This window comes from Mycobacterium attenuatum (assembly GCF_900566085.1).
Classification (GTDB): domain Bacteria; phylum Actinomycetota; class Actinomycetes; order Mycobacteriales; family Mycobacteriaceae; genus Mycobacterium; species Mycobacterium attenuatum.
The window spans coordinates 1-55,723 of record NZ_UPHT01000114.1; the positions used below are offsets into that span (position 1 = coordinate 1).

Sequence of the window (55,723 nt, forward strand, 5' to 3'; positions counted from 1 at the left end):
CCCGCATTTACCCCACCACCCACCCGTGTCGACCCCAACCACCCGTCAAGAAAGCGGGTCGCGGTTGCGCGACGGCAGCCGTGCCGTATGCGCTCGTTCGACGTCGCGGTAGGCGTTCGCTGTGCCCGCAGCAAACAATTGTCGACGGGAAAACCCGCGAGCCCGCTAGCAGCAGCCCTTGAGCCGGACCGCCAAATAGTCGGTGACCTTGTCCATGGCGATCCGTTGCTGGGTCATGGCATCGCGCTCACGGACGGTGACGGCGTTGTCCTCGAGCGAGTCGAAGTCGACGGTCACGCAAAACGGTGTCCCGATTTCGTCCTGGCGCCGGTAACGACGCCCGATGGCGCCCGCATCGTCGAATTCGATGTTCCAATAGGCACGCAATTCGGCGGCGAGGTCGCGTGCCCTGGGGCTCAGGTCCGCGTGCCGCGACAGCGGCAACACCGCCGCCTTGACCGGTGCCAGCCGGGCGTCCAGTCGCAGAACGCTCCGCTTCTCCATCACACCCTTGGCATTGGGGGCCTCGTCCTCGCTGTAGGCGTCGATCAAAAAGGCCATGAAGGAACGGGTCAGGCCCGCGGCCGGTTCGATGACGTAGGGCGTGTACCGAGTGTCGTTGACCTGGTCGTAGAAGTTCAGCTCGGTGCCGGAATGCTTTGAGTGCGTTGACAAGTCGAAGTCGGTGCGGTTAGCCACACCTTCCAGCTCGCCCCACGGGTTGCCCGCGAAGCCGAACTTGTACTCGATGTCGACCGTGCGGTCGGAGTAGTGCGACAGCTTCTCCTTGGGATGCTCCCACAGGCGCAGGTTCTGCTGATCGATACCCAGGTCGACGTACCACTGCAACCGGGTGTCGATCCAATACTGATGCCACTCCTTCGCGGTCGACGGCTCGACGAAGAACTCCATCTCCATCTGCTCGAACTCGCGGGTGCGGAAGATGAAGTTGCCGGGGGTGATCTCGTTGCGGAAGCTCTTGCCGATCTGGCCGATGCCGAAGGGGGGCTTCTTGCGCGACGTCGTCACGACGTTGGCAAAGTTGATGAAGATGCCCTGTGCGGTTTCCGGGCGCAGATAGTGCAACCCCTCCTCGGTCTCGATAGGTCCGAGGTAGGTCTTGAGCATCATGTTGAATTCGCGCGGCTCGGTCCACTGGCCGGGCTCGCCGGTGTCCGGGTCGCGAACATCGGCCAGACCGTTGGGCGGCGGATGGCCGTGCTTTGCTTCGTAGGCTTCGATGAGATGGTCAGCCCGGTAGCGCTTGTGCGTGATGAGCGACTCGACCAGGGGGTCGTGGAAGACCTCGACATGGCCCGAGGCGACCCATACCTCGCGCGGCAAGATGATCGACGAATCGATACCCACCACGTCGTCGCGGCCGGTGACCACCGACCGCCACCACTGGCGTTTGATGTTCTCTTTGAGTTCCACCCCGAGCGGACCGTAGTCCCACGCCGACTTGGTACCGCCGTAGATCTCACCCGACGGATAGACGAAGCCGCGCCGTTTGGCCAGGTTCACCACAGTGTCGATGACAGACGCCACGCGGTACCGCACTCCCTTCCCAAGTTGGGCAACTGTATGCAGCGGGCAATCACTGCGCAGGAAACCTCAGTCATGGTAGCGATCGGCCGGCCTTCTTTGACATGCATCATCACGCATGTGACAGTGGAGGACAGCCGCGGGCTGTTCTGCAGCCGTTTCGCACCAAGCGGTCCCCATGCCGGCACGTCTTGAGGTGGTGACTCAGATATGGCGACGTCCCCCGCTACGCCTGTCGCCGTTGACGACCTGGTTGGTCATCATGAGCATGGTGCCGGCAGCGCCTCGGGACATCCGGCATCGCCCGCGCCCCCGCCACGAGAGATTCTCGACGCCGCCGGCGAGCTGCTGCGCGCACTGGCCGCGCCGGTACGCATCGCCATCGTGCTGCAATTGCGCGAATCGCAACGCTGCGTGCATGAACTGGTCGACGCGTTGGGTATACCGCAACCACTGGTCAGCCAGCATTTGAAAATTTTGAAGGCGGCGGGTGTCGTCACCGGGGAGCGGTCTGGCCGCGAAGTGCTGTACCGGCTCGCCGACCACCACCTCGCGCATATCGTCGTCGACGCGGTCGCCCACGCCAGCGAGGAGTCGCCGTGACCGGACCCAGTGTCCGGTCCACGCGCCAGCGGGCGGCGATCTCCACGTTGCTGGAGACGGTCGACGATTTCCGCTCGGCCCAGGAATTGCATGACGAACTGCGCCGTCGGGGCGAAACCATCGGCCTGACCACCGTCTATCGCACCCTCCAGTCGATGGCCGCCGCGGGTGTGGTCGACACGCTGCGAACCGACACGGGTGAGTCCGTCTACCGCCGCTGCTCGGAATATCATCACCACCACCTGGTGTGCCGCAGCTGCGGCTCCACCATCGAGGTCGCCGACCACGAAGTCGAGGTGTGGGCGGCGGAAGTAGCCGCCCGGCATGGGTTTTCCGACGTCAGCCACACCATCGAAATTTTCGGCAACTGTGCAGACTGCCGGTCCTGAAATTCGGGCCGCGCTGCCACACCGAAATCGACAGCGCAGCGAAGTCCTCCTCGAACTTTCTCACGCTGACGTCGGTCTCGGCGTCAGGGGGCCCCGGCAATCAATGCCTCACGCACCCGGGCGCCGGTGTCGAGCACCAGCAGGATCAAGGTGCGCAGCGCGTCGTCGCCCAGCCCGGCGCCGGGAAAGTTGTACCGCAGCATGACATCCCCGATTTTGGATACTGTCTTGCCAGCGCCCTTGGCCGTGCCGTTGTCGGGGTCCTTCTCCAGCACGGTGATCCCGCCGAAATTGACGTCGCGCGCCTGCTTGGCCGCTCGCTCGCGAATCCTCCTGGTCAACGGCAGATCCCAGGCCACTATCTGAGTGAGCGACACCAACTCGAGACCCTCGGCGATGTTGACCACCCGTAACGACGCGAACGTGCCGCCATGGCGGACCGTCAGCGCCCCGTCGGATTCCTGCTCGACGGAAACGACGTCGGACAGTATCGAGGCGAGCCGCTGCTGCAGTGCGGGCATTAGGCGCTCCCGAACCGTCGATTGCGCGATGCGTACTCCTCGCAGGCCGCCCACAGGTCGCGGCGGTCGTAGTCCGGCCACAGCTTGTCCTGGAAGATGTACTCGGCGTACGCCGCCTGCCACAACATGAAATTGCTGGACCGCTGCTCCCCCGAAGTCCGCAGGAACAGGTCGACGTCGGGGATGTCAGGGCGCTGCATGTGACGGGAGATCGTGGACTCGCTGATGCGCTCCGGGTTCAACCGACCGGCGGCCACCTCGCGCGCGATTTGCCGTGTGGCGTCGGCAATTTCGGTGCGTCCGCCGTAGTTTACGCAGTAATTGATGGTGATGACGTCGTTGTACCTCGTCATCTGCTCGGCCACCGCCAGTTCGTTGATGACGCTGCGCCACAGCCGCGGCCGCGAACCCACCCACCGGATCCGCACACCCATCTCCTTGAGATTCTCCCGGCGTCGCCGCACCACATCGCGGTTGAAACCCATCAGGAAGCGGACCTCCTCGGCCGAACGCTTCCAATTTTCGGTGGAGAAGGCATAGAGGCTGAGCCATTTGATTCCGAGTTCGATTGCGCCACAAGCGATGTCGATCACTACCGCCTCACCCATCTTGTGCCCCTCGGTGCGACGCAGGCCACGCTGGGTGGCCCACCGGCCGTTGCCGTCCATCACGATGGCGACGTGGTTGGGCAACCGGTCCGCCGGAATCCGGGGCGCAGCCACCTTCGAGATGTGCTGCGGTGGCCGGCGCGGGCCGCCGTCGGGCGATGGCGGCAGCACCGGGAAGACAACCGGCCACGTCGACGTGTCGGGGAAGGTCGGATAGTCGTCCGGTGCGGGGGGCAGCTGTGGAAAGTCGGTGGACGTCAGCGTTCGCTCGGCCTTCTTAGCCACACTCACCTACCTGCCCGGTCAGCCCGGCCCGACGCTCGGCAACGGTGCGATCGATCCGGTAGGTCCGCTCGACCAGCGGCAACGTCTTGAGTTGACGTTCCAGATGCCATTGCAGATGCGCGGCCACCAACCCGCTGACGTAGCCGCGATGCGATTGCGGCGCCTGCTCGGCGGCCTCCCAATCACCGTCGTGCAGGGCCGACATCAACTCCAGGACGCCCAGCGGCGGCGTCGTCGAACCGGCGGGACGGCAGTGCACGCAGACACTGCCCCCCGCGGCAATGTGAAACGCCCGATGCGGCCCGGGGGTGGCGCAACGGGCGCATTCGGTCAGCGCCGGCGCCCAGCCGGCGATACCCATGGCACGCAGCAGATAGGCGTCCAACAGCAGGTCGCGAGGACGACGTCCGTCGGCAACCGCCCGCAACGCACCCACCGTGAGCCGGTGCAGGGCCGGGGCGGGCGCCCGCTCTTCACCGGCAAGGCGCTCGGCGGTTTCCAGCATCGCGCAACCGCAGGTGTAGCGGCCGTAGTCGTTGACGATGTCGGTGGCGAACGCATCGATGGAGACGACCTGGGTGACGATGTCGAGGTTGCGGCCGGGGTGTAGCTGCGCGTCGATGTGCGCGAACGGCTCCAACCGGGCACCGAATTTGCTGCGGGTGCGGCGTACCCCCTTGGCCACCGCACGAACCAGCCCGTGGTCGCGGGTCAGCAGGGTGACGATCCGGTCGGCTTCGCCGAGCTTGTGCTGGCGCAGCACAACAGCCCGGTCTCGATATAGCCGCATCCCCATAGTTTCGCACCCCACCGCGACATCGCGGGTATCCGCGCCGATAGTCTCGTACCCCGTGGTTGGCGCTTCTGGGTCCGCTTCCGGGTCCGCTTCCGGGGCCGTTTCCGGGTCCGGTGCCCAGCGCTTGCCCACCTTGACCGATCTTCTCTACCAGCTGGCCAACGGCTCGGTGACCTCCGTCGAGCTGGTACGCCGATCCCTGTGCGAGATCCAGGCGAGCCAGTCCACGCTCAACGCATTCCGGGTGGTCCTGGCCGAGTCCGCCCTGGCTGACGCGGCCGTGGCGGACCGACGACGCTCGGCCGGTGACGCCGCGCCGCTGCTGGGCATCCCGATCGCGGTCAAAGACGACGTCGACGTTGCTGGGGTGCCCACCGCCTACGGCACCCAGGGGTATGTCCCGCCCGCTACCACCGACTCGGAGGCCGTCCGGCGTCTCAAGGCGGCCGGGGCGGTGATTGTCGGCAAGACCAACACCTGTGAGCTGGGCCAGTGGCCGTTCACCAGCGGGCCGGGGTTTGGCCACACCCGCAACCCGTGGGCGCGCCGCCATACACCGGGCGGGTCGTCGGGCGGCAGCGCGGCCGCGGTGGCCGCCGGCCTGGTCACCGCCGCAATTGGCTCCGACGGGGCCGGCAGCATCCGGGTGCCCGCGGCGTGGACCCACCTGGTGGGCATCAAACCGCAGCGTGGGCGCATCTCCACCTGGCCGCTGCCGGAGGCGTTCAACGGCATCACGGTCAACGGCGTACTGGCCCGCACGGTGGCCGACGCGGCCCTGGTGCTCGACGCGGCGTCCGGCAACGTCGAGGGCGATCTGCACACGCCGCCGCCGATGACGGCCTCCGATTACGTCGGCATCGCTCCCGGTCCGCTGAAGATCGCCCTGTCCACCCGGCCGCCGTTCAACGGTTTTCGGGCCAAGCTGCATCCGGAGATCCTGGCGGCGACGCGTCAGGTGGGTGAACAGCTTCAGCTGCTCGGCCACACCGTGGTGCGCGGCAACCCCGACTACAGCGTGCAGATGTCATGGGACTTTCTCGCCCGGTCCACCGCCGGACTGTGGCAGTGGGCGCAACGGCTGGGCGACGGCGTCACACTGGACCCGCGCACAGCCTCGAATCTGCGCACCGGACACATGCTTTCGCAGGCCATCCTGCGTAGCGCGCGCCGCCACGAGGCTGCCGCGCACCGCCGAGTGGGCTCCATCTTCGACATCGTCGATGTGGTGCTGGCACCGACGACCGCGCAGCCACCGCCACTGGCCCGCGCCTTCGACCAGATGAGCGGGCTGGCCACCGACCGCGCCATGATCGCGGCGTGCCCCTACACCTGGCCGTGGAATCTGTTGGGCTGGCCGTCGATCAACGTGCCCGCAGGGTTCACCGTCGAGGGCCTGCCCATCGGTGTTCAGCTCATGGGACCTGCCAACAGCGAAGGCATGCTGATCTCGCTGGCCGCCGAGTTGGAAGCCGTGTGCGGCTGGGCGGCCAAGCAGCCCAAGGTGTGGTGGGACGACGGCACCGACACTCCTCCCCCACACAGCGTCCGGCCGCCGCAGCGTTAGCAGCACCGGCTCAGGCGCGCAACGCATTTCGCCGACCAAGGGCCGCGACGTTCAAAACCCCAGCCGGCCAAGCTGTTTCGGGTCACGCTGCCAGTTCTTGGCGACTTTGACGCGCAAATCGAGGTAGACCTTGGTCCCCAGCAGTTTCTCGATCTGAGTGCGCGCCGCGGTGCCCACCTGTCGCAGCCGGACGCCGCCCTTACCGATGACGATCCCCTTCTGGCTGTCACGCTCGACGTACAACACGGCGTGCACGTCGATCAGGTCGTCCCTGCCGTCGCGCGGGCTGACGTCGTTGATGACCACAGCCAGCGAATGGGGCAGTTCGTCATGGACGCCCTCCAACGCGGCCTCGCGGACGAACTCCGCCATCAAAACCTCTTCGGGTTCGTCGGTCAGCTCACCGTCGGGGTAGTACGCCGGCCCGGGCGGCAAGGCGCCGGCCAGCACGTCGATCAGCACGTCCACCTGCGCGCCGGTCACCGCCGATACCGGGACGATTTCGGCTGGGCCGGAAGAGTTCTCCAGGAGTTCACTGACCGCCACGAGCTGCGCGGCCACCCGCTCCTTGGGCACCTTGTCGATTTTGGTGACAACGACGACGAGCTTCTGCGGCGTCGCGCCGGACGCGACGGTGCGAATCTGGTCGAGGATCCACCGGTCACCCGGGCCGATCGCTTCGTCAGCGGGGATGCACAATCCGATCACGTCGACCTCGGCGTAGGTGGCCCGGACCAAGTCGTTGAGCCGCTTGCCCAGCAGCGTTCGCGGCCGATGCAGGCCTGGCGTGTCGATGAGAATGATCTGGAAGTTCTCCCGATGCACGATCCCGCGGATGGTGTGCCGAGTGGTTTGCGGGCGCATCGAGGTGATCGCAACCTTGGTGCCCACCAGCGCATTGGTCAGCGTCGACTTTCCGGTGTTGGGCCGGCCGACCAAACAGACGAAGCCGGAACGGAATTCGGCCGTCATAACGGGCTTCCGGTGCTGTCGGTGACTATTACCACCGCCATTGGCGACAGTTCCCGCAATGCCGCGATGCCCGGGTCGTCGAGGGATCCGCCGACCAGAGCGGCAGCCTGTAGACCGGTCGTCCCGCTGGATACGGCGGCAGCCACCGCCGCCTGCAATCCGGTCAGCCGCAGCGCCGCCAAGTTCACCGGCACGCCCGTGTAGCTGCGCCCGTCGCGATCACGCACCGCCGCACCGCTTTTGGCCTCGCTCCGCGCCATCGCCGCCCGCGCCAGCACCACCAGCTTGACGTCCTCGGCGCCCAGCGGCTCACCCATCGCGATCGTCCTCTTCACCGCGTTGACCGGAGCCGTCGGCTGCTACGGTTTCGGCGAGAGTTTCGGCGAGCTCTGCGGGGCTCACCAGCACAGTGCCGATCCGCACCCGGCCGCGATGGTCGCGGCCACCCTCGGCCTGCAGACGCAGACCGTGGGATACCACCTCGGCGCCGGGCAGCGGGACGCGGCCCAATTCCAGCGCCAGCAAACCGCCGACAGTGTCGACGTCGAGATCGCCGTCGAATTCTATGCCGTACAACTCGCCCACATCCTCGATCGGCAGCCGCGCCGATACCCGAAATCGCTTGCCGCCCAGATCTTCTACCGGCGCCGTCTCGGCCTCGTCGTACTCGTCGGCGATCTCGCCGACGATTTCCTCCAGCACGTCTTCGATACTGACCAGGCCGGCGATGGCGCCGTATTCATCGACCAGCAGCGCCATGTGGTTGCGGTCGCGCTGCATTTCCCGCAGCAACGCGTCCAGCGGTTTGGAGTCGGGCACGAACACCGCCGGGCGCATGACGTCTGCCACGGCGCTTTCCCGTCCGCCCCCGGTCGAGAAGACGGTCTGGCGCACAAGATCTTTCAGGTACACCACGCCGAGAACGTCGTCGACGTTCTCGCCGATCACCGGAATGCGGGAATGACCGCTGCGCACGGCCAGGTTCATCGCCTGAGCCGGTGATTTGTCCCCTTCGATCCAGATCATCTCGGTGCGCGGCACCATCACTTCGCGGGCGGGGGTGTCGCCCAGCTCGAAGACCGACTCGATCATCTTGCGTTCGTCGGCGGCGACCACACCGCGCTGCTGAGCCAGGTCGACGACTTCGCGCAGTTCGACCTCGGAGGCGAACGGCCCGTTGCGAAACCCGCGACCCGGGGTGAGCGCGTTGCCCAGCAACACCAGCAGCCGGCTGATAGGCATCAGCAGCCACGAAATCACTTGCAACGGAACGGCGGTGGTCAGCGCGATCGAATAGGCATGCTGACGCCCCAGGGTGCGCGGACCCACACCGATGACGACGAAGCTGGTCACCACCATGATGGCGGCGGCCACGAACAACCCGCCGTTGAGGCTCAGGTTGTGCCGGAAAAACACCACCAGAAACGCGGTGGCGGTGATCTCGCACACGATCCGCAGCAACACCACCAAATTGATGTAGCGCGGCCGTTCGACCATCACCTTGAGCAGCGCCACCGCGCCCGGCCGGGCCTCACGCACCAGCTCCTGCACACGGGCCAGCGACACCGTGCTGAAGGCGGCGTCCAGCGCCGCGAATACACCGCCGAGTCCGATCAACACGATCGCACCGAGCAGCTGAGCAAGACCGGTCACGACTCGTCAAAGTACCTGGACTTGTCCAGCAGCCGGCGGTCTCGTTCATGTTGGCGGTCATGCTGGTAAGCCTCGACCTGGTCGGCGACCCACTCTTCCAGCAACCGCTGCTGCAGAGCGAACATCTCCCGCTCCTCGTCCGGCTCGCCGTGGTCGTAGCCGAGCAGATGCAGCACACCGTGAATCGTCAGCAGTGCCAGCTCATATCCCAGGCTGTGCCCCGCGGCGGCCGCCTGCTCGGCCGCGAATTCCGGGCACAGCACGATATCGCCGAGCATCGCCGGGCCGGGCTCGGGCGCGTCGGGGCGCCCTCCGGGCTCCAGCTCGTCCATCGGAAAGCTCATCACGTCCGTCGGCCCGGGCAGATCCATCCAGCGCATGTGCAAATCGGCCATCGCGGCGGTGTCGAGCAGCACCATCGACAATTCCGCGCCCGGGTTGACGTCCATCTTCTCGATGACAAATCGTGCGACGCTGACCAGCTCGGTCTCGGAAACGTCGATGCCGGACTCGTTGGATACTTCAACACTCATAGCTGCTCATAAGCCTGCTCATAAGACTGCACGCACTCATCATCGACGACTGCGGGCCCCGGCCGCGCGCCGAGCCGCCCGATTCATCCCCGAGCCGGGCTCCTCGGAGCGGGCGTAGGCCTCGACGATCTCCGAGACCAGCCGGTGGCGTACCACGTCCACACTGGTCAATTCCGCGATGTGAATGTCGTCGATGTCCTCGAGGATGTCCACCGCCGCGCGCAGGCCGGACTTGGCGCCACCCGGCAGGTCGATCTGGGTGACGTCGCCGGTGACGACGACCTTGGAGCCAAACCCCAAGCGGGTCAGGAACATCTTCATCTGCTCGGCCGTGGTGTTCTGCGCCTCGTCGAGGACGATGAACGCGTCGTTGAGGGTACGGCCACGCATATACGCCAGCGGCGCCACCTCGATGACCCCGGCCGACATCAGCTTCGGGATAAGTTCGGGATCCATCATGTCGTACAGCGCGTCATACAACGGCCGCAGGTACGGGTCGATCTTCTCGCTCAGCGTGCCCGGCAAAAAACCAAGGCGCTCACCGGCTTCCACGGCCGGACGGGTCAAGATGATGCGGGTGACCTGTTTGGTCTGCAACGCATGCACCGCCTTGGCCATTGCCAGATAGGTCTTCCCGGTACCGGCCGGGCCGATCCCGAACACGATGGTGTTGGCATCGATCGCGTCGACATAGCGCTTCTGGTTGAGCGTCTTGGGCCGAATCGTCTTGCCGCGGCGCGACAGGATGTCGAGGGTGAGCACTTCGGCCGGCGACTCGTTGCCCGCGCCGAGCAGCATCGCAACGCTGTGACGCACCACCTCAGGAGTCAACGACTGTCCCCGGGCGACAATCGCGACGAGTTCGGAAATTGCGCGTTCGGCCAGCGCAACATCGGCCGGTTCGCCGGAAAGCGTCACCGAGTTGCCGCGTACGTGCAGGCCGGCGGGCAGGGTGCGTTCCAGTGCGCGCAGGTTCTCATCTGCCGATCCGAGTAAGCCCACGACCAAGTCAGGCGGAACATCGATGCTGCTGCGAACCTGAGATGAAGCCGGTAGTGCGTCAGCAGCCTTGGTTTCGCGGGGCGTCACGTGGTTTCTGATGCCTACTTTCTGGGTTCGCGAGCGACGACAGCCGGTAGCCAAGTCTACCGCCGGGTGCGCCTCGCCGGCCTGGTCCAGTGGAAATGCCGCCCCGAAACCAGGTCGAAGAACCGTCGACTGTGACTGCGGTGCGCTAGCTGCGCTGTGCCGCCACCGGAATCTTGCTGACGACGGCCGGCACGCCACCTTTGACCGGCCACGGAAGGGCGGGATCATGTTCGGGGGCCCAACCGGCGCGGATCTGTATCCGGAACCGCTGATGAACCTGGGCGAGAAAGAATTGGGCCTCCAGGTAACCCATGGCCGCGCCGAAACAGCGGTGCGGCCCCGCGCCGAAGGGCAGGAAAGCCAGATTCGGCCGGGCGGCGACGATGTCCTTGTCGTAAAACCGGATCGGCTCATACTTGTCGGCGTCGGGGCCCCACCAGCGCGGGTCACGCTGCAGGGCATAGATCGGCAGGCCGATCAGGGTGCCGCGACGGATGCGGTAGCCGCCGATGATGTCGTCGATCATGGCGAACCTCGGCTGCAGCAGCAGGCCCTGCAGACGCTGGCCCTCCTCGAAACACGCCTTCGCCCACTCCAGCCTGTCCAAGTCGGCGTAGCAGGGCAGCGCTCCGCCGAGTGCGTCGACCTCCTCGTACAGCCGCCGCTGCGCCTGCGGATTCTGCGCAAGCAGCGCCAGTGTCCACGCCAATGCGGCGACCACTGTTTCATATCCGCCGCCAATCAGCATGATTGCCTCGGTGATCACGTCGCGCGGGCTGATGGGCGTGCCGTCCTCATAGCGCGCGTCGAGGAGTATCTGCAGCAGGTCGTTGTAGGAGCGGGAATCGGCCAGCCGTTCCTCGACCCGTCGCTGCACCCAGCGCCGCATCCGCAGCCAGGCCTGCAGTGGGTTCCCGTCGCCCGGCAGCACCCGCGGCGGGGCACCGAGCAGCAACGGCGATGATGCGCTCTGCATCAGGGTGCGGACGTCGGCGTCGAGCCGATGCAGCTCGTCGTCGGAGAGCCCCATGGTGAACATCGCCCGCATGAACGCCGGGATCACCACGCCGTTGATCTCGTGCTGCAGGTCGATCGACTCGCCGGACTGCGCGAACCGGTCCCACCTGGCCAACCGGTTGGCGAATTCGTCGGCGACGGTGGCGGCGACCCGGCTCAGCTGCTGGCGGCCCATCATCGGTGTCAGCGGCTTGCGGCGGCGGCGGAACTCGCCGCCTCCATCATCTGCATGGAAGCGCCCAGCACTTTTTTCGCCGCACCCGCGGCGGGTCCGATCAGGCTGTACTCGCCGTCGCGGTGACTCATGACGTGACGCACGTGGTCGGGATGATTCAGGACCACCACGTCGTACAACGGCAGCGGCAGCCGGTAGATGTCGCCGTAGGTCTTCCCCAGCTGTTGCAGGTATGCGAACGGGTCGGACTTGAGTTCGGGCAGGACCCCAACGAAGGGGCGCCCACGCGGGCCGGGTGGGCGCGGCGCCCGATGGTGGCGCCCCGCACCCAACGCATCGCGCGCGCCCGACCGGGTTGCGGGTGACCCAGAAGGTGTCTCGTTCGGTCGCTTTCATGGAATGGCTCTCCGCACTGTTGATCCGCGCTGGCGCCTCGGCGGGCATCACCGGCGTGGAAGTCGCAATATGTTGCCGGTCAGCAGCTTTCGAAGCAATACATCCGGTAGGAGCTCTCGCCGTTTTGCAACCCGCGGCAGAGCCTGGCGTTCGAGGCGGCTACGGCGTCGCGGACAAGCCCACGAAGCATCGCCGGCGTCCGGCGAGTGAACATGTGCTGCGAACGCGGCAGGCTCTTTTCCAGCCCGCGCACCACCTGCTCGTTGATGATCTCCTTGGACAGCATCCGCAGCGGCGCATCGGCCAGCTCGCTTTCCCACTGGGCGACGTGGTCGCCGTGCCGGACATCGGCGTACAGCAGATGCCCGCCCGGGCGCAGCACACGCGCGACTTCGGCGAGAAAGCGAGGCACCGACGGGTAGCAGTGCGAGGCCTCGATATTGACGACGGCATCGAAGGAATTGTCGGGGAATGGCAGGTTCCCGGCGTCGCCCTGCACGAAGTCCAGCCCCGGCAGCTGGTGGGTTTTGCGGCAGACCTCGATGCCGGCGGGGTTGAGGTCCAGGCCGGTGTAGGCGGCCGGATGCAGGGTGCGCATCAGATAGGAGGCTCCGCCGCCGTGGCCGCAGCTCGCCTCCAGCACCTTCTTTCCGGCAATGTCGGCCTGGGTCGCCGTGCGGTGGTAGAGCTGAATGCAATACCGGTGAGGCTCGTCAATCTCCGAAAGCGGGATGGCCATCGGCGGGTCTTCCTCGTAGCCGAGATTCAGCAACGCCACGTCGTCGGCGCCGTGGCGGGTGATGAAGGGGTAGTAGTACTTGGCGAAGACTCTCCAGGCGGGGGTCGACACCAGTCTGGTTGCAAGGCCCATGGTTCTGGTATGCCCACTGGCCGGGGAATACACACCCCGTGGTGCCCAGTGGTTCACGTCACCGCGGGTCAATCCCCCGGCGCGCCTCCAACTGGCCGCGGCGGAGCAACGTATTTGCCGGCACATCCTTGTCCAGGACCTTGTGCGCCTGGGCCACGCCGGCGACCGGCAGCAGATCCTCGTGCAGCAGCCCGACCTGCACCAGCAGCGAGGCCTGATCCCAGTAGATCCGTTCGTAGGCGACTTTCGGCTCCCCGGATTCCGGGTTCGCCTGGAATCCCATCACCACGACGACGGGCAGCATCACCGCGCGGCCGGTGGGCGCCACGTTGGGCAGGAAAGTCGGCATCGCAATGTCATGGGTAAACGACATGACCATCTCGTCGACGACGCGATCGGTGCCGACGGTGCGACAGACCGGGATGATCCTGGTGTCGTCGGGCCAGTGCCCGATGAAGTATTGGCCGTAGAACTCGGCGACCCCGGGGGCACCGACGCCGCCCATCATGGTCGGCACATGGTTGACGTAGGGATCGGCGGTCATCGTCGCCATGGTCGCAGCGAGGTCCTTGGCTACGAACTCGTGAGCGACGTGTTCGTCGAAGATCGCACCCAGGTCGTGGACGGTATCGGTCATGGGGCACGCTCCTTTCGCACCGAAGAGTCCCACGCCGGCAACGACGATGTGCGGGAACCAGCGGTTCAGCCCGCGCACCCGCCTCAATCCCACCTCGGGGTCAGCACCCCCAGCGCGCCCAGCGCCACCGCGGCCGCGGTCGACGTCCGCAGCACCGTCGGGCCCAACCGGACCGCAACCGCGCCGGCGCCGGTCAGCGCGGTGATCTCCTCCGGCGCGACACCGCCTTCGGGGCCGACCACAAGCATCAGCGAATTCGCCTGTGCCAGAGCAACTTCGGCGAGCCGATCGGTAGCCGACTCATGTAAGGCCAGCACCATCGCACCGCAAGCCACCTCGTCAGCCACCCGGTCTACCAACGCCGCCGTGGACAGCGGGCCGTCGACCGGCGGGATATAGGCCCGCCGCGATTGCCGTGCCGCCGAGCGGGCGACCGCTCGCCACCGGCGCAGACCCTTGTCGAGGCGCGAACCGGTCCAGCTCGCCACGCAACGCGCCGCCTGCCACGCCACGAACGCATCGGCGCCGGCCTCGGTGGCCAACTCGATCGCCAGTTCGGAACGCTCGGATTTGGGCAGCGCCTGCACCACCGTCACCGCCGGCCGAGCCGGCGGGGCGCTGCAGCGTTCCAGCACCCGGGCAGCCAAGCCGTGGCGTCCGGCCTGCTCGATCACGCAGCGTGCCAACTCACCGGCGCCGTCGCCGAGCACCACCTGCTCGCCCGGACGCATCCGCCGCACGGTGGCGGCGTGGAAACCCTCGTCGCCATCCACCACCGCCAGCGCGCCGGCCTCGGGCAGCGCGTCGACGTAGAACAACGTCGCCACCATGCGCGTCTTCGACCGGCTAGCGTCCGGTGAAGGTTTCGCGCAACCGGCTGAACAGCCCCCCACCGGCCGCGTGCGTCGACCGGACCTCGGCCACGTCGCGGCTTCGGCGGTTCTTGAACTCGCGCAGCAGTTCCGCGTCGTGGTGGTCCAGCCGGGCGGGGACCACCACCTCGACGTGGACGTGCAGGTCTCCGCGAGCGTTGGAGCGCAAGTGCGGCATCCCGCGGCCCCGTAGCGTGATGACCGAACCCGGTTGGGTCCCCGGCGGAATGACGATCTCACCGGGGCCGTCCAGGATGGCATCCAGGGTCACTGTGACACCCAGCGCCGCGTCCACCATCGGCACCGACACCGTGCAGTGCAGGTCGTCGCCCTCGCGCGCGAAAATGTCGTGGGCCTGTTCGTGTACCTCGACGTACAGGTCACCCGCCGGTCCGCCCCCGGGGCCGACCTCGCCCTGGGCGGCCAGACGCACCCGCATACCGTCGCCGACGCCGGCCGGGATCTTGACTGTGATCTCGCGGCGCGCCCGCACTCGGCCGTCACCCATGCACTGGTGGCAGGGGTCGGGAATGACGACCCCCACACCGCGACAAGTGGGGCACGGGCGCGACGTCAGCATCTGCCCGAGCAGCGAACGCTGGACGGTTTGCACCTCCCCACGGCCACCGCAGGTGTCGCAGGGCACGGGCGCGGAATCACCGTTGGTGCCCCTGCCCTGGCAGCGGTCACACAGCACCGCGGTGTCGACGGTGACCTGCTTGGTGACGCCGGTCGCACACTCTTCGAGATCCAGCCGCATCCGCAGCAGCGAGTCCGAACCCGGGCGAACGCGGCCGATCGGGCCGCGGGACGCCGAAGCGCCGCCGAAGCCGCCACCGAAGAACGCCTCGAATACGTCGCCCAGCCCGCCGAAGCCGCCGAACCCCGAGCCCGACGCGCCGGCGCTTTCCAGCGGGTCCCCGCCCAGGTCGACGATCCGGCGTTTCTCCGGGTCGCTCAACACTTCGTAGGCGGCGCTGATCTCTTTGAACTTCGCCTGCGCCGCCTCGTCGGGATTGACATCGGGATGCAGCTCACGAGCCAACTTGCGGTAGGCGCGTTTGATCTCTTGGTCGCTGGCGCCCTTGCTCACGCCGAGCAGCCCGTAGTAATCGCGTGCCACGATTAACCTTCCTCGTACCGCCCTACGCGGCGATCCACAAATCTTGCAGCCGGTGCGCGGTCATCGAGCACCCAGCACTTCGCCGATATACATGGCAACCGCGGCGACACTGGCGATAGTTCCCGGGTAGTCCATCCGGGTCGGGCCCAGCACACCCATGCCGCCGTAGACGGTGTCGTTGCTGCCGTAGGCGGTGGTCACCATCGACGTGCCAGCCATTTGCTCGACTTCGGTTTCATGGCCGATGCGCACCGTCACCTTGCCCGCTTCCTGCTGCGCCGCCAACAGCCGCAGCACCACCACCTGCTCCTCCAGTGCTTCCAGGATGGAACGCAGCGACCCACCGAAGTCCGCGGCGTTGCGGGTCAGGTTCGCGGTTCCGCCCATGAGCAGGCGCTCCTCGGTGTGTTCCACCAACGACTCCAGTAACACGGTCGCCGAGCGGCCGACCGCGTCGCCCAGGCCCCCGGCCCCGTTGAGCTGGCTGGCGAGATCGGCAACCGCGATGGAGGCCGCCGACAGCTTCTTACCTTCCAGCGCCTGGCCGAGCAGCTCGCGCAGCTGGGACAGTTGGTGGTCGTCGATGACGTCGCCGAGTTCGACGATGCGCTGGTCCACGCGCCCGGAATCGGTGATCACCACCATCAGCAGCCGGGCGGGGGTGAGTGCGATCACTTCCAGGTGGCGAACCGTCGAGCTCGACAACATCGGGTACTGCACCACCGCGACCTGCCGGGTCAGCTGCGCTAGCAGTCGCACCGCGCGGCGCAGCACGTCGTCGAGGTCGACCCCGGAAGCCAGGAAGCTCTGAATCGCGCGCCGCTCGGCCTTGGACAGTGGTTTCACGTCGTCGAGGCGGTCGACGAACTCCCGGTACCCCTTTTCGGTGGGCACCCGTCCGGAGCTGGTGTGCGGCTGGGTGATGTATCCCTCGGCTTCCAGCACCGCCATGTCGTTGCGGATCGTGGCGCTGGATACTCCCAGATTGTGGCGGTCTACCAGGGATTTCGAGCCGATCGGCTCCTGGGTGGCGACAAAGTCGGCGACAATGGCGCGCAGCACCTCGAAGCGGCGTTCGTCCGCATTGCCCATCGACTGTCACCTCCTTCGCGCCCGGTCGGCCGGGTTCATTTTACGGGCTTGGCGGTACCTGACCGTCAAGCTGCGGCAGAGGGGTGCAGCACCGGGGCTGGTCCCCCGGCGAGCGGATCCGCATATTCAGTCGGAGGTCTGCTTCCGTGTCGCCTTTGCGGCTAGCCTGTTCGGCATGATCATGTGCGGTTTGCACGGCGCGTCAGCGGCGGTCCGCCAATGATTTTCAAGGGAGTGCGCGAAGGTAAGCCCTATCCCGATCACGGGTTGTCCTATCGGGACTGGTCGCAGATTCCGCCCCAGCAGATACGGCTCGACGAACTGGTCACCACCACCACGGTGCTCGCGTTGGACCGCTTGCTCTCGGAGGATTCCACGTTCTACGGCGACCTTTTCCCGCACGCCGTGAAGTGGCGCGGGGTGACGTACCTCGAGGACGGCTTGCACCGGGCGGTGCGGGCAGCGCTGCGTAACCGAACGGTGCTGCATGCGCGGGTGTTCGACATGGACATGCAGCCGGGTGGCCCGCGCTAAGAGTTGACGGCCCGCCGCGGATCGATTGGTCACATTTTCCTGTCGCCAGGTGTCGATGTAGCAAAAGCCACCGATCCATGAGGAGCACGCAATGTCCCGGCTCAGCGGAATCTCCGACCATGACGCCAGCCTGGGCGCCAGGATTGCCTTCTTTGTCACCAAGCGCAAGCTGGCGAAGCTGGCCGGACTGCAAACAGCCGCCATGTTGGAACCACTGCGGATCTACGCCCACATTCCCACATTGCTCAGCGCCTACGGCGGCCTCGAGCGGGCGGAATCCAAACTAGACATGCTCAGCCCCCGGGTTCGGGTCCTGGCTGAATTGACCGCAGCCACGACCGTGGGCTGTGCATACTGCATCGACCTGGGCTCGCAGATCGCCCGCCGTCTCGGACTCGGCGACCAGGAACTGCTGGCGCTGGCCGACTTCGAGCGGGCCGCCTGCTTCTCCGACGTCGACAAGTTGGTGCTGCGGTACGCCACGGCAATCAGCCGCACCCCGGTCGCGGTCAGCGACGAGCTGTTCGAGGCGTTACGCGCACAGTTCGACACGGCTCAACTCGTGGCGCTCACCCACGTCGTCACCCTGGGCAATCTGCGTGCCCGGTTCAATATCGCGCTGGGCATCGAGGCTTCAGGCTTCTCGGGCTTCTCGGGGTTCTCGGGCTCCTCGGGCTTCTCGGGCTTCTCGGGGTTCTCGGGCAACCGGGTGTGCGCGCTGCCTCACCCCACGGCACGATGACGGCCGACCCGGCGCTGACCGCGCGTTTTGAGGCGGCCCGGCCGCGGCTGGGTGCGCTGGCCTACCGGATGCTGGGCTCGGTCGACGACGCGCAGGACGCCGTGCAGGAGGCGTGGCTGCGACTCGACGCGGGCCCGGCCGGCGGTATCGCCAACCTCGACGCGTGGCTGACCACCGTGGTGGCCCGGATCTGTCTGAATGTGCTGCGCGACCGGCGCGCTCACGAGCTGGTCGAGCGGCTGCCGGATCCGATCGTGGACCCGTTCGGGGAATTCGACCCCGAGCACCGGGCAATGCTGGCCGACGCGGTGGGGCTGGCGTTGTTTTTCGTGTTGGACACGCTGCCCCCGCCGGAGCGGCTGGCCTTCGTGCTGCACGACGTGTTCGCCGTCCCGTTCCAGCAGATCGCGTCGCTGGTCGAACGCTCGCCGGAGGCGACGCGCAAACTGGCCAGCCGCGCGCGGCGGCGCATCGAGCGTGCCGACGCCGTTCCCGACTGCGACATCGCGGCGCAGCGCCGGCTCGTCGACGCCTTCTTCGCGGCGGGACGCAGCGGTGACTTCGGCCGGCTGGTGTCGTTGCTCGACCCCGGCGTCGTGTTACGCGGCGACCTGGGACCCGGAGCCGTCCGTGCGGCGCGCGGAGCTTCGGCCGTGGCCGCACTGGCCCGCAGCTACGCGGCACCCGAACGCGAGGTGCGGCCCGCGACCGTCAACGGCGCGGCCGGCGCGGTCGTCTTCGTCGCCGGCTGCCCCGCCGCGGTCATGGGTTTCCTGGTGCGCAACGAAAGGATCGCCGCGATCGACGTGCTGGCCGATCCGCAGCGCATCGCCAAGCTCGATCTGGGCGCGCTGAACCGCTAGGACGGGTCAGTGTCCCGCGGCCTGCAGCAGTTCCATGGCCGAGCTGCGCGACAGCATCCAGCTGCCCTGGTTGACGAACGTGACGTTCTGCGTGACCGGCGCGGTCAGCTTGGGGCCGGAGACGGCAACGTCGGCCGTGGCGGTGCCGGCGCCGGCCGACTGGATGTTGGACACGGTGAACGACAACGGCAGGTCCCCGTTCTTGGCGGCCTTCTTCAGCTCGTGGTCGGCCAGGCGTGCCTCGGTCCCGCCGATACCCCCTTCGACCAAGTCGCTCTTGTTCGCAAACGGGACACTGGGATCGGCAAGGCTGTTGAGCAGGGTGGTCAATTGAGCGGCGGTTGGCAGGTTTGCGGCCGGGGCGGGGTCCTGCGGCCAGGGCGTTCCGTAGACCACCGGCAGCACCTGGCTTACCGCCGAGCTCTCCGATGTCATGGACGTCACACCCGCGGCGGCAGCGCCGATTGCGGCGACCACTGCCGCAGCCGTAGCGATTGACTTCATGGTCATGTTCCCCCTCGACTTGCCTGTTTGATGGCACTTGTCTGGTAGCACTTGTCTGAAAGCAAGTGTGCCAGGTGCCAATGCCGTTTGGTTTTACGCCAGGTTGTACCCAGCCAGGTTGTACCCAGATTGTACCCAGGTTGTACCAGGTGTCCGCGCCCCATGAGATAGACCGACCGACCGGATTCGGTTGCGCGTCAGGATGCGTCGTTGTTGAATGGCGCACCGCTGCCTTACGCTGATGGGCTTGGCGCGGCGAATTGCACTGGTGGAATGGAAGGGGAGGCGGCTTGCGCGCGCTCGGCTATCCCGACCACACAACATTTGCATTCCGTTCCGGCGTCACCTGCTTGACCACGCCTGCTGGAGCTGTGCTGCTGAATCCACCGCTCAGCGAGAAGCTGACGCGATTATCCGCGGCTCAACTACAGGCATTGAAATCCCTCAACGGAGGGCCGGCATCGATTTCGAAGATCGCCACGGCAGCAGACGAATCCGGTGTGGGCGCTCTGATCGATCGGCTCATGGCGAACGGCTGGCTGGCGATTACGGTGCGCGACAACGGAAACGACCTCTACTCCATCCTGCCGGTCGGACGACCACCGGGCCGGCCGGAACCGCCGCCGACGGGGCCCCTTACGCTGTCGAAGTTCGCTGTACTGCACCGGGACGCAGACGGTTTCGTCCTCGAGCATCCGCTGGCGTGGTGTGACGTGCGCATCCATGATGCCCGGCTGCTCACCCTGCTCGATGCGCCTCGAGCAGACGGCCACAACTCGGTGACCGCGGTCGCGTCGCAGTTCGTGAAGGACCTACGCTGGTGCGGGATGCTCGCCACGGCTGGCGACGAGGACGGCCGATTCGAGACCCGTAGTTGGAGCGCACCGGATCTGTGGTTTCACCGACGCAGCACTCTTGGTGAGCGCACCGTCACCTGGGACCATTTCGGGCCGACCAAGTGGGCAAGAGGTCGATTCCCCCAGCCGCCCGCGCGCAGGGCGGACTATCCGGGCCGGCCGATCCCTCTTCTCGTTCCCGATTTGACGGCTACCCGGACACAGGATCCCTCCCTGACCGCCGTCCTCGAACACCGGATTTCGACACGGACATTCGACGACACCGACCCGGCCACCATCGAACAGCTCGGCGAGTTGCTGTATCGCACCGCCCGGACGCGACGCATGCTGCCCGTCGACGAGGGCGAAGAATTGCTGTCGCGGCCATACCCTTCCGGTGGAGGCCTCTATGAACTCGAGCTCTACCCGGTGGTGCGACATGTCGTCGGACTCGAGCCCGGGATGTATCACTACGACTCCTTCGACCATGTGCTGCGCCCGGTGGCGCCCGCGGATTCAAAGGCCGTGTCCCAACTGATGAAACCGGCTGCGGCGACACTGCGCCAAGGTGCCGAGCCGCAGGTGCTCGTCGTTATCGCCGCCCGTCCCGGCCGCATCATGTGGACCTACGAACAAGTCGCCTACGCGGCGATCCTCAAGGATGTTGGCGTCCTCATGCAGACGATCTATCTGGTCGCGACAGCGATGGGCTTAGGTGCCTGCGCGCAAGGCTTCGGCGACACCGCCGCTTTCGTCGCGGCCACCGGAGTCGACGAGCTCCAAGAGTGCAACGTGGGCAGTATCATCATCGGCTCGCCTGCCCGAAGCTAGCCCTCGGCGAGGACCTCCGTGTCAGTCAACGCGGCGACCTCGAGGTAGTGGCGGGCGATGATCGGCAGTCGTTCCGGTGTGCCACGCTGAGCCTCCCGGGCACCGAGCCGTTCGGCGAATCCGGCCACCGTTCGGCTGGCGAACAGGTCCGAGACCACGGCATGATCGATGTCCAACCAGTCGCGTACCCGCGCGACGACCGTGGTGGCCAACACCGAATCGCCGCCCAGGGCCAAGAAATCATCCTGCACGCCAACTGAATCCACGCCCAACACGTCGGCGACAATGCCAGCGAGCGCGGCCTCCACATCGTTGCGTGCAGTACCGTTCTCATGATCTGTGGCACGTGGCTCCAGAAGCGCGGCCACGGCGCGGCGGTCCAGCTTGCCGTTCGCGGTCAGCGGAATCTGCTCGAAGAATACGGTTCGGCGGGGAATCATGTAGTCGGGCAGTAGATTTGCGACTGCCACCGTGACATCGCCGACCGCGTCCGGATCGCCCGCGATAGCGGCGACCAGCTTGGGCGCGGTGGTACCGACGACAGCCGCGACGGCATGTCGCACGCCGCGCACCGTACGAAGCGCACTCTCCACCTCGCCAAGCTCGACCCGATACCCACGAATCTGCACTTGGTTGTCTGCCCTGCCCAGGAACTCAATGGTGCCGTCGGGCCAATACCTGGCGATGTCACCCGTCTTGTACCAGCGAATACCATCATGCTCGACGAAGCGATCTGCGGTCCGTTGCACGTCATTGCGGTAGCCCGCAGCGACATTTGCGCCGCCGACCCACAATTCACCGGCAACCCAGTCGGGGCAGTCGCGACCCGACGGCGCAACGATTCGGCACCGCACATTGCGTAGTGGGATGCCGAACGGCACCGTCGCCCAGTGCGCCGGTGGTTCGCCTACCACTTCACACATCGTGTGGTGGATCGAAGTCTCGGTCGCGCCGCCGAGGCCAGCGAACCGGCATCCCGGAATCTGCCTGGCCACGCGGCGGGGCAGATCAGCGCCCACCCAGTCACCACCGACAATGATTGCGCGCATCGAATCACCCAGCCGATCCCCACCTTGCTCCAGAATCATGTCGAGCAGGCTAGGCACACAGTTGAGAATCGAAACTCTATGGCACCGAAGCAATTCCACCCAAGTGTGCGCCGCGTACGGTTGCCCGGCATCGACGACCACCAGTGCCCCACCCACCGAGAACATACCGAAGATGTCGTAGACCGAGAGATCGAACTCGATGGCGGACAACGCAAGCGCTCGATCGTTGCTGCCGACCCCGAACCACTCGTTCACGGTGTCGATCGTGTTCATCGCCGCGCTGTGCGGCACCTCAACACCTTTGGGCAGTCCGGTAGAACCCGACGTGAACAGTACGTAGGCGATCTCGCCGGTATCGGGGAAAGCCGGCTTGACGAGCGGCTCCGGAAAATTGCGTGCCGCATCGATAGATAAACAGGGAATCGCTGCACCGACATCCTCACCCTCGACCGTCAGCGCCGCAACGACATCACCGGTCTGCAGGAGCTTGGCACGCCGCGCAGCCGGCTGGTCGAATCCGATCGGCACGTAGGTGGCCCCGACGGCGAGTACACCGAGCACGGCCAGGACTTGATCGCGACCTCTCGGTAACTGGACGGCCACCGCATAGCCGGGTCGTACGTCAAGGGCGTGCAGCGCCCCAGCGACGGCAAGGCAGTGTTTCTCGAGTTCTCGGTAACTCCAGGTGCCCACTTCGTCGGCCACGCCCCAGATCACGGCCGGCGCATCCGGCGTCGCCGCCGCATGCTCGAAAAACCCTTGATGCAGACACCTACCGCTGACCGGACCATCGGTCACGTTCATCGCCCCGCGCAACTTTGCTTGCGCAGTGGGCAACCGGACCGCGGCCTCAGCGTCCCAGCCGGGATCGCCTGCAGCAAGCCGTTCGACCACTTCGGTGAAGTTGGCGAACATGGTGGCGACCAGGCCGGGCGGGAAGGCAGACTCGCGTACATCCCAATTGAGCAGCAACCCGCCGCGTACCTCGGTGACTTGGGCGTCCAGCAACACCTGAGGCCCCTGCGAAATGATCCACACCGGCTCGCCGAAGGTCTCGACGACCCTATCGGTAAACAGCTCGCCGAGATCGAGTGCACTGGTGAAGACCACCGGCGCCAGCACCTGCTTACCCCGGTATCTGCCCAGATCTCGTAACACCTCAAGCCCAGAATAGGCTGCGTGCGAACCGCTTTCGTACATGCTGCGTTGAATCGCGCAGGCCCGCTGGGCGATCGACATGTTTTCGGTGACGTCGACCTCTAGCAGGACCGAGGAAGTGAAGTCTCCGACCACACGGTCGATGTCCGGGTGCACCGGTTCGCGCTGAAACAGCGGAACGTTCAGCATAAATCTACTCTGCGCAGACCAACCGCCGATGGTATCGGCGAAGACCGCCGCCAACGCCATCGCCGGGGTGATCCCGCGCGCATGGGCGGCGGCTATCAGTCGCTGCTTTGCTTCCGGGGCCAGCCAGTGGTCGTAACGGATGGTGCGCTGCGAATCGGTGCGGTTGCCGATCGGGTTGGTCGGCAGTTCCGGCGCGCCAGGCATCTCGGGCAACCGCTGCTGCCACCAGTGTCGATCTCGCTCTCGCGCGGCACGGTCCTCGTGGCGTTCGGTGCGATAACGCCGGTAGCTGTAACTCAGGTCCGGAATCGTTGATCCACAGTACAATTCGGCCAAATCCGATACCACAACCCGATAGCTCATCGCGTCACAGGCCAGCATGTCGACGTCCAGGTGCAGCCGGGTCCGGTCCTGGTCGTACTGGGTCAGCGTGATATCGATGACCTGACCGTCTTCAATCTCAAGGTGCTGGTGAGTCTTACGGTGGCGCAGTTCGGCCAGTGTTGGTTCGAGCGTATCGGAGCTGTGCCCCCGCAGATCTACAACGCCGAACACCGGCCCGCCCGGTCTGAGCATCGTTTGCTGAGTCCCGTCGGGGAGGAATCTGGTGCGAAGCATTGGATGTCTCGCGACGAGGTCGGACACCGCCCTTTCCAGGCGTCCGGGGTCTATTCCCGCACCGTCGAATTCGACATAAAGATGGGCCGCGACACCGCCCAGCTCCTGCTTATCGGAACGGCCGACCCAGTACGCGTGTTGCATGGGGGCCAAGGGGAATGGAGCTTCCTGGGCTGGCGGCTCGGGAAGCTGAGCTGCGAGTGGCTCTGCTGTTGTTCTCATCTCATCCGCGGTCAGCAGAGCGTGCCACGAATCGATCGTGGGGCTGGCGGCAAGTTGGGCGAAAGTTACGTCGGCACCACGTTGACGCCATCTGCCGGCCAGCGCCATCATGCGGATCGAGTTCAGGCCCAGCTGAATGAGATTGTCGTGGTCGGCCACTTCTGCGGCCGCACATCCGAGCTGGGCAGCAACCGTCGCCCTGATGGCCTCCCTGCTGATCGGGTCTACCTCGCCGCCCATCCCCCGCACCGGCTTCACCCCGCTCCGTTCTCGGTCATAGAAGCGGCAAGCGCGGCAATGCCACGTTGCCAGAACTGCGTCAAACGGTCGATATCTGAGGGCGTGAAGACAGCATCACTCCACAGCCAGTTCGCGCTCAGTTGCGGACCTTCGGGCGTAGCACGTACAAGTGCGCTGATGTGCACGGCAAAGCGCAGTGGCAGGTCTGGCTCGGGATCGACCGGTAGAAATTCGATTTGAGGCCAGGACAGAAGTGACCAAGGTTGATCGGTGACGCCGCCGAGGTCCAGCCGACCCATGTAATTGAACATGATTTGCGGGTCGGGGGCCTCCTGCAACTCGGGGACGCGGTCGACATAACGAAGCAGACCGTAATCCAAACCTCCGTATGGAATCGCCGTGAGGTAGGTAGTGACCACATCGAGTAGCGCCCGGGCGGTCTGCGGATCTGCCTCGGCCTGCTCGATATCGACAGCCGCAGCACCGGTTCCGAGCCGCACCGGAAACGCGCTGGTAAACCAACCGACGGTGTTCGTAGTGTCGGTGTCAAGAGTGGCATCAGCACGCCCATGGCCCTCCAGAGCGATGAGCACGCCGGAAGACGGATCCTGTGCACGAACACGACGCCAGCTCGCGACGGCAATCGTGATCGCGGCCAGCAAGAATTCGCGTATTCCCTCCTCTCTGGTGACCGCGGCCAGCACCCGCTCGGTGACCTGAACCGGCGTGACGATCGGGGTGATGTGCAACGTAGACCAGGTGTCTCGGCTAGGGTCGGGATGTCGCGCACCCAACGCGGGATCGGCTCTGCGAACTTGGGCGACCCAGTATTCGCGTTGGTTGCGCACCTCCGGCGCGGCCGTTCGTTTCCACATCAGCTCCGACCAACAGCGGTACGAAGTGAACTGTGGCAGCGCCTTCGGCGTTGCGCCCGAAGCCAACGAGCGCCATGCGTCGGCGATATCGCCGAGCATGATGTGCCAGGACACCACATCCACCGCCAAGTGGTGCACGGTGAGAAGCAGCACATGTTGGTCCACGCCAGACAGCCAAACCGCACGTACCATCGCTCCCGCGCGGGGATCGATCTCGTCGATCACTCGCCGCGCTTCATATGCTATGGCCGAGTTCAGTTCTGCCTCAGTCGATTTCGTCAGCTCTCTGCGGGAAAGTAGGTCGGCGGCGCGGACCACGCCAGGCCCGCGAGTCACCAGACGCGGCCCGTCGGGCGTGTCGGTCAGAATCGATCGCAGGGTGTCATGTCCATCCAGCAACACCTGCAGCACCAGCTCAATTGAGCAACGCTCGATGTCGCAGGGCAACCGAAGCAAGATGGTATTCGTGAAGCGACGATAGTTGCCATACTCGTAAAGGCAGGACACTATCGGCAGTGGCAGAACCTCACCGTATTGGTCACTCACAACGCACGGACCCGAAGCGGCCGAAACGTCGATCGCGGCTGCGAGTTGCCGAATTGTCGCAGCGGCGAACACCATCCGCGGACTCAGTGCCAGACCCCGGCGCCGGGCCTTGTGCGCCAATGAGATCGCCACAATGCTGTCTAATCCGAGCGCGAAGAAGTCGTCATCGATGTGCGGCACCACGCCGTTGAATTGCTCTTCGAATAGTCTGCACAGCGACCGCTCGGTAGCGGTAGTTGCCGACTCCGCGCCACCGCCTGTGACGTGCGGGACGGCATTCTCGGCCAGCCGGTCCAATGCGTGGCTGTCCAGCTTGCCGTTGTCGTTCACCGGCAGCCAAGGTAATGCCACGATCCGGGCCGGAACCATGTAGGCGGGCAGGTGTTCGGTGAGCGCGGAACGCAGCCGCACCGGGTCGGTATCCGCATTCGCTTGCCACACAACAAAACCCACCAGGCTGGTGGCGCCACCGCGGCGTACAACGGAGACTGCCGCGTCGTGTACCCCGGGCCGGCTACGCAGGGCTCCCTCGATCTCGCCGACCTCGACGCGGTAGCCGCGGATCTTGACTTGGGTATCGCTGCGGCCCACGTAGGCGTAGCCACCATGAGGTAAGCGACGGACCAAGTCACCAGTGCGGTACATGCGCTGACCGGGCCGCAGCGGATCGGCCACGAAGCGAGCGGCGGTCAGTGCTGTTCTGCCGGCATAGCCGCGGGCCAGCTGCGCGCCCGACAGGTACAGCTCACCTATTACGCCGGTGGGCACCATCCGCAACGCGGAATCCAAGACGTACCCGAAGGTTCCAGAGTTCGCCGTTCCGATTGTCGGTGTCTGGTAGTCGTGGACCGACGCCACCACCGCCTCAACCGTCATTTCGGTGGGCCCATAGCAGTTGTAGACCGCGTTGCAGGGCGGTGCCGCCGATAGGGCGCGCAACTGCCCCCACAGTGCCGCGTCGATCGCTTCGCCGCCCAGGGCCAATACCGAAAGATTGTGATCCAACAATCCGGCAGCCCGCAGTTGCACAAACATCGACGGAGTAGTGTCGATCATGTCGATCCGGCGCGTGGCGATACCTTGCACCAGCCGATCCGCATCGCGTATCTCGTCGGCGTCGAACAGATGGATCCCATGACCGTCCAGCAGACCAACCATGGGCTGCCACGAGGCATCGAAGCTTAACGACCAGGCGTGTGCGATCCGCAGCCGCCGGCGTAGACGCCTGGCGGCGTCGCGGTAGACCCGCTCGCGGTGGTCGGCGAAATAACTGAGTAATGCGGCATTGGTGCCAATGACCCCCTTGGGTTCACCGGTCGAGCCAGACGTGAAGATCACGTAGGCACAGTGTTCCGCATGACGGTGCACCACCGGCGCGACAGCAGCGCGCCGCGAAATGCGCTCGGCCACTTCGGGATCATCGAGAACCAACGTGGGGACCCGTGCGCCGACCAGGTTTGCATAACCGGCCTCGGCGATTGCAAACACCGGATTTGCCAGGCGCAACATAGATTCGATACGACGTTCCGGAAGCGCCACATCGACGGGCAGATAGGCGCCGCCGGCGGCGAGCACGGCCAGAATGGCGATGACGGATCTAGTCGAGCGCGACAGCACCAGCGCAACGACCGCTTCCGGACCTACGCCCCGTTCGGCCAGCTCCCCCGCCAGCCGACTCGCCTCAGCGTGCAATTCGGCATAGGTATAGCGCTCAGCACCGCCGGCGGTCAGGGCGACGGCATCCGGTGTGGCGCGGACCTGCCACTCAAACGTCTCCCACACTGTTGTATTCGGGGACGGAATCGGCCGCGCCCCAAGATCATCGGACCCTGCGCGCTCCGCCGCGGTGAGAATGTCCAGCGCGTCCGGCGTGTCGTCGCCGATATCAGGCAGTTGTCGCAGCACGGCAAGCAGGCGCTCACCGATCTCGGGGGCCGGAAGATGCGGCAGCGCTTGACGAATCACCTCGACCAGCACCAGCAGCTCGTCGCCGCTGCGGTGCGCGACCACAGTCAACGGGTAGTGCGTCAGACTTTCCATCTCCACCGGAGAAAAGCGGATGCCGTCGGCTGTGCTAACGGTGCGGATGGCGTCCTCGATCGGTGCATTCTCGAACACGAACAGGCAGTCAAACAGAGCGCCGTGACCACTTTCACGCTGAATTTCCGACAGGCTCACATAACCGACGTCACGCATCGCCGATGATTCGCGCTGCAACCGGGTGCATTGCTTCACCACCGGCTCACTGCTGCTCATCTGGTGCACAACCGGCACAGCGTTGATGAACAATCCGACCATAGTCTCAACGCCGGACAGACCTTCGGGTCGGCCAGAGACGATAGTGCCGAAGACAACATCGCGACGGTCGGTGAGCCTACCGAGTACCACCGCCCAGGCGAAAAGCACCGCCGTATTGAGCGTGAGGCCGTTGCGGCCGGCCCACTGTCGCAAACGTGTGGTGTCGGAAGCTGGTAACAGCAGTTTCGTCTTCTCCGGCACGCCATCACCCACAGCGATTGTGCCGTCTGCGATCATGAGCGGTCCCGAAACGGCCTTCAGATATGCGGTCCACTGGGCGATCGCAGCCGCCCTGTCCTGCTGGGCGAGCCACACGATGTAATCACGGTAGGGACGCGCGGTTGGCAGCCCATCGGCCGATCCCGCCGCGCGATACACGGTCAACATTTCGGTGAAGAACACGGCAAGCGACCAACCGTCCACCAGAATGTGATGCGCGGTGAAGATCATCCGGCGCCTGGTCTTCTGACCGGGAACTGTGAGCAGAACGACGCGCAATGCCGGCCCACGACGCAGCTCAAACGGCCGGCGCCGCTCCGATCGTCCGATATCATCGAATTCCGTTGGAAAAGCGAGCCTTTCGGACCACGGCAGCTTGGCGTGGGCGGGCACGATCTGCACCGGTTTGGGCAAATCGCGATCCCAGAAGGCGGCGCGCAGGTTCGGATGCCGGTCCAACATGGCTTGAGCGCTGCGGCGAAGCAGCTCGACATCGACCGGTCCGTCGATATCGATCACAAACTGCATGGTGTAAAGGTCGATGCGGTCCGCAGCCATTCGGTACAGGGCGTACAACCCTTCCTGCAGCGGGCTGAGGGCGAGAACGTCTTCGATCTGTGCAGCTGTGGTCATGACGACGTTCACGACTCCTTGAGCCAGGATGCGGTCAGCTCGGCCAACGCGTCCTGGCTCAGGCCCGATGCACTCATCGGCGTGTATTCCTGCGCTGGTGCCGAGTCGGCCTCGGCCGCCGGCGGTTCAGTGGCCGCACCGATTGCCGCGGCGAGCTCGGCGATGGTCATGTGCTCGAATACCATTGCCGGGGTAAAGGCCACGCCTTGCGCGGTGGCCTGCGCCGCCCATTTGACGGAAGTGATGCTGTCACCGCCCAGCGCGAAGAAGTTGTCATCGCGGTCTATGCCGGTGATATCGAGCAACTCCTCCAGCAAGGCGACCAGAACCCGCTCGGTTTCCACCGAGCCGCCGGCGGGCAGTTCCGTCGGAACAGCGACGGGAGGGGCGGGCGGAGCGAGCAGTTTCTCCATATCAGCCGGTGGCAGCAAGTCCAACTTGGACACCGGACTGTCCGGTGTCATCGCGAACGCATCAAAAGCGGCGTTGAGAGCATCGGCAATCAGCACGACGGTCGCAGGCTGGTATAGATCGGCGTTGGCGACAACCCGCACGTGCAGTTCTCCCTGGGGTGTCACGCTCATCCCGACGTCCAAATCCAGCAGCGAAACGTCGAAGTCAATCGGAACGGGAACGACGGTGGTTTCGCCCGTCCTGGTGAGATCGCGTGGTACCAGCGCCCAATCCTCGCCGCGAAAATGGATCATGTTCTGAAATAGCGGGTTTCTGGACAGCGAACGCCGCGGGTTAAGCGCCTCGACCAACCGTTCGATGGGAAGTTCCTGGTGTGCGAACGCATCGAGCACCGTGTCGCGGCTGCGGGCAAGCATGGCGCGCGGACTCGGATCACCGGACAAGTCGTTGCGCAGCACCACAACATTGGCGAACAGGCCGACCAGATTCTGTGTGATCGATTCGACCCGGCACGCCACCGGGCTGCCAACTGCGATGTCGGTGCCGCCGCCGAGCTTGTGCAGCAATACCGCGAGGACGGCCTGATAGACCATGAACTCGGTCGCGCTACTTTCCTCGGCGAGCTGTATCAGGGCCGCCCGGCGCGCCGCGGGGACCGTGAAACTCACCGCCTCCCCACGCTTTCCGAGCACGGGGGGACGCGAGTGGTCAGGCGCTATCGAGATCTCATCGGGTAAGCCAGCCAATGCATCACGCCAATACGACAGCTCAGCGTGTCCCCACCCGGACCCCAGTGCATTTCGTTGCCACAATGCGTAATCGGCGAACTGGACGGGCAGCGCGGCCCACTGCAGCTCGACTCCTTGCAGCCGAGCGCGATAGGCAGCGACCAGATCGTCAAAGACGACACCCAGCGATGCATGATCGCTAACGATGTGATGCACGATCAGGAACAACATGTGCCGATCGGCGCCCAGCGCAAACAGGGCGGCCCTGACCAGCGGCCCGGATTCCAGGGTAAACACCTGCCGGCGCAGCTGCGCCATCGCCTCGTCGAGATCACCCGCGTCGATCGTCCGGATAGCCAGTTCCAGATCCAGGCTGGGGTGCACGGTCTGATACGGAACACCTTCGTGCTCAGCGAAGTTGGTGCGCAGCGCCTCATGTCGGGCCACCACATCGTGGAGCGCCTTGGTAAGAGCGACGTGGTCCAGCGGACCGTCGAAGCGAAGCGCAAATGGCATGTTGAAGCCGTCACGCGCGCCATTGATCCGATATTGGAACCACACGGCGAGCTGGGAGTGCGACAGTGGGAGTCGTTCCGGCCGAACCGATTCGACGAGTTCTGGTCGAAGGGATGGTGGCCCGGGCTGAGGGCCGTGGCAAGCGTCATCAGACGCGTCTTCGACGTCCAGCGCATCCAGGTCGACCTCGAACTCGGCACGGAAGTGCTCTACCAGCGCGGCCGCTAGCCCAGCCGGCGTCGGGGTGTCGAATACGGTGCGGACGGTCAGCTCCACACCGAACTCGGTGCGGATCTGTGCGACGAGGCGGGCCGCCAGCAGTGAATGACCGCCCAGCCCGAAGAACGAATCCTCGGCGCCGACTCGCTCCCAGCCGAACAGCCGAGCGAAGATCTCGCAGATCCGTCGCTCGGTCCGCGTCGCCGGCTCGCGGTAGCGACGCACCGCGATAGGCGTCGGTGCGGGCAGTGCCCGCTTATCCAATTTGCCGCTGACAGTCAGCGGTATGTCGGGGATCACCGCAAATGCATTGGGCACCATGTATTCCGGCAGCACCGAGGCAGTATGTGCACGGATCTCGTCCAGAGCCACCTGATCGCCACCAGCCACTGGGACCAGATATGCGGCAAGCATGGGTCCAGCCTCGGATTCTTCGGCAACAACCAGGCAGTGCCGCACCGCCGGATGTGTCGCGATCACGGACTCAACCTCTGCCAATTCGATACGGTAGCCACGAATCTTGACCTGCTCGTCGGCTCGGCCGATGAATTCCAGGCAGCCAGAGATGTTGCGGCGCACTAAGTCACCAGTCCGATACAACCGCATGCCGGGGTTGAACGGGTCGGCGACAAACCGCTGCGCGGTCAGACCGGGACGCCCCAGATACCCGCGCGCCAACTGCACACCCCCGAGGTAGAGCTCACCGATCACCTCCGCCGGCACCGGCTGCAACTCTTCGTCAAGTACGTAGGCGTAGACATTGCGGTTCGGCACACCAATGGGCACCACACGCGCGCCGTACGGCCTTTCGACCAGGATGTGCGTCGAGCAGACCACCGCCTCGGTCGGGCCGTAGTGATTACGCAACTCCGCGTCGAAGTAGCGGGCGAATTTGTCGGCTACCTCACCGGGAAGTGCTTCGCCCCCCACCGGCACGTGACGCAACGCCTGCCACTGCTCGACGTGCGGCAGCATCAGCATGGTGCTCAACATGGACGGCACCATGTGCAGCACGGTAACGCGGTGGCGGGCGATCAGATCAGCGACGTAGCCAAGGTCACCGAATGCCCCGGGCTTGGGCACCACCAGCGCCGCGCCAACCGACAGCGTGACGAAGATGTCGAACAGCGAAGCATCGAAGCTCACCGACGACGATTGCAGCATCCGGTCCTCGGCGGTCATGCTCCATTCGCCGATGAAACCGGTGACGTGGTCGGCGATCGCTTGATGCGAAACCGCTACGCCCTTGGGCTTGCCGGTGGAGCCGGACGTGTAGATGACATAGGCCAGGTGTTCGGGACGCAACGCGCGGCGCCGGTCGGCATCGGTCAGCCCGACGTCCGACATCTCGGCGGCGGCCCCCACGGCGGCGTCGAAGTCCTGGCGACACATAACCATCCGCGGGCGGGCGTCGGTAACCAGGTATTCAATGCGCTCAGCCGGATACGCCGGGTCGATCGGCAGGTAAGCTGCACCGGCCTTCAGGACCGCCAGCACGGCCACCATGAACTCGATCGACGTGGCCATGCGCAAGCCGATGATGTCGTCGCAACCCACTCCCCGCCGGACCAGCCAGCGCGCCAAGCGATTCGCACACCCGTGCAGTTCGGCATAGCTCAGCTCTGTCTCGCCGGAAATCAGCGCAATCGCGTCGGGGGCTGCGACCGCGCGTGCTTCCAAGACCGCGACCATCGTGGTAGGGGGTGTTTCGACCAGGGTGCCATGCGACTTTGCCAGAACGGCATTTCGCTCGTCGGCGCCGAGTAGGTCGAGACTCGCGACGCGCCGCCCGGGCTCACATAGTGCGTTGTCCAACAGCCGGACATAGTGAGCCAGCATCTGGTCGATGACTGCAGAGCTGAGCACATCGGTTTGATACTCAAACTCGATGAACACGCCTTCCATGTCGAGTACAACCGCAAGGGCAAGCGGAAGATGTGCGGCTACCGCGCCAAGTTCGAGTTGTCGCACACTGATGCCGTCCAACGCCAATCCACCGGCGCTCTTACGCATACTGAAACCCAGTCGAACCAGCCGGTCCATGCCGTCGTGGCCCATCCGCTCCGGGTTTGCTTCACGGACCACACGATCGATGCCGACGGACTGATGGGCGAAGCCGGCGAGACAGGTTTCGCGCACCGCGTCGACGAACGAAGTGAACGTATCGTCTGATCGCGCGGCGATCCGCAGTAACAGCGTGTTGCCGAAATATCCGACGGCGCCCTCGGCCCCTGCCCTGCGATCGGTGACCGGAACGGAGACGAGGAAATCTGTTGCGCCGGTGTACCGGCGCACCAACACCCCAAAGACCGCCAGCAACACCATAAACGGTGAGGCGGAGCGTTTTCGGGCAAATTCCTCGACCCGGGAAAACAGGTCGACGGGCACCTCTCGAATGCGACGGGCAGCCCGCCGGGACGGGGGTGGCACGGCCGCACCGGGCAGCTCCACCGGTTCGGGCGCGGGGCGCAACGTGTCCGCCCAGTAACCGACATCAGCAACGGTAGGTTCCGCCGCGGCCTCGAGCACTTCGACGGCAACGAACTGTGGCACAGGGCCGCTCAGTTGGCGACGGTTGTAGGCAGCGCTCAGATCGGCGAAGAACACAGCCCACGAGTCGTCATCCCAACAGACGTGGTGGACAACCAAAAGCAACACGAATTCGTCCGCACCCGTGCGGATCAGGGTGATCCGGAGCGGCAGCTCGTTCGTCAGGTCGAATGGCCGGCCGAACTCCCGCCGGGCCATGTCTTCGATCTGCCGCTCGCGTCCCTCTTGCGCAAGAGCGGTCACATCGTCGGCTCGCCAATTGATCTCGACTTCGTCGGAGAAAACCTGATAGGGCTCCCCCTCGCTATCCACCGCATATGTGGTGCGCAAAATCGCATGGCGCGCAACAACATCGGCGAGGGCCGCCCGCAAGCGCGCCTGGTCCACCGCGCCGGTTAGTCGGTAGGCAACGCAGATGTTCAACGTCACGTCGGCTGGGTCCATGGCCTGCAGAAACCACATCCGGCGCTGGCCGCCGGACAACCGGTAGCGTTCACCCGCACAGATGCGCGCCGCACCGGCCGACTCCCGCGTCGCCACACCGCTTTCGGCGATACGCCGGCGCAGCAGTTCCCGGCGCCGTTCCTGCATCGTCTTCACATCGTCTGCCATGCCTCGCCTACTCCTGCGATCCGCGTGTCTTGAACTGCAACGACGCCACCCGCATCAAATGCCCTCTCTCCGCCGGCCAGGGAAATGCCGTCTGCTCTGAGCAACGTCCCCGCCCCAGAGGCTTATGTTAGCCTTCGCTAAGTTCGATGTGTTGCCGCTATAGCGGTTACAGCAGCTATGGGGCCGGATCAACACTGCGTCCGATACGTTCATGCGAATTGTGCGGGTCGTTCGGTCGGGAGGTAGGCGGTGAACACGCTGGACCTGCGGGAACGCCGCGCCGCGCTGGACCATCATCGGTTCTCCGGAGAGTTCTGGCTGCGTCGGCTCATCCCCGGCCGCGACCTTGACCTGGTGCACTGCTGGATGAACGATCCCGAGGTGGCCCGCTTCTGGGGGAAACCGTGGCCGCGGGTCCGAATCGCCTCCTACCTGCGCCGACAGCACCGCAGTACTCACTCGACCCCGTACCTGGGAGTGCTCAACGGCGTCCCGATGAGCTACTGGGAGCTCTACCGCGCCGATCTGGACCCGCTGGCCCAGTACTACGCCGCCCGCCACCACGATGCCGGCGTGCACTTGCTCCTAGGCCCGGCCGAATGCCGCGGCCAGCGCCTAGCCGTCGACCTGCTGCGTGCGGTCTGCTCATGGCAGCTGGATGCGGATCCGCGCGCCACCCGAGTTGTGGCCGAACCCGACGTCGACAACATGCGGTCAGTGCGGGCGTTTGAGCGTGCCGGGTTCCGGCACATCACCGACCTCGATCTGCCGGACAAGCGCGCTGCCCTGATGATCCGTGAGCGGTAGCGCTGGACAGCCCGCCAGGAAACTGCGCCAAACAAGCCAGGTACACCCCAGCGGGGCCGAAGCTTATGTTAGCCTTCGCTAAGTTGCATGGCTCTTGCGGCTGTCGCGCAGCGACCGTAGGCGAAGGGGTAGTGGTGCATGCCGCGCACAGTGGGGTGGATGAGGCAGTTCCATCGGCCGGATTCGACCAACAGCCTTCCGCTGCTTGTCTTTCCGCATGCCGGGTCCGGCGCATCGGCCTATCGCGACTTCTCGAAAGTACTCAGCGCGACGTTCGCGGTCATCGTGTTCCAATACCCGGGACGCCAGGATCGGGCAGCTGAACCCCCCATGGGCTCGCTTGCTGACATCGCTGCCGGCGCATTCGCCGAGTTTTCGACGGCACCACACCATCGCGGAGCTCCGATCGTCGTATTTGGTCACAGCATGGGGGCGCTGGTGGCTTTCGAGTTTGTCCGGATCGCCGAAACCAGCGGAATCGACGTGCGGCACCTGCATGTCTCCGCCGCGGTCGCACCTTCGCGAGTCGCGGCCAAACCACCACACCCCAAGGACGACGAGGAGATCCTCGACCACCTGGCAGCGCTCGAGGGTACCGATACCGACGTGTTCACCAACCGCGACCTCATGAGAATTGCACTGCCCGTGATCAAAGCCGATTACAACGCCTTTGACGCCTACTCCTGCGCTCAAGATGTCAAGATAACGACCCCGGTTCATGCCATGGGCGGTGATCAGGACCCGTTCATCACACTGGCCGATCTCTATGGGTGGGGCAGACACACCGACACCGCCAGGGTCACGATGTTCGATGGCGGGCACTTCTACCTGAAGTCACACATCGGCGCTGTCGCGGAGCTGTTGGCGTCGAGTGTGCGATCTGAGCAGACGGCGTGAACAACGACGCGCCCATCGATCCCATCGTCATTTCCGGCATGGCTGTCGAGGCCCCCGGGGGAATCGAGACGCCCAGCGCCTTGTGGTCGGCGCTGACCGAAGCCAGGGAGCTGATCGCGCCGTTTCCGCGCGATCGCGGCTGGCCACTCGATGAACTGCAGTCGTTATCCCGGCTCGATGGCTGGGGGCATGTGTGCGACGCCGGCGGATTCCTCGACGACGCAGGCACATTCGACCCCACCTGTTTTGGCATCACCCATCGGGAAGCCATCGCGATGCACCCACAGCAACGAGTCGTGCTGCGAGTGGCGTGGAAAGCCTTGGAAAATGCCGGAATTAACCCCGGCAGGCTCGAGGGCGCAGACGTCGGCTGTTTCGTCGGCATGTCACAGACGGAATACGGCCCCCGGGTGGCTACAGTCGACGCCTACAGTGGACACCGGCTTGTCGGTATGGGACAGCTCGGTGGCGCTGGACGGATCTCGCACAGCCTTGGCCTGATCGGTCCATCAATGGCCATAGATTCCGCATGTGCATCGTCGCTCACGGCACTGCAACTGGCTGCTACCTCGGTTCAGACGGACGAGTGCGAGTGGGCGCTCGCCGGCGCGGTGTGTGTGATGGGTTCGCCCGCCGCTTTCTACGAATTTGCCCGCCTTCATGCTCTTTCCGACGACGGGCATTGCCGCGCGTACTCCGACGACGCTACCGGCACTGTCTGGGGCGAAGGCGCCGGGATGGTTCTGGTCGAACGTGAGTCTCGGGCAAGGAAATTGGGTCATCGGATCTTCGGACGCATCCTGGCCGTTCGCACCAACCACAACGGCAAAGGAAAACCGATCCTCATTCCTCGCGTGCGCGCGCAAGAGCAACTGATGCGCAAGACGATCGCCGCGGCGGGGATCGACCCTGTCGATGTGAGAATGATCGAGGGACACGGCACCGCGACTCCAGCGGGTGACCCGGTGGAATTGCTGGCTCTGTTCCGGACTTACGGCTCGTTGGGCTGCGAGGCGCTGGTGGGCTCGGTGAAGTCGAATGCCGGACATGCGCAGGCAGCCTCAGGAATACTCGGCCTCATCAAGCTGCTGCTCGCCGGCGCGCACGGTCAGATCCCACCGACTCTCTTCTCGGACAACCCGACAAAGAAGTTGGACTGGGACATGACGGGCCTGCGATTGGCGACAAAACTGCATCAGTGGGAACCCAAAGATGGCGTCCGCTACGGCGCGGTGTCCTCATTCGGCGCCGGAGGTGCCAATGCGCATGCGATCATCGCGATGCCGGTGAATAGCGGTGAGTGACAACGTGACACCGCTGACCTACCGGCTTCCGAACGGCACCGTACCGGTCCTGCTGTCGTCGGACACTCCCGACTTGTTGCGCCACGAAGCCGCCGCCCTGCTTGCCTATGCGGCAGATCATCCCGACGTCGCGCCACAGGCGATCGCCGGAATGTTGTTTCGGACACGGACCGCACGCCGACACCGTGCCCTGGCCATGGTTGCCGATCGTGGCGATCTTGTCGAGGCCCTACAGGCGGTCGCCAGTGACCACGAACATCCTTTGTTGCTACGGACAAACACACCCGCGGCCATCCGCCGCCGTGCCTACGTTTTCCCCGGGCAGGGAAGCCAACGACCTGGGATGGGGCGGCTGCTCTATGAATCGATGCCGGCATTCCGCGCCGAGGCGGATCGCTGCGCTGCGGCCTTCGCGACACAGTTCGGTGGCTCCCCATTGGATTACCTTCTTGACGAAGGCTTTTCGGCCGGTGACCGCGCCGGTGTCGTCCAGCCGGCCTTGTTCACCCACATGGCCGGGCTCGCCGCCTTGTGGCGATCATTCGGCATTGTGCCGAACCTCACCATCGGCCACAGCCAAGGCGAAATCGCCGCGGCGTACGTATCCGGCGCGATGACGTTGGAAGATGCCGTCCGGGTCGTCGGGATCCGCGCCCAAGCCACCGACGAGTTCGCTTCCGGTGACTATGCGATGGCAGTCGTCGCCGCCGACCGCGACACCTGTGAGGAGATACTGGCTCGTAGCCCAGGATGGGCACAGCTGTCAGTGGTCAATTCTCCAACCATGGTAGGCATTTCGGGTGATCGGGAAATCGTGCAGGGCATCGTCGACACGTTCGCCCAGCGCGGCACCTTTGCGCGGATCATTCGCGTGCACTACCCGGCGCACACCAGCTTGATCAACGAGCTTGGCGCCAAGGTGCGCGTCGCCATGCAACGCCAATTGCAGAATCTGAAGTTCCTCGATACGGAGATCGACTGCCTCGGCGCCACCCTCGGTGGTCCCATGACACCGGACCTGCCGATCGACCAATATTGGTTCTGGAACCTGCGCAATATCGTTCGATTCGACAAGGCAATCGCGGCCGCGGCGCAGCGTGACGTCGACACGTTCGTCGAGTTGTCCGAACACCCGACGCTCCAATTGGCGATTCACGAGAATCTCGCCGCACAGTCGGATGACCACCCGAGGATGGTGGTCGGCACATCAGAACGAGCGGCAGCAGGTCTCGACCAATTCACCCGCAACCTAGTGCAGCTGGCTCTGGATGACCTGGACTACTCGTGGGATTGTCTGGGCAGCTCGTCGGGCGGACCAATCTCCCTGCCGTTGTTGGATTTTCCTAATACTTGCATGCACCAGACCCGGCTGTGGCTGCCATATGAGGACGTCCAGGCGCGCCATGCCCGCCAAACCCCTGCTACCGCATCGCAGGCCGTGACCCAAGGACAAGGCCCGGTTCCCGAGACCACGCCGGCGCGACGTCTCGCCGAGGACTGGGTACGGTTGTCGCAGCGCTCGCTGCTACCACCGCGTGCCATTGGAATCGCTGATCACAGTGGATTCTGCACGGACCTGGTCTCAGCGGTCTGCGGGGCGGCCGGAGAACTCGGCGCCGCCATATGCCTGATCGACGGCGAAAATGCGGTTGCCCAAGGCCATCTCGACACCCTGGTGATCCTTATGCCGCAATCGCCGGCGCTGGGCGACCGGGCGGCCGCAGCCGAGGTCGCGACGTTCTTCGGTAATCGCACCTGGTGGCCGGAACTCGACGACGGGGTTAGCGAATGCTGGCTGGTGACGGTCGCCGGTGAGGCGGTCATCGCCGATGATGCACCGCCCGATCCCGTGCACGCGGCGGCAAGCGCAGGATTTCGCTGCATCGGCGCCGAACATCTGGACGTGCGGTTTCGGCATCTCGATCTGCAGGCCGGACTCACGACAGCAGAGTCGGCGGACGCCATCCTCGCGGCGATCCACACCCACCAAGAACCGGAGCTCGCATTCCGCAACGGCGGCCTCTACGCCAAGCGGCTCATCGAAAATGAGACCCCCGACGCCGACTCCGGTATCGCGCCTCCCGAACATGCGCTCATCATCGGTGGGACGGGAAACCTCGGGCTCGAATTCTGCGACCACTTCGCCCGCAGCGGCGCGCGACGAATCACCCTGGTGAGCAGATCCGGGGAGACCGCTGCGGTCGCAGCTCGATTGCAACGGATTCGTTCGGCCACCCCGGCCCAAATCCGGGTCACCAGCTGCGACGTGGGCGATCCAGCGGCAGTGTCAGAATTGGCCTCCGCAAATCGGGAAGCGCCCGCGGACCTGATCATCCATGCCGCCGTCGACGCCTATGCGGTCATCGAGTATTCGGAGATCACCGCCGAAAAGGCCAATCAGGCGTTGCGCGCCAAGGTTGTCGGCATTTCCCGAGTGCTGCAAGACTTTCCCCGGACCGACAACTGTCGGGTGCTGCTGTGCTCTTCGGCGGCGGCGACGATCGGTGGTCGCGGCCAGGTCCTGTATGCGGCGGCCAACCGAATGCTCGACGCCATGGCGCACCGGTTGCGCGCCGAGGGTCTGGACTGCGTTTCTGTGCAGTGGGGCCAATGGGTACATCATGACCTCGATCCCGCCGGTATGGCCCGGTTGTCGCGCATCGGCGTCCTTCCCATGTCGTCCGGCGATGCAATCGCAATGGGACTGGCGTCGTTTCGGCGCAACGGAGTCGTCGCGGCATTCGACTTCGATCGCGCACGGCCGGTGCTGGAAATGTTGGGATATGGTCCGTTGGTCTCGCAGCTGAGCCCACCGCTCATGGACACGGGGGCTTCCACTGAGCGGCCCGAACGGCCACGGCAGTTGATACACCTTGTGGCCGAGGTCACTGGCGTCGACCGTGCCGAGTCAATTGACGTCACCGTCCCCATGGTCGCCATCGGACTGGATTCTTTGCAGGCGCTGGAGTTACGGCGACGTGTCAAGACTGAGCTAGATCACGACCTGGAGGTCTCGGATCTTCTCGGTGGGGCCTCCGTTGCCGACATTTTGGCGCAGCTTGGCGCACAGTGAACATGGCCGCCGGGCCAAATCTCGGCTGAACCTGTTGTGGAGCCATTACCCGCGCAAATTCTTCGCGCGCACGTCAGTCCGGTTCTGGTCAACGTACGGACGGCGATTCGCGCGAGTGTCACAGACTGTGGTCTTCCTCGTCGTTACCCACGACGTAGAACGTGCCGATGTCATCATCGAACGGACTGATATTCACCGCTTCTGTCCATCGGTCGGTCCGCGACACCCATCTCGGCGCCCAGCACCCGGTCGGAAAGCAGCCCCAAGCAGCTCAAGTTGGGAAATCCCGGGCCCTCATTTACACCGGATAGATTGGGCAAGAACAGTTTCGGGGCGACTCCGACGACAGCCAAGTCATACCCGATGGCCTCCTCCAGCCGCTCGCATGTCACCGGCTCGCCAACTTCGAGCTCGAGCAGATCGACAGCGGCCTGGCTCAACAGCGGCATAAACCACAGTGGATCTGCACCGGATCCGTCGATGACGAGATCGAAGCGATGAAGGGTCTCGCGGCGTTCACCGCAGTTGTCGGTGCACAGCGTGATCCAAATTCGGCCGTCGTCTTCGACCACCCCACTGACGCGCCCGCGCAAATGCTGGATCCGCTCGTCGGCCAGGAGCGCCTCCTGAACCCGCGCAGAAAAGACTCCGCGGTCAGTGCGGGCAATACAGTCCCGCCGTTCGGTTCGGCTGAGGCTGTTCCACCCGGTGGGGTCGGAAAACAGCGAGTTCTCGAAGAAGCCCTCCCCCCGGGTGAAAAGGGTTGCTTGGGGGGAAATCGCCGTGATCGCCGACACCCGGTGATGGAACAGCTCGTTGAGAACCGACGCCGCGGTCTCTCCGCCGCCGATGACCGCGACATTTTCCGCAACTATGCGCTCGTGTCGTCCGGCTCGCTCCCAGAACTGCGCGATCGACAACAATCCCGGAGCACCCGAGAGCATGGTCCGTTCCGGCTGACCTGGACCGGTAACCATCAGCGTCTGGGCCGACAAGCTCGACTCACGGGTGTGCAGCACCCAATGCGATTCGTTGGCCGAAATCTGAATTACTTCACCGCCAACAACTTTCATTGCCGCGCGGTCGGCGACCCAACGCAGATACTCTGCCCAAGTATCATGTGTCGGAGCCGGCCTGCCCCGGTCGATCCAGCCCACAAGTTGGTCGGTAGCAACCAGATACGACTGCCAGCTAAACCGCATCATTCGTTCGTCGAGTTCGGCATTGCGCCCTGGAACCAGCGCCGACCGATACGGAAAGCCGACGTCCTTTTCTGGGCTGGTGCCCAGCCGCTGCCGGCCGTCTGTCCATCCGCCCCCGGCGCGCCAATTGGCCGCCACGCCGGCGCGTTCGACGGCGACGACGTCGCCCACCTCAATGCCCATGTCGCGCAGCGCCGCGGCCTTCGCAGCCACGGCCACCGCCTTCGCGCCCGCCCCGACTACCGCGAGCGTCCTGTTCATCGTGGACCCGCTGACCGCGCTGAACGGCCGGGACGGTCGTGGCATTGCGAGTCCGCCTGCACACCGCCCAGTGATGCGCGGCCCACCACACCACCTCCGCTGCTTAGCTCAGGCTGCCCTAACTTCGCGTTAGGCTACCCTACGTCCAAAGGGCAGGACACGTTCGACCCAGGGGGCATTGCGTGCCAGTTACTTCTGTCCAGCCGCCGCAACCGGCGTCGCTGCCGGGCTTCGTCCCCTTTCGTCCAGAACGTGCAGCGGGATACCGCGAATGCGGGTACTGGAGCGGTCACACAGTTGATGGGCTGTTACGGCGGGCCGCGTCGACATGGCCGGACCGCGTTGCGGTGGTCGATGACGCCGGCAGCCATACCTACTCCGCACTCGACGCACTCGCGGACCGAACCGCCGCGGGCATAGCCGGTCTCGGTATTGCGCCCGGCGACCGGGTGTTGCTGCAGTTGCCGAATACGCGCCAGTTCGCCGTCGCGCTTTTCGGATTGCTGCGCGCCGGGGCCATTGCGGTGATGTGCCTGCCCGGGCACCGGTTCGCCGAACTCAACCACTTCGCCGAGACCAGTGGCGCGGTCGGTCTCGTCGTCGCCGAGACAGCGGGCGACTTCCACTACCGGCCGATGGCCGAGCAGCTGGTGGCCGCGCACCCACAGCTGCGCCACGTCATCATCGATGGGAGTGGCGGTCCTTTCCTGTCGTGGTCGGCATTGCCCGGCGGCCAGCCACCCGAATTCGCGGTCGACACCACCGCACCGGCCTTGCTGCTGGTGTCGGGGGGCACCACGGGCACCCCGAAGCTCATCCCACGCACCCATGACGATTACGTCTACAACGCCACCGCCAGTGCCGAGCTGTGCGGACTGACCTGCGATGACGTCTATCTGGTGGCGCTGCCCGCCGCCCACAATTTCGCGTTGGCATGCCCCGGCATTCTCGGGACACTGAGCGCGGGCGGCACCGTCGTGTTCGGCACCGACCCCAGCCCGGAAGCCGCGTTCGCCACGATCGAGCGTCACGGCGTTACCGTGACGGCCTTGGTGCCGGCCCTGGCCAAATTGTGGGCACAAGCCTGCCATTGGGAGCCGGTGACTCCAAAGACGCTGCGGCTCCTGCAAGTTGGCGGGTCCAAGCTGGAGCCTGAGGATGCCCGCGCGGTTCGGACGGCGTTGACCCCGGGCCTGCAGCAGGTGTTCGGGATGGCGGAGGGGTTGTTGAACTTCACCCGGCTCGAGGACCCCCCCGAAGTGGTGGAACACACTCAGGGACGACCACTGTGCGCCGCCGACGAACTGCGCATCGTCGACGCCGATGGCCATCCCGTGGCACCCGGCGCTGCAGGCGAACTACTGGCCCGCGGGCCGTACACGATCAACGGCTACTTTCGCGCCGAACATGACAACCAGCTCTGCTTTGATCCAGACGGCTTCTATCGCAGCGGGGACCTGGTCCGCCTTCGCCAGGACGGCTACCTGGTGGTCACCGGGCGGGTCAAAGACGTCATCTGCCGTGCCGGCGAAACCATTTCCGCCCGCGACCTCGAAGAGCATCTGCTCAGCCACCCGGGGATCTGGTCCGCTGCGGCAATTCCGCTGCCGGATCCGGTTTTGGGCGAAACTATCTGTGCTGCAGTTGTTTTCGTCGGCCAGCCAGTCACCCTTGCCGAACTGAACGGCTACCTCGACGAGCGCGGCGTGGCCACCCACGCCCGGCCCGATCTGTTATTGCCGCTGACATCACTGCCCACCACGCCGGTCGGCAAGATCGACAAGAACGCCATCGCGCGCCAGGCTCTCGCGCGGCGATAGCTCCGCGGTTCCCGACGAGGCGGGCGTCGCACACTCAAAGCTGCCATTGACTAATGTCACCATTTGGTATTGACTGCGATTCATGACGGACGTAGTTCCGGCTCGCGGGTCATTGCGGTCCCGCACTGCGGTAGCAGTAAGCACGGTGATCATGCCGACGATCACCGGCGCGATACCGCCGGAGCGCGCCTGGGGGATGTGGCTGACGCGTCAGCTCATCGCCCGGCTCATGGGAACGTTCGGGCCCTCGTTGGCCGGTACCCGGGTCGAATACGTCGATTCCGTGTTGCCAGACGGTCGCCGGGTCCGCGGCGAATGGGTTTTCGGGCCCCACACGCCGACGACGCGTTGGTCGACCGGTGCCATCTACTACGTGCACGGCAGCGGCTACACGATGTGCTCACCCCGGACACACCGGCGGCTGACGGCGTGGCTGTCGTCGCTGACGGGACTGCCGGTGTTCTGCGTCGACTACCGCCTGGCGCCGCGCTACCGGTTCCCCACCGCCGCCGACGACGTGCGTGCCGGCTGGGACTGGCTACCGGGAGCATCCGGATTGCCGCCGGAACGCGTTGTGATGGTTGCCGATTCAGCCGGAGGACATCTGTCGGTCGACATGTTGCTGCAGCCCGACGTCGCCGCTAGACCGCCGGCGTCGCTGGTGCTGTTCTCACCGCTGATCGACCTCACGTTCGCGCTGTCGGCCGAGCGTGAGCAGCTACGGCCCGATCCAGCCGTCCGGGCCGCTGCCGCAGCGCGGGTGGTCGGCCTTTATCACGCGGGCGTCGACCCCAGCCATCACCGCATCAGACTCGACGTTGCCGGCGGACCGGTGCTGCCGAACACGCTGATCCAGGCCGGGCAGGCCGAGATACTGGAGGCCGACGCGCGTCGACTCGCCGCTGACATTCGCGCCGCCGGCGGCAGTTGTGAGTTGCAGGTGTGGCCCGATCAGATGCACGTTTTCCAGGCGCTGCCGCGGATGGCTCCCGAAGCAGCCAAGGCCATGGCATACGCCTCGCAATTCATTGCAAACTCGTTGCTGGACAACGCTGATGCCCAGGCCGTCTGAGATGCTGGGAACGCTGGACCAGCTGCTGGGTAGGTCGAAAGCCGCCACCCGCGGCGCCTCGGCCGTCGTCACCGGTGCCGGCAGCGGAATCGGGGCGGCATTCGCTTTCGAGCTCGGCCGCCGTGGCGGCGCGGTGGTCTGCAGTGACATCGACGAGGCCGCCGCCCAGCGAACCGTTGACACGCTGATCGAACGGGGCACGCGAGCCATCGCGGTCCGCTGCGACGTGTCTCGGGTCGAGGACGTCTATTCCTTGGCCGAGCAGTCGCAATCCTGGTTCGGCGCGGCGCCCACGCTGGTGATCAACAATGCCGGCGTCGGTGCCGGCGGCGCCCCCGTCGGCGAGGTGCCCCTTGATGATTGGCAATGGGTGCTGGGGATCAACCTGTGGGGACCCATCCACGGCTGCCATGTGTTCACTCCCGTCCTGCGCGATGCCGAGCCGTCGCGAACCCCACGCGGCATCATCAACGTCGCCTCCGCCGCCGCGTTCGCCGCGGCCGCCGGCATGGCACCTTACAACGTCAGCAAGGCCGGCGTACTTTCGCTGTCGGAGACGCTGGCAGCCGAATTATCTGGGACTGCAGTCAAAGTCACGGTCTTGTGTCCGACTTTCGTCAAAACCAACATCGTCGAATCCGGCCGCATCAGCGAGGAATCCAGTGAGCTTGCCGCCAAACTGATGCGCTGGACCGGGTTTTCGGCTGCCAAGGTCGCACGCGTTTGCCTGGATGCCCATGACCGGGGTGATCTGTACTGCATGCCCCAACTCGATGCCAAGCTCGGCTGGAACGTCAAACGCCTGGCACCGGGCGCCTATACCCGTGCGGTCGGTCTGATCTCGCGAAAAACCATGGCCTGAATACCCGTTGTCCGGACGGAAGGGAGCCTCCGGTGGCCATTGACATGGAAACCATGCTCGCCAAAATCAAGGACCGCCAGTGGGCGCTTGCCGACATCGATTGGGACGCACCCGGCGCCGATAACATCAGTGCCGAATTTCGGCCCAAACTCAAGGCGTTCATGGCCGATTTGTGCTGGATAGAAAACATCGGCGCCCGTGGATTTGCAGCGCTGGCCAAGAAGGCGCCCAACCCCACCATTGCCGAGATCTACCGGTATTTTCACGCCGAAGAGCAGCGCCACGCCAACGCGGAGCTGGCCTTGATGAAGCGCTGGGAAATGCTCGATGACGGCGAATTGCCCAAGCCCAACGTCAACATCCGGTTGGCCATCGAATGGCTCGACACCTACGCCGACGGCATGCCGCTGTCAGTGCTGGGTACCGTTATCCCGATGCTCGAGGTAGCGCTTGACGGCGCCCTGCTGAAATTCCTGCTGGACAGCGTCGAGGACCCAGTGTGCCACCAGGTCTTCGAGAAGATCAACAATGACGAGTCACGGCACATAGCGGTCGATTTCGAGGTGCTCGACATGATCGGTCACGCGACAGCGCGCCGACTGGCTATCGAGTTCGCCGGCAACGTCGCCTCGCCGGGCCTGATCATCGGCGCGCTCATGTACATACCCCTGCTCAATCGCATACGCAACGAGATGGCGGGCATGGGCATGGAACCGGAGCGGTTGTACAACGCGGTCCAGCGCTTCAAGCAGCTGGGAGAGCGGAGCGCGAAAACGCCCCGGGTTCCGACGTACAAGGTGCTCAAGCGGCACGCCGCGATGGTGGTCAACCCACATCATCCCTATCATCTGCTCGCCAATTCCATGGTCTGGCTGTCGGATCGCTACCCCAGGCCGCTCCTGAAGCCGATCCCCAGCTGGTTCAAAGAACTCACCCACAACCCGGCCGCGTGATCATGGCTTCCGACCACACCTATGCGACGCTCATTGTCGGAGCCGGCTTTGCCGGTCTTGGAGCCGCGATCCGGCTGGCCCAAGCGGGCGTCGACGACGTCGTCATCGTCGAGCGCAGCGATCGCGTCGGCGGAACCTGGCGCGACACCACGTATCCGGGCGCCAGCTGCGACATCCCCTCACTGCTGTACTCGTTCTCGTTCGCCAAGAACCCGACGTGGTCGCGCAGCTACTCTCCCGCGCCGGAGATCTATCGGCATATCGAGGACATGACTGACCGGTTCGATATCCGCAGACGTATCCGCTTCGGCCAGGAAGTCACCGCACTGACATTCGACGAGGACGCCGGCGTCTGGACGGCAATCACCAAGAGCGGCCACCGGTTTGGTGCCCGTACCGTCATATTGGCTTCCGGCCCGCTGTCCGACGTCAGCTTTCCCGACATCCGGGGTCTGGACAGCTACCAAGGGCACACGATCCACAGCGCCCGCTGGGATCAGCACTACGACGTTGCCGGCAAGCGAGTGGCCGTCATCGGCACCGGCGCCAGCGCCGTCCAGATCATTCCCGAACTGGTGAAAAAAGCCGCCTTCGTCAAGGTATTCCAGCGAACCCCGTGCTGGGTTTTACCGCGGTTGGATGTCGCCACACCACCGACCATGCAGGCGTTGTTCACTAAAGTCCCCGTTGCCCAACAGCTTGCACGACAGGCGCTGTTCTGGGCCCACGAAGCCAGCGCCACGGCCCTGGTGTGGAACACCCCGCTGACCTCGCTGGTGGCATCGCTGGGTCACGCTCACCTGCGCGCCCGAGTCAAAGACCCATGGTTGCGCCGCCAGCTCACCCCGGATTTCCGCCCCGGCTGCAAGCGCATGCTGATCTCCAGCGACTATTACCCCGCGCTGCAACGTGACAACTGCAAACTGATCGACTGGCCCATCGCCACACTGAGCCCCGTGGGCATCCGAACCAGTGACGGTATCGAGCACCATCTGGAGTGCATCGTGTTCGCCACCGGCTACGACGTCCACCTGACCGGACCGCCGTTTCCCGTTAGCGGGGTGGGCGGCCGCTCTCTGGCCGACGAATGGTCCTGCGGTGCACAGGCTTACAAGAGCATCAACGTCCACGGCTACCCCAACCTGTTCTTCATGACCGGACCCAACTCCGGGCCGGGGCACAATTCGTTGCTGGTTTTCATCGAAGGTCAACTCGACTATGCGGTACACGGCATCACCACGATTCTCGATAACGACCTGCGCTGTCTTGATGTGCGCGAGGACGTCCAGCGCCGGCACAACGAACGCCTTCAGCGCCGCCTTGCCAAGACCACGTGGATGTCTGGTTGCCGTAGTTGGTATCTCACCAAAGACGGTTTCAACGGCTCCATGTACCCTGGTTTTGCCACCCAATATTTAAGCCAGATGCGCGATTTCCGGTATGAGGACTATCACGCGATGGCAGCAGCTGCGCGCACACCGGCCGGCTCGTCAGCTTGAGGCACAGTATTTGACATGGCAACCGACCGACCGTCGAGACCAGAGCCCGGCACCATCTCCAGCGTGCTGCACAACCTGCGGCGTGCGCCCGATCGGGTCCGGCGCCACTCCCGTGAGTTCATTGAGGCCGCGGTGGCACAGCTGTTCGACGCCGCCGTCCGGCAGCCCAGCGGTGGCACCGCATCGGGTGAGTACCGGATAGACGACCTGGCGCGCCTGGCCGGCACTACCACCCGCAACATCCGGGTTTACCGCGACCGCGGCCTGCTGCCTCCGCCAGTGCGCCTCGGGCGTATCGCGCTGTTCAACGACACTCATCTGACCCGGCTGCGGCTGATCACTTCGATGCTCGAGCGCGGGTACACCATCGCCCACGTTCGGGAGATGCTCAGCGCATGGGAGGAGGGCCGAAACCTCGGTGACGTGCTCGGTCTGGAGACCGCCATCGTCGGCACCTGGACCACCGAGAAACCACAGTCGATGCCGCTGGCCGAAGCCCGGCGCCTGGTCGGCGACGTCGGCGCGTTCGAGCGGTTGGTCGCACTGCAGGTGATCCGGGTCGCCGATACCCAGGCCACCGTCACCCGGCCCAAGCTCATCGAGGCGTTCAACGAGATGCGCGGCTACGGCGTCAGCATGGACAAGCTGATCGACCTGCACGAGCAGATCGTGCCCAAGGTGGACGAGATCAGCGGGTTGCTGGTACGCGCCGGTGCCGAACACGTCGTGGACCGCATCAAGCCGGGCGAGGCGCTGCCCGGGGACGCCGAGTTCGCGGAGCTGATCACCATGCTGGTCCGCTTCCGCGCCCAAGCCGTCGTGACCGTCACCGCCACATTGGCGTCCTCGATCGAATCGACCATCGAATCGCTGGTCAGCCGCGTTCTATCGGACTACCTCGACCGGTCATCGGACATCGCGGCGGCGCCGGGGCGGCAGCAAAAGCGGTGAGCAGCCAGCGTGCGCTCACCGCCTGCTCAGCGTCAGCGTCCCTTCGGTCTTGAGCACGCGATCGGCGGTGATCTTCTCGGCCCTGCGAGCCTCACGCTCGAGATAGCGCTGCTTGGAGTCCTCGAACTTCTCGCAAGCCTCCTCGAGTTCCTTGATCAGCACGGCGAGGTCGTCGCGCATCCACGCCCCCTCGCCGGTGAAGTCCTCGCGTTCGAAGATCCGCCACTTGCGCAGCACCGGCATGACCACCTCGTCGAGGTGGATGCGCGGGTCATAGACGCCGCCGACGGCGATGATCACGGCCTTGCGGCGGAACTCGGGCACAGTGAAGCCGGGCATCTTGAAATTCCGCAGAATCCGGTGCACCGACTTGATCGCCTGGTTGGGCGCAATGTCGAGTCCGGCCGCGCTGACATCCCGGTAGAAGATCATGTGCAGGTTCTCGTCATGGGAGACCCGGGCCATCAACTGCTCGGCGATGGGGTCGTTGCTGGCCTTACCGGTGTTGCGATGGGAGACCCGGGTCGCCAATTCCTGGAACGAGACATACATCACCGAGTCGAACACGCTCTCAGCAAACATATCACCCTGGTGGTTCTGGCCCGGGCTGAAACCCCGAGTCATTTGCTCCATGCGCAGCTTCTCCAGCTCGACCGGGTCGACCGCCCGGGTCACCACCAGGTAGTCGCGCAGCGCGGTACTGTGCCGGTTTTCCTCGGCGGTCCATCGGTTGACCCACTGCCCCCACGGGCCATCCATGCTGAAGTTCATCGCGATCTCGCGGTGATACGACGGTAAATTGTCCTCCGTCAACAGATTCTGCACCATTGCCACTTGGGCAACATCGGTGAGCTGGCTCTGTTCGGGCTCCCAATCCTGACCGTCGAGGGCGTAGAAATTCTTTCCATCCGACCACGGAACGTAGTCGTGCGGGTTCCACTCCTTGAACATCGACAGATGGCGGTTGAGCAGCTGCTCCACCTCAGGCTCCAGCTCATGGAGTAGCTGTAGGTTGGTCATTTCCTTCGGCATGAGGAGTCTCCCAGCTATGTGTGCCGTTCAGTAACAGAGAATATATCTGTGAATCTCGGTTACACGCAAGTCAGACACGCGGAAGCGGCGTGATCAATCCAAGGTTGCCGTCGTAGCGGGGGTAAAGCAGGTTGCCGCGACCGGTTGCCGATTCGGTGAAAAAGAGCAAGTTAGGACGGTGCTGGTGGGCGCGGCGCACTGCCGCCTCTTCGGTGAGACATATCGTCTGCCGGGAGTTCACGATCAGGGGCACCGTCAGCCCCGAGTAGCTCGACGACGATGCCCATCCCGGCGGATAGACATGCCGCTGCCGAGCCAGTCGCAGTCCCGACGGGCCGGCCCGGTAGACCACCGCGTCCTCGCCCGTCTCCACGTCGGTGAATAAGTGTGCGTCGTAGTCCATGGCATCCATCACCGCCACCGCCTCCAACGGCGTGCTGCACTGCACGACGACCGATTTGCGCCGCACCACGACCGCATCGCCGGCGATGGTCATCAGCCGGCGGGTTGGATCGGGCCAGGGACGAGGACGCCACTGCTCGTACATCCGCACGATGTGGCGATCCAGCCGGAGCAACGCCGGTGTCAGGTCGTCTAGTCCACTGGTGACCGCGTGCACCCGCGCCGGAAATTCACCCACGCGCAAGTTCACCTGTACGACCATCGGCCCGCGGCCACACGGTCCCGTTTTCAGCCGAACCCGAGCACCCCCGGCGATCTCGTGATGGGCCAGCACACGCCCCACCGCGCGCGCCACATACTCCCCTTGCGAAGCCGACACCCGCGCCCCGGAAAGCACCGTCACATCGGGGAATTCCCGCACCGACCACGGCTTGAGCGCGTACACGCCGCAGCGACCCCGCTTTCTTGTCTCCCGCGAGCGGCTGATCGAACCGCTCGCCTGAGTCGAAGCGTCCCCGGCTACCCCGCGGTTCGCTAGGGCCGAAAGTCCCTGTGACAATGTGTCATTGATCACCGCGCACGCGGCCTCGCCCGAATGATCGGACGGCGTCGAGCCGCCCGCTATCAGCTGTGGGCGCCCGGCCGCGTCCGGCCAGAGCTAGTGACGCTCAATCAGGTACGGCGCCAAGGCAGAAAGCTTCTCGCAGGTCTCCTCGAATTCCCGCTCGGGTTGCGAGGCCTCGATGATCCCGGCGCCGGCTTGCAGCCACGTGCGTCCGTCCCGTTCATAGGCGGCCCGCAACGTCAGCGCGGCATCGAGGCCGCCGTCCGCGGAGAACATGACGACCGAACCCGAATACAATCCTCGCGGAACATCGTCGAGCCGCAAGATGGCTTCGACCCCGCCGGCCTTGGGAATGCCCGACGCAGTCACGGCGGGAAAAAGTGCTTCCAGAGCGTCCATCCGATCGCTCGACGGGTCTAGGCGCCCACTGATCGTTGAGCCGAGGTGCTGCACACTCCCGCGCTCGCGCACCGTCATGAAATCGGTGACCGCCGCGGTTCCCGGTTTCGCGATCTGGGAAATCTCCCAGAATGACGTGCGCACCGAAATAGCATGTTCAACAATCTCTTTGGCGTTTGACTCCAGGTCACGGCGGGCATGCAGGTCGTCCGCGGCGCCGCGGCCGCGCGCACGGGTCCCGGCCAGTGGCTCGGTGACCACGGTGCCGTCGGGCTGAACGGACACGACAAGTTCCGGACTGAAGCCGAGTGAGCGAATTCCGCCAAGCTGCAACAGGAATGATCGCGCCGGAGTATTGTGCCTACGACCCAGTCGATAGGTCGACGGGAAGTCAAGCTCGAAAGACACATCGACACAACGAGACAGGATCACCTTGCGGTACCTGCCAGCCAAGATCTCACGACGGGCCGTGGCCACCCTGTCGCGGTAGCCAGACGGGTCCGCGGACACGTCGACGGCACGGGATTGCGGCACCTCCCTTATCCCGTCGCGCAGTAGGCGGTGCACCGCCTCGCGATGTTGTGCCCCGGCTCCGACAAAGCAAATCTCGGTCCTGGTCATCACGATGCGGCTACCGGGCCAAAAAATGCGGGCCAGCGGTGTGCGCGGCGCCAGCCGCTGCGCCAGCCCATATCGGTAGACACCGAATTCGAAGGCGAGCCAGCCGAAGACCTGATCGGTCTCCAAGAGCAACCGGTCGATGGCTTCGCCCAGTACCGATCCCGGTCGGCCGGACCAGTTCTGCCGGCGGCTGGTGCCGTTGTGGATCACCCGCAGCTCATCGCTGTCCAACTCCACCATCGCCTGCACGCCAAACGCCAGGACCCATTGTCCGTCGTATTCGTAGAGCAGGTACTGCTCGCCCGGGGTCTGGCACAGGGTGGCGACCAGCTCGGCTGCAAGATCGGCCGGGTCGAGGTCGGCCGGCATCGGAATCGACACTTCAGCGGTACTGGCGGTACTGATCGCGATGCTCCCCTCCACGCAACTAGCAAACCACTAGTAATCCACTAGTAAACGTAGCCTAACCTACTGAACGTCTCCCGCCATTCCGCCACCCCGGCCCGACACCCGCCATCGAGATAGCATCCGAACAACTGCTCGCCCTGAGTCGATCCGCCCGGCGCGGGCATGCCGAATGGCAGCGTTAGGGCGCCGCGAGTACCCGCTCCCGCGCTGCAGTGCAGGATTCGCCAGGTAGCCGGCGGTGGGCCGGGTTCACCGGGGACTCAGGCACGCCATCGGAAACACAAAATGTTTACCAATCGTTTACCTGTGCGCCACATAACGACAGATTGCTGTGCGTGCGGCTCCCATAGCATCACTGCCTGACGGCTGTCACAGTCCGCCGGTGACCGTTGATGCCCACCGCAGCAAGCACGAGGGAGGACCTGCACATGTTCGTGATCCATCTCGCGGACGGCGAAGAAGTCCATGGTGAAAGCGAGGAGCTTTCGATCAACCAGGACACCGGTGTGCTAACGGTATGCAAAGTCGACGGCTTCGAGGAGACCACGACGCACTACTCGCCGATTGCGTGGCGGACGGTGACCCACCGCAAGCGAGACATCGGCGTGCGGCCCTCACTGGTTTCTTCCGCACGCTGACGGCGCGACTCGTATTTCACAGCAGATTGGCAGCCGATTCACATTGAACTCACGCCATTAGGCCGCTGACAGCGCCCTGCCAGCACAATTGGCACCGCAGACCGCCACCCGGCAGTTTCGGGGGCCGCCAGGTGCCTGAAAATAGCGCGTTTCCTGGGACTTTGTGCACGTTGTGAGTAGCGGTTCGGCCGTTGCCTCGCTAAATTCTCAGCGTTGTCTGGGGTGTTCCCGGTCGCTCCGCTGAAGGTGGTTGCTTCCTGGATCGCGGCACGAAGCATGGGAGGCGCCAATGCTGCATGAGTTCTGGGAGAATTTCACCCATAACCTTTTCAAACCGCTGCTGTTGTTTTTCTACTTCGGGTTCTTGATCCCGATCCTCAAGGTGCGGTTCGAGTTTCCTTATGTGATCTACCAGGGCCTCACCATGTACCTGCTGCTGGCCATCGGCTGGCACGGGGGCGAAGAGCTCGCCAAGATCAGCGCATCCAGCGTCGGCACCATCGTCGGATTCATGGTCGTGGGATTCGTGCTGAACTTCTTCATCGGGGGTATCGCTTATCTGCTGCTGAGCCGCCTGAGTTCCATGCGCAGAGTCGATCGCGCTACGGTGGCCGGCTACTACGGTTCGGATTCGGCAGGCACCTTCGCCACCTGCGTCGCAGTGCTTACCAGCGTCGGCATCGCCTTCAACGCCTACATGCCGGTCATGTTGGCCGTCATGGAGATTCCCGGCTGCCTGGTGGCGCTGTATCTCGTGGCACGACTGCGGCACCGCGGAATGGACGAGGCCGGTTACATGCCCGACGAGCCGGGCTACACCCCGCCGGCCAAGGTCTCGCTCGGCCCGGGAACGGCGGCGCGGCCGGCCCGGGGGGAAACCCTCGAGGCCAGCAACGAACGCGGGATCGAGCAGGAGCTGGAGCTCTCGCTGGAAAAGCAGGAGCACCCGGATTGGGAGGAAGCCGGGGAAGGCAGCCGCAAAGCCTCCCTGTTCTCGCGCGAGTTGCTGCAGGAAGTCTTCCTCAATCCTGGATTGTGTCTGCTGCTCGGCGGCATCGTCATCGGCCTCATCAGCGGACTGCAAGGTGAAAAGGTCGTCCACGACGACGACACGTTCTTCGTGACGGCCTTCCAGGGCGTGCTGGCCCTGTTCCTGCTGGAGATGGGCATGACCGCATCCCGCAAACTCAAGGACTTGAGGACGGCGGGTCGGGGGTTCATCTTCTTCGGCCTGGTGGCGCCGAACCTTTTTGCGACGTTGGGGATCCTGGTCGCCCACACCTATGCCTACCTGACCAATAGCGACTTCAAGCCCGGTACCTACGTGTTGTTCGCGGTGCTGTGCGGCGCGGCGTCCTATATCGCCGTCCCGGCAGTGCAGCGACTGGCGATTCCCGAGGCCAGCCCGACGCTGCCACTGGCCGCATCACTGGGTTTGACCTTCTCCTACAACGTCACGATCGGGATCCCGCTCTACATCGAGGTCGCCCGCCTAGTCGGGCAATGGTTCCATACCGCCGCGTGAATGCGGATCACCCCAGCAGCGTGCGCACCACGGCATCGGCCAGCAATCGCCCCCGGTCCGTGAGGACCAGCCGGTCACCCTCGGTTGCCAGCAACCCGTCGGCGAGCACCACTTCGGCGCGCTCGCGTTCGGCGGCATCGAGCCGGCTCATCGGTAATCCCTGACGCAACCGGATTTTCAGCAGTACCTCTTCGGTGTGACGCGCGTCCGCGCCGAGCTCCTCGAAGCCGGCCACCGGCAGCGTCTCACCCGCCAGCAACTCCGCGTATGTGTTGGGATGTTTGACGTTCCACCATCGGGTCGCGCCGACGTAGCCGTGCGCACCGGGACCGGCGCCCCACCACTGGCCGCCGCCCCAATACCCGAGGTTGTGCCGGCACTCGCCGCCCGGCCGGGCCCAGTTGGACACCTCGTACCACGACAGACCAGCCGCCCTCAGCGCCCCGTCTGCCAACTCGTAGCGGCGGGCGAGCACGTCGTCGTCCGGTGCTGTGAGCTCACCGCGCCGGACGCGCCGGGCCAGGGCCGTTCCCTCCTCGACGACCAGGGCATAGGCCGACACGTGGTCGACACCGGCGTGGATCGCAGCGTCCACCGAACGCAGCAGATCGTCGTCGGACTCTCCCGGGGTTCCATAGATCAGGTCGAGGTTGACGTGTTCGAAGCCCGCGTCCATTGCCTCGCGTGCGGCAGCCGCGGCCCGCCCGGGCGAGTGGACGCGGTCCAGGGTGGCCAGCACCCGCGGCGCTACCGATTGCATGCCAAGTGACACCCGCGTGTACCCGGCAGCCCGGATCGCATCGAAGAACTCCGGCCAGGTGGACTCGGGATTGGCTTCGGTCGTGATCTCGACGTCGGGCGCCAGCACAAAACACTCGCCGACCATGCGAAGCAACCTCGTCAGGCGCTCACCGCCCAGCAGCGACGGCGTACCGCCGCCGACGAAGACGGTGTTCAGGGTCGGTGCGCCGAGCCGTGCTGCCGCCAACTCGAATTCGGTGCGCAGCGCCAGCAGCCAGGCGTCAGGATTGACGCCGCCCAGCTCGGCCGGGGTGTAGGTGTTGAAGTCGCAATATCCGCAGCGGGTCACGCAGAAGGGGACATGCACGTACAGCCCGAACGGCTGTCCCGGGCTCGGCAGCATGCCGGGCAGTTCGACCGGTGACTCACGAACAGGCATGCCAAATCTTCGCATGGCACGCCGCGGCGGTCCGGCCAGCCGACACCGTCCATGCCGTTCTGGCCCAGCACCGACCCGCCTGTGCCACCGCGACCACCTGTGCCGGCGGCCG

General features: G+C 65.0%; 43 protein-coding genes and 1 pseudogene. 19 read left to right on the plus strand and 25 right to left on the minus strand.

The window, feature by feature from the left end:
* Positions 1-165: 165 nt before the first annotated feature.
* A complete protein-coding gene (locus EET13_RS18565) occupies positions 166-1,560 on the minus strand; it encodes a glycine--tRNA ligase (RefSeq protein WP_122443663.1) in 1,395 nt (464 codons plus the stop codon).
* Between the two features lie 195 nt (positions 1,561-1,755).
* Between EET13_RS18565 and EET13_RS18570 the strand changes: the two genes are divergently transcribed.
* Both EET13_RS18570 and EET13_RS18575 read left to right on the plus strand, forming a co-directional pair.
* Complete coding sequence (locus EET13_RS18570) at positions 1,756-2,148, plus strand: ArsR/SmtB family transcription factor (RefSeq protein WP_122443664.1); 393 nt, start codon at positions 1,756-1,758, stop codon at positions 2,146-2,148.
* Positions 2,145-2,537: a Fur family transcriptional regulator gene (locus tag EET13_RS18575; RefSeq protein WP_122443665.1), complete on the plus strand. Its 393-nt coding sequence runs from the start codon at positions 2,145-2,147 to the stop codon at positions 2,535-2,537. Before EET13_RS18570 ends, EET13_RS18575 begins: the two co-directional genes overlap by 4 nt.
* An 83-nt stretch (positions 2,538-2,620) precedes the next feature.
* On the opposite strand, the gene EET13_RS18580 is transcribed toward EET13_RS18575, so the two are convergent.
* The 3 genes from EET13_RS18580 to recO are packed head-to-tail and all read right to left on the minus strand — an operon-like array spanning position 2,621 to position 4,741.
* Complete coding sequence (locus EET13_RS18580) at positions 2,621-3,058, minus strand: hypothetical protein (protein ID WP_122443666.1); 438 nt, start codon at positions 3,056-3,058, stop codon at positions 2,621-2,623.
* On the minus strand, positions 3,058-3,951 hold the full coding sequence (locus EET13_RS18585) for a decaprenyl diphosphate synthase (RefSeq protein WP_122443667.1): 894 nt from the start codon (positions 3,949-3,951) through the stop codon (positions 3,058-3,060). The genes EET13_RS18580 and EET13_RS18585 overlap by 1 nt, the downstream gene beginning before the upstream one ends.
* The gene (gene recO, locus EET13_RS18590) at positions 3,944-4,741 is read right to left on the minus strand and encodes a DNA repair protein RecO (RefSeq protein WP_122443701.1); all 798 of its coding nucleotides are present in this window, start codon (positions 4,739-4,741) and stop codon (positions 3,944-3,946) included. The genes EET13_RS18585 and recO overlap by 8 nt, the downstream gene beginning before the upstream one ends.
* Positions 4,742-4,802: 61 nt before the next feature.
* Here recO and EET13_RS18595 point away from each other — a divergent pair, with 61 nt between their 5' ends.
* A complete protein-coding gene (locus EET13_RS18595; protein WP_122443668.1) occupies positions 4,803-6,314 on the plus strand; it encodes an amidase in 1,512 nt (503 codons plus the stop codon).
* 51 nt (positions 6,315-6,365) lie between these two features.
* Here EET13_RS18595 and era read toward each other — a convergent pair whose 3' ends face one another.
* From era to hrcA, 12 genes and pseudogenes are all read right to left on the minus strand, one after another.
* A complete protein-coding gene (gene era, locus EET13_RS18600) occupies positions 6,366-7,286 on the minus strand; it encodes a GTPase Era (protein ID WP_122443669.1) in 921 nt (306 codons plus the stop codon).
* Positions 7,283-7,603: a cytidine deaminase gene (locus EET13_RS18605; protein WP_122443670.1), complete on the minus strand. Its 321-nt coding sequence runs from the start codon at positions 7,601-7,603 to the stop codon at positions 7,283-7,285. The genes era and EET13_RS18605 overlap by 4 nt, the downstream gene beginning before the upstream one ends.
* Positions 7,596-8,939: a hemolysin family protein gene (locus EET13_RS18610; RefSeq protein ID WP_122443671.1), complete on the minus strand. Its 1,344-nt coding sequence runs from the start codon at positions 8,937-8,939 to the stop codon at positions 7,596-7,598. The genes EET13_RS18605 and EET13_RS18610 overlap by 8 nt, the downstream gene beginning before the upstream one ends.
* Complete coding sequence (ybeY, locus tag EET13_RS18615; RefSeq protein WP_122443672.1) at positions 8,936-9,472, minus strand: rRNA maturation RNase YbeY; 537 nt, start codon at positions 9,470-9,472, stop codon at positions 8,936-8,938. The genes EET13_RS18610 and ybeY overlap by 4 nt, the downstream gene beginning before the upstream one ends.
* Before the next feature lie 39 nt (positions 9,473-9,511).
* Positions 9,512-10,561, minus strand: a complete 1,050-nt coding sequence (locus tag EET13_RS18620) for a PhoH family protein (protein WP_122443673.1) — start codon at positions 10,559-10,561, stop codon at positions 9,512-9,514.
* Between the two features lie 145 nt (positions 10,562-10,706).
* Positions 10,707-11,774, minus strand: a pseudogene (locus EET13_RS18625) (cytochrome P450); the annotation flags it as partial.
* A complete protein-coding gene (locus EET13_RS32350; protein WP_280177882.1) occupies positions 11,762-12,085 on the minus strand; it encodes a cytochrome P450 in 324 nt (107 codons plus the stop codon). The pseudogene EET13_RS18625 and the gene EET13_RS32350, both read right to left, overlap by 13 nt.
* Positions 12,086-12,228: 143 nt before the next feature.
* Complete coding sequence (locus tag EET13_RS18630) at positions 12,229-13,020, minus strand: phthiotriol/phenolphthiotriol dimycocerosates methyltransferase (protein WP_211189097.1); 792 nt, start codon at positions 13,018-13,020, stop codon at positions 12,229-12,231.
* Positions 13,021-13,078: 58 nt separating this feature from the next.
* On the minus strand, positions 13,079-13,657 hold the full coding sequence (locus EET13_RS18635) for a hypothetical protein (RefSeq protein ID WP_136623196.1): 579 nt from the start codon (positions 13,655-13,657) through the stop codon (positions 13,079-13,081).
* An 83-nt stretch (positions 13,658-13,740) separates the two neighbouring features.
* Positions 13,741-14,487: a 16S rRNA (uracil(1498)-N(3))-methyltransferase gene (locus EET13_RS18640; protein ID WP_122443677.1), complete on the minus strand. Its 747-nt coding sequence runs from the start codon at positions 14,485-14,487 to the stop codon at positions 13,741-13,743.
* Between the two features lie 16 nt (positions 14,488-14,503).
* Positions 14,504-15,652, minus strand: coding sequence for a molecular chaperone DnaJ (gene dnaJ / locus EET13_RS18645; protein ID WP_122443678.1), 1,149 nt, complete (start codon positions 15,650-15,652; stop codon positions 14,504-14,506).
* Positions 15,653-15,712: 60 nt separating this feature from the next.
* Entirely contained in the window at positions 15,713-16,744 is a 1,032-nt protein-coding gene (gene hrcA / locus EET13_RS18650; RefSeq protein ID WP_122443679.1) for a heat-inducible transcriptional repressor HrcA, read from the minus strand.
* A 219-nt stretch (positions 16,745-16,963) separates the two neighbouring features.
* On the opposite strand from hrcA, the gene EET13_RS18655 reads away from it, so the two are divergent.
* The 3 genes from EET13_RS18655 to EET13_RS18665 all read left to right on the plus strand — a co-directional run bounded on the left by EET13_RS18655 (position 16,964) and on the right by EET13_RS18665 (position 18,883).
* Entirely contained in the window at positions 16,964-17,278 is a 315-nt protein-coding gene (locus EET13_RS18655) for a type II toxin-antitoxin system VapB family antitoxin (RefSeq protein WP_122443680.1), read from the plus strand.
* A 91-nt stretch (positions 17,279-17,369) separates the two neighbouring features.
* Positions 17,370-18,020, plus strand: coding sequence for a carboxymuconolactone decarboxylase family protein (locus EET13_RS18660; RefSeq protein ID WP_122443681.1), 651 nt, complete (start codon positions 17,370-17,372; stop codon positions 18,018-18,020).
* Complete coding sequence (locus EET13_RS18665; protein WP_122443682.1) at positions 18,017-18,883, plus strand: sigma-70 family RNA polymerase sigma factor; 867 nt, start codon at positions 18,017-18,019, stop codon at positions 18,881-18,883. The genes EET13_RS18660 and EET13_RS18665 overlap by 4 nt, the downstream gene beginning before the upstream one ends.
* 6 nt (positions 18,884-18,889) lie before the next feature.
* On the opposite strand, the gene EET13_RS18670 is transcribed toward EET13_RS18665, so the two are convergent.
* Positions 18,890-19,393 (minus strand): MTB12 family secreted protein, encoded by a 504-nt coding sequence (locus tag EET13_RS18670; RefSeq protein WP_122443683.1) that lies wholly within the window; start codon positions 19,391-19,393, stop codon positions 18,890-18,892.
* 284 nt (positions 19,394-19,677) lie between these two features.
* Between EET13_RS18670 and EET13_RS18675 the strand changes: the two genes are divergently transcribed.
* Positions 19,678-21,054 carry a SagB family peptide dehydrogenase gene (locus EET13_RS18675; RefSeq protein ID WP_211186469.1) on the plus strand — a complete coding sequence of 459 codons (1,377 nt, stop codon included), beginning with the start codon at positions 19,678-19,680 and terminating at the stop codon, positions 21,052-21,054.
* On the opposite strand, the gene EET13_RS18680 is transcribed toward EET13_RS18675, so the two are convergent.
* From EET13_RS18680 to EET13_RS18690, 3 genes are read right to left on the minus strand one after another with little or no spacing between them, the layout of a single operon-like run.
* Positions 21,051-24,530 carry a non-ribosomal peptide synthetase gene (locus EET13_RS18680; protein WP_122443685.1) on the minus strand — a complete coding sequence of 1,160 codons (3,480 nt, stop codon included), beginning with the start codon at positions 24,528-24,530 and terminating at the stop codon, positions 21,051-21,053. The two genes, EET13_RS18675 and EET13_RS18680, sit on opposite strands and share 4 nt — an antisense overlap.
* A gap of 14 nt (positions 24,531-24,544) precedes the next feature.
* Positions 24,545-29,101, minus strand: coding sequence for a non-ribosomal peptide synthetase (locus EET13_RS18685; RefSeq protein WP_122443702.1), 4,557 nt, complete (start codon positions 29,099-29,101; stop codon positions 24,545-24,547).
* Between the two features lie 8 nt (positions 29,102-29,109).
* Entirely contained in the window at positions 29,110-34,140 is a 5,031-nt protein-coding gene (locus EET13_RS18690; protein ID WP_122443686.1) for a non-ribosomal peptide synthetase, read from the minus strand.
* Between the two features lie 249 nt (positions 34,141-34,389).
* On the opposite strand from EET13_RS18690, the gene EET13_RS18695 reads away from it, so the two are divergent.
* From EET13_RS18695 to nbtC, 4 genes are all read left to right on the plus strand, one after another.
* The gene (locus EET13_RS18695) at positions 34,390-34,947 is read left to right on the plus strand and encodes a GNAT family N-acetyltransferase (protein ID WP_122443687.1); all 558 of its coding nucleotides are present in this window, start codon (positions 34,390-34,392) and stop codon (positions 34,945-34,947) included.
* 138 nt (positions 34,948-35,085) lie between these two features.
* A complete protein-coding gene (locus EET13_RS18700) occupies positions 35,086-35,844 on the plus strand; it encodes a thioesterase II family protein (protein ID WP_122443688.1) in 759 nt (252 codons plus the stop codon).
* On the plus strand, positions 35,841-37,148 hold the full coding sequence (locus EET13_RS18705; RefSeq protein WP_122443689.1) for a beta-ketoacyl [acyl carrier protein] synthase domain-containing protein: 1,308 nt from the start codon (positions 35,841-35,843) through the stop codon (positions 37,146-37,148). Before EET13_RS18700 ends, EET13_RS18705 begins: the two co-directional genes overlap by 4 nt.
* 13 nt (positions 37,149-37,161) lie before the next feature.
* Positions 37,162-40,221 (plus strand): nocobactin polyketide synthase NbtC, encoded by a 3,060-nt coding sequence (gene nbtC, locus EET13_RS18710; RefSeq protein ID WP_280177727.1) that lies wholly within the window; start codon positions 37,162-37,164, stop codon positions 40,219-40,221.
* A 173-nt stretch (positions 40,222-40,394) separates the two neighbouring features.
* On the opposite strand, the gene mbtG is transcribed toward nbtC, so the two are convergent.
* Entirely contained in the window at positions 40,395-41,684 is a 1,290-nt protein-coding gene (gene mbtG / locus EET13_RS18720; protein ID WP_122443690.1) for an NADPH-dependent L-lysine N(6)-monooxygenase MbtG, read from the minus strand.
* A 221-nt stretch (positions 41,685-41,905) separates the two neighbouring features.
* Here mbtG and EET13_RS18725 point away from each other — a divergent pair, with 221 nt between their 5' ends.
* The 6 genes from EET13_RS18725 to EET13_RS18750 all read left to right on the plus strand — a co-directional run bounded on the left by EET13_RS18725 (position 41,906) and on the right by EET13_RS18750 (position 48,841).
* Entirely contained in the window at positions 41,906-43,504 is a 1,599-nt protein-coding gene (locus EET13_RS18725) for a (2,3-dihydroxybenzoyl)adenylate synthase (protein ID WP_122443704.1), read from the plus strand.
* Positions 43,505-43,586: 82 nt separating this feature from the next.
* Positions 43,587-44,576 (plus strand): alpha/beta hydrolase, encoded by a 990-nt coding sequence (locus tag EET13_RS18730; RefSeq protein ID WP_211186470.1) that lies wholly within the window; start codon positions 43,587-43,589, stop codon positions 44,574-44,576.
* A gap of 1 nt (position 44,577) precedes the next feature.
* The gene (locus EET13_RS18735) at positions 44,578-45,438 is read left to right on the plus strand and encodes an SDR family NAD(P)-dependent oxidoreductase (protein WP_122443692.1); all 861 of its coding nucleotides are present in this window, start codon (positions 44,578-44,580) and stop codon (positions 45,436-45,438) included.
* Positions 45,439-45,470: 32 nt separating this feature from the next.
* A complete protein-coding gene (locus EET13_RS18740; protein ID WP_122443693.1) occupies positions 45,471-46,391 on the plus strand; it encodes a ferritin-like domain-containing protein in 921 nt (306 codons plus the stop codon).
* Entirely contained in the window at positions 46,388-47,890 is a 1,503-nt protein-coding gene (locus EET13_RS18745) for a flavin-containing monooxygenase (protein ID WP_122443694.1), read from the plus strand. Before EET13_RS18740 ends, EET13_RS18745 begins: the two co-directional genes overlap by 4 nt.
* A gap of 15 nt (positions 47,891-47,905) precedes the next feature.
* The gene (locus EET13_RS18750; protein ID WP_122443695.1) at positions 47,906-48,841 is read left to right on the plus strand and encodes a MerR family transcriptional regulator; all 936 of its coding nucleotides are present in this window, start codon (positions 47,906-47,908) and stop codon (positions 48,839-48,841) included.
* Between the two features lie 15 nt (positions 48,842-48,856).
* Here the strand turns inward: EET13_RS18750 and EET13_RS18755 are convergent, their stop codons facing one another.
* From EET13_RS18755 to EET13_RS18765, 3 genes are all read right to left on the minus strand, one after another.
* Positions 48,857-49,873: an acyl-ACP desaturase gene (locus EET13_RS18755; protein WP_122443696.1), complete on the minus strand. Its 1,017-nt coding sequence runs from the start codon at positions 49,871-49,873 to the stop codon at positions 48,857-48,859.
* A gap of 70 nt (positions 49,874-49,943) precedes the next feature.
* The gene (locus EET13_RS18760; RefSeq protein WP_244603992.1) at positions 49,944-50,720 is read right to left on the minus strand and encodes a sigma 54 modulation/S30EA ribosomal C-terminal domain-containing protein; all 777 of its coding nucleotides are present in this window, start codon (positions 50,718-50,720) and stop codon (positions 49,944-49,946) included.
* A gap of 213 nt (positions 50,721-50,933) precedes the next feature.
* A complete protein-coding gene (locus EET13_RS18765; protein ID WP_244603995.1) occupies positions 50,934-52,229 on the minus strand; it encodes a salicylate synthase in 1,296 nt (431 codons plus the stop codon).
* 467 nt (positions 52,230-52,696) lie between these two features.
* Here EET13_RS18765 and EET13_RS18770 point away from each other — a divergent pair, with 467 nt between their 5' ends.
* Positions 52,697-52,906, plus strand: coding sequence for a hypothetical protein (locus tag EET13_RS18770; RefSeq protein WP_122443698.1), 210 nt, complete (start codon positions 52,697-52,699; stop codon positions 52,904-52,906).
* 289 nt (positions 52,907-53,195) lie between these two features.
* Positions 53,196-54,431 (plus strand): sodium-dependent bicarbonate transport family permease, encoded by a 1,236-nt coding sequence (locus EET13_RS18775; RefSeq protein WP_122443699.1) that lies wholly within the window; start codon positions 53,196-53,198, stop codon positions 54,429-54,431.
* 7 nt (positions 54,432-54,438) lie between these two features.
* Here the strand turns inward: EET13_RS18775 and hemW are convergent, their stop codons facing one another.
* Positions 54,439-55,611 (minus strand): radical SAM family heme chaperone HemW, encoded by a 1,173-nt coding sequence (gene hemW, locus EET13_RS18780; protein ID WP_122443700.1) that lies wholly within the window; start codon positions 55,609-55,611, stop codon positions 54,439-54,441.
* Positions 55,612-55,723: the final 112 nt, after the last annotated feature.

Excerpts from the sequence above, each read along its gene's own strand:
- EET13_RS18640 (WP_122443677.1), bottom strand. The coding sequence starts at position 14,487 with ATGGTGGCGACGTTGTTCTACGTCGACGCGCTGCCCGAGGCCGGCGCG.
- EET13_RS18660 (WP_122443681.1), top strand. The coding sequence starts at position 17,370 with ATGTCCCGGCTCAGCGGAATCTCCGACCATGACGCCAGCCTGGGCGCC.
- EET13_RS18765 (WP_244603995.1), bottom strand. The coding sequence starts at position 52,229 with ATGCCGGCCGACCTCGACCCGGCCGATCTTGCAGCCGAGCTGGTCGCC.
- EET13_RS18730 (WP_211186470.1), top strand. The coding sequence starts at position 43,587 with ATGACGGACGTAGTTCCGGCTCGCGGGTCATTGCGGTCCCGCACTGCG.
- hrcA (WP_122443679.1), bottom strand. The coding sequence starts at position 16,744 with ATGGGCAATGCGGACGAACGCCGCTTCGAGGTGCTGCGCGCCATTGTC.
- hemW (WP_122443700.1), bottom strand. The coding sequence starts at position 55,611 with ATGCCTGTTCGTGAGTCACCGGTCGAACTGCCCGGCATGCTGCCGAGC.
- EET13_RS18605 (WP_122443670.1), bottom strand. The coding sequence starts at position 7,603 with ATGGGTGAGCCGCTGGGCGCCGAGGACGTCAAGCTGGTGGTGCTGGCG.
- EET13_RS18635 (WP_136623196.1), bottom strand. The coding sequence starts at position 13,657 with ATGACCGATACCGTCCACGACCTGGGTGCGATCTTCGACGAACACGTC.
- EET13_RS18755 (WP_122443696.1), bottom strand. The coding sequence starts at position 49,873 with ATGCCGAAGGAAATGACCAACCTACAGCTACTCCATGAGCTGGAGCCT.
- mbtG (WP_122443690.1), bottom strand. The coding sequence starts at position 41,684 with ATGAACAGGACGCTCGCGGTAGTCGGGGCGGGCGCGAAGGCGGTGGCC.
- era (WP_122443669.1), bottom strand. The coding sequence starts at position 7,286 with ATGACGGCCGAATTCCGTTCCGGCTTCGTCTGTTTGGTCGGCCGGCCC.
- EET13_RS18630 (WP_211189097.1), bottom strand. The coding sequence starts at position 13,020 with ATGGGCCTTGCAACCAGACTGGTGTCGACCCCCGCCTGGAGAGTCTTC.
- EET13_RS18655 (WP_122443680.1), top strand. The coding sequence starts at position 16,964 with ATGATTTTCAAGGGAGTGCGCGAAGGTAAGCCCTATCCCGATCACGGG.
- EET13_RS18770 (WP_122443698.1), top strand. The coding sequence starts at position 52,697 with ATGTTCGTGATCCATCTCGCGGACGGCGAAGAAGTCCATGGTGAAAGC.
- EET13_RS18690 (WP_122443686.1), bottom strand. The coding sequence starts at position 34,140 with ATGGCAGACGATGTGAAGACGATGCAGGAACGGCGCCGGGAACTGCTG.
- recO (WP_122443701.1), bottom strand. The coding sequence starts at position 4,741 with ATGCGGCTATATCGAGACCGGGCTGTTGTGCTGCGCCAGCACAAGCTC.
- EET13_RS18775 (WP_122443699.1), top strand. The coding sequence starts at position 53,196 with ATGCTGCATGAGTTCTGGGAGAATTTCACCCATAACCTTTTCAAACCG.
- ybeY (WP_122443672.1), bottom strand. The coding sequence starts at position 9,472 with ATGAGTGTTGAAGTATCCAACGAGTCCGGCATCGACGTTTCCGAGACC.
- EET13_RS18670 (WP_122443683.1), bottom strand. The coding sequence starts at position 19,393 with ATGACCATGAAGTCAATCGCTACGGCTGCGGCAGTGGTCGCCGCAATC.
- EET13_RS18680 (WP_122443685.1), bottom strand. The coding sequence starts at position 24,530 with ATGGGCGGCGAGGTAGACCCGATCAGCAGGGAGGCCATCAGGGCGACG.
- EET13_RS18665 (WP_122443682.1), top strand. The coding sequence starts at position 18,017 with ATGACGGCCGACCCGGCGCTGACCGCGCGTTTTGAGGCGGCCCGGCCG.
- EET13_RS18685 (WP_122443702.1), bottom strand. The coding sequence starts at position 29,101 with ATGACCACAGCTGCACAGATCGAAGACGTTCTCGCCCTCAGCCCGCTG.
- EET13_RS18570 (WP_122443664.1), top strand. The coding sequence starts at position 1,756 with ATGGCGACGTCCCCCGCTACGCCTGTCGCCGTTGACGACCTGGTTGGT.
- EET13_RS18700 (WP_122443688.1), top strand. The coding sequence starts at position 35,086 with ATGCCGCGCACAGTGGGGTGGATGAGGCAGTTCCATCGGCCGGATTCG.
- EET13_RS18750 (WP_122443695.1), top strand. The coding sequence starts at position 47,906 with ATGGCAACCGACCGACCGTCGAGACCAGAGCCCGGCACCATCTCCAGC.
- EET13_RS18580 (WP_122443666.1), bottom strand. The coding sequence starts at position 3,058 with ATGCCCGCACTGCAGCAGCGGCTCGCCTCGATACTGTCCGACGTCGTT.
- EET13_RS18735 (WP_122443692.1), top strand. The coding sequence starts at position 44,578 with ATGCTGGGAACGCTGGACCAGCTGCTGGGTAGGTCGAAAGCCGCCACC.